Source organism: Brasilonema angustatum (assembly GCF_059505445.1).
The window spans coordinates 1-57,671 of record NZ_JCACKO010000012.1; the positions used below are offsets into that span (position 1 = coordinate 1).

Consider the following 57,671-nt stretch of genomic DNA (forward strand, 5'->3'; position numbering starts at 1 on the left):
ATATCAACAAGCTTTGTCAGTTTACACCCGTGAAGCTTTTCCTGTTGATTGGGCAGGAACTCAAAACAATCTGGGAAATACTTACAGTCAGAGAATACGGGGAGATAAAGCGCAAAATTTAGAATCGGCAATCGATGCATATCAACAAGCTTTGTCAGTTTACACCCGTGAAGCTTTTCCTGTTGATTGGGCAGGAACTCAAAACAATCTGGGAAATACTTACAGTCAGAGAATACGGGGAGATAAAGCGCAAAATTTAGAATCGGCAATCGATGCATATCAACAAGCTTTGTCAGTTTACACTCGTGAAGCTTTTCCTGTTGATTGGGCAAGGACTCAAAACACTCTGGGCATTGCTTACAGTGATAGAATAAAGGGAGATAAAGCGCAAAATTTAGAATCGGCGATCGCAGCTTATAAAAAAGCTTTAGAAATCCTTACCCCTACTACTCTTCCTCTGGATTGTCTCCAAACTGGAAACAACCTAGGTAATCTAGCCTTCAAACAAGGGCGATGGACAACAGCAATTGAGGCATATGAACAAGCCATAGCAGCAGTAGAACTAACCCGAACTTGGGCAACTTCCGACGCCCGCCGCCAAGAAATTTTGACAGAAGCTATTGGCGTTTATCAAAATCTCGTACAAGCCTTGATCAACATTGGGCAATTAGACAAAGCAATTAAATATGTAGAAAGTTCCCGTTCTCGGCAGCTGGTAGACTTAATGGCAAGTAACGATCTCTACGCTCGTGGAGAAATACCACCAGAAGTCAAAGAATATTTGCAGCAGTTTGAAAATCTGCAACAACAAATTAACCAGGAACAAAAACAACTCGACAATCAATCAGACAATAACAAAGAACAAGGGCATACGAAAGAAACATTTCATGAAACTTCTCGACAATACCGCGCCGCCTTTGGGGCGAAAACGGAAAAGATTCAACGCCTGGAAGCAGAGAAGCAGCAAATTTGGGAACAAATGCGCCGCTTAGATCCAGTGCTTGCAGGACAAACCAAAGTTGATGCTCTTGATTTTACTGCCATCCAGCAACTCATCGATAGTCCTAAGACTGCCATTCTCAGTTTCTATACTACTAGCAACGACACCCATATTTTTATTCTCCGCAATAATGAAAGCCCTCAATTGCACACTTGTTTAGGGCAAGGAATAGAAACTTTACAAAACTGGATTGGAAACAACTGGTTACAATCGTATTTTGATGAAGATAAAAATAAAGCTACATGGGTGAGTAAAATGGGCGCTTTTCTCCAAGAACTAGCCCAGAGGCTAAGAATCAACGAATTAATTGCTCAACACCTACAAGGTATCGAAGAACTCATCCTCATCCCCCATATTTTCCTGCACCAAATTCCTTTTGCTGCGTTACCCGTAGACTCTCCTCAATCTCCCCTTAGTAGTGGGAAACAAAGAAAGTTTCTAGGCGACAGATTTCTGATTCGTTATGCGCCCAGTTGCCAAATCTTGGAATTTTGTCACAAGCGAGAAGATCAACAGACGTTGCATGAAACGTCTCTACAATATGGCATTGTTGAAAATGCAACTGATGATTTGTACTTTACCACCTTCGAGTGTGAAAAAATCGCCTTACTCCACCCTAATCACCAACGCTTGCAAGGTAGCCGAGAAGCAACAGTCAGCAACTATCAAAAACTAGCCAAACAAGTTCAGGGTATCCACTCCAGTCATCATGCTCAATCTCGCATTGATAATCCCCTAGAATCACAACTGTTTTTAGGGGATGGCAGTATCACCTTGGGGGAACTCATGTCTCCTGCTTGGCGACTCCCGCAACTGTTGGAGGTGTTTCTCTCCTGTTGCGAAACAAATTTTGGAGTCAGCGAAAGAACGGATGATATTTTGACTATCTCCTCCGGCTTTCTGTGTGCGGGTGCAAGAAGTGTCATCAATACCCTGTGGGCGGTTGATGATTTGGCGACGGCGTTGTTTTCTATCTTTTATTATGAGTTTCGCCAGGAAGGTTACAGTCGTGCAGAAGCGGTGCGTCAGGCGCAGGTGAAGTTGCGTACTCTGTCGGGGGAAGCGTTGAAAAATGAATATGAGGAAGAATTAGATCTGATGCGGAAGATGAAAAACCAACAGATATATAGTGAAAGAAAAGCTCTACAAAAACAACTGAATCAGCTAGTTCAAGGTACTCCCGCGTATCAAGAATTGGAGAATAAGTACAAGCAAGTACAAGATATCCAGATGAAATTAGGGGAAATGACAGACACTCTTGTTTACTTATACGAGCAGGCTTTACCTTTCGCGCATCCCCAGTATTGGGCAGCTTTCACCTGCCAAGGGATGCGATGACGGGTGTTGACTGAAGCTGAAAACCTTCTGCAGTCGTCTCGCTTTTACCTCACCCTCGCTTGAATCGGCGCTAAAATCTTTCCCTCTCCTTCAAGGAGAGGGATGCCCGATAGGGCAGGGTGAGGTTAAATCAACGTGGAATTAAAGCTGTACCCCTACCCTATAGTGTATGCCACACTATAACCTCTGTAGTATTTTATTCTCAAATTTCTGCATAACTCACCCCTCAAATCTCGACAGTTTCATGAAAGCTCAAATCACATGGAACTATCGCAATGGCAAGACAATATCGCACACCACGCCCCAATAATCAAACATCTGTTAATAACAGCACACCCTCAAAAACCCCTCAACAGCAGGAAAAACTCTGGTGGAAATATCTTGCTATTTCGGGAGTTGGCTTAGTTGGAATCAGTTTTCTCACAGTACCAGTTTGGCTTGATAGCAGAATCCAAAGAGTTATTAGTATTGAAGCCAGTGATGTTTCCGAATCTGCCAAAAAATTTCCATTCCTACAACAGCAACATTGCGAAGCACTTGCCCATCAACTAAAACCTGGTGACACAATTGTTGAAATGCAATTTGCTGATAACCCAGAAGTTATTCGTGACATCACAATTAATAATACCCTCTTCCTTCTCGGTCAATGCAAACAAACAAATCCTGACAGCAAACAACCAAAATCTGACGTTGGTGAGCAACGAGGAACTTCAGTCATTTTATTATTAGAGCGTATTATTACAATTCTTGAAGAGAAGCGTACCAAAGGTTTAAAAAATCCGATGGTAGTAACGATTACTCTTCAAGCTGCTGAACCGGGACCAGGACAACCAAAATTAGATTTTCAACGGATAAAAACGTTAGTAGAAAAAATAACTTCTAACCGGGGCATAGTAGCAATTATGGGAACAACCGGGAAGTTACAGAGTGAGTTAACCAATCATCTCAAAGATAACTCACACGCCAATGTTTGTACATTCAAAGATATTAAAGATTGTGTGGAGTCGTCGTTTCAACAAGGACGAGAAATGCGAATTAATTAAGAAACGTTTGGCGAATAGAATTCGCCAGGTATTTTTTCGTTCCCTGGCTCTGGCAGGGAATGCATAACTGTGGGCTGCTGCCTCAATATAATTATTGGGAGGCGGTAGCCCTCTTTTGAGGCATTCCCATGCAGAGGATAGGAACGAAAAAAATTCTTACAAAAAAACTCCAAACTCAGCATAACTCACATACGTTTTCTCGACAGGTAATTACAGCAATCAAAAAGCAATTAAAAGGAGAATGTGAGTTATGACTTTGCAACCAAAAATTAAATTAGAAGGCATCTCTCAACAAGATTTGCAACCAATTATTATAAGTTGGTTAAATCATCAGCCAGAACAAATTGAACGTTTAGCACATTCCGATAAACCCGAAATTAAGCAATTCTTATCCCAACAAGCTGATGCAGAACTCGCGCAAGCCCGCACTGATGACTTGTCTCATAAAGCAAGACAGTGCAATAAGTCCACCAAAAATCTGATTAAAACGATTGTGATATTTGTTGGCGCTCTTACCTTCAGTGCTGCACCTCAGTTGTTAGCTTCTGGGGCGGCGCGTGGTCCGTTAGCCATTTCTGCTGGTATTCTGGGCGGTGGGGCTGCAACGTTTTTTGTAGAGGAACTGGGAGTTAAAGGTGTAACCAAGAAACGTCGGCGTCACAATTCTCTATCTGCTCAAGACAGTTTGGAAAATCAACACAGCGCCTATCCCTCTCAAAATCAATTGGTAGATTTCTATTTCAATGCACAGAAGGTACGGCTATTACAAGTTGAAGGTGAAAATCTCACAACCGACTTCAAAGCTGATCTTGCCATTGCTGGATTACTGAGTGTAGTAGAAGGCGCTACTGCATTCGTGCTCATCCTTCCTGCGGGTTTAGGTATGGCATTTTTGGCTGCTGGGTTCCCAGTGGCGCTCACTTGGGCTGCAATCTTGTTTCAGAGCAGACATTTTGACTTTGCTGAATACTGCGCTGATTTGATTAAAAAGTACGAACCATTCCAACCTTCCCCTGAGGTATCTGAAGAAGAAGCACGACAAGTTCAATCCTTGGATTACTCTTTCAAATATGTCGCGGAAGGAGACAAAACAGGACTACTCAAAAATCTTGACATGGCGCGGGCGTATTTTGATATCTGTTATGCAGATAAAAAACTACAGCAAATTGCAAAGCACTATATTCACGAGTTAAATGAACTGCGATTACAACTTTGTGAACAACTCAAACACCTTGAAGAACAATGGGTTATGCCCGAAATTGACATTGCTGGTTCTGCACCTACAGAAGAGCAAAATCTTGATGAAAAGCTAAAAAATCAAAAAGCTGAGTGGATTGCACAGAAAACTTGTGAACTCGAAGCTTTGTATCAAGAGTATGCAGAAATGATTACCTTCAAGTATGAGCAACAGTTTTTAGTCTGGCAGGAAGAAAAAGCTCGTGCTCAGAAAATGTTTACCCGTTAATCTAGGGTGACTTCGGACACTTGCATAAAGCAACCAAATTTGATTAATGCTATTTGGTTGCGCTCACGAGATGCGCAGTGTGGTAATGTCCGTTGAGTTCAATGAGTGCGCCTTCAAGACGCGATACGCACAAGCTAAAGCCTCCGGCTTATCGCGCCGCTGTCAAATCCTCCTGATATCCTTCTGTCTGCAAGTCAGCAATCTCTAGATAAGTGGGAGCACTAATATAAGCTGGGTCAAACGGAGACAATGCAATAACACAATACAATGTAAAAAAGCCCTTCCAGCACGAAGAGCTTTCCATGTGTAGAACTAAAAACTGGCGACTCCCAAAGTTAGCCAGTTTTTAACTTTAAACCGACTGACGTTTTAACTCTTGTATCAATACTTGACTGCGTTTGCTAGCATCTTTTGCTTGTTGTCTGTACTGTTTGGCTTGTTCTCGGTCTGTCAAACATACTTCAGTTGCTTTTTTACTAAATTTGACAGCTTGACTACTGAGTTCCTTAATCCGAGTTTTTAATTCTTCAATTGTTTTCATTCTGACTCCAATTCTGAGATGACAATCTCTAAATTTTCTACTTCTGGTTAGGTCGAGGAGGGATATTATTCCCTGCCCCTCCCGTTTAAATCCGGACGTGCCGCTTTCACTGCATCCGGCTTCCGACAATCTTAGGCTATTTGCCCTTGCCCATGTGTATATACTGATGGCATGATTGGTGAACTGCGAGAAGATTCTCTTGTTTCCAATCATTATGATTTCCGTTGATGTGGTGAAGATGTACTTTTTCCTCATCATTGAATCTCAATCCACAGTGACTGCATGAATGGTTTTGTTTCTTCAAGGTTTTTGCTGTTACTCCGTCGTAATATTTTGAATTCCTTTCACTCCAATAGATTACATTGCCGTCGAATGGGGAGGCGTCCCCTTTCACACTGACAAATGCATTTTCTTTGTATGGTACTGCCGGAAAAGCCTTTTTACAAAGTTCTTTCGCTTTTTCACGATTTACTTTAGACTCTTTGCGGAAGACTCTATTTGCTCGTTTGTTCATAAACCATAACGAGAATTTAGAGCCATCCATTTTGCAGTACCTATGATAGTTTCTCCATCCTCTTACGACTGGTGCTAACTTTATAGCCTTGATTAGAGCACCATAATTTGAGTTATTGACGATGGTTTTTACTTTCTGGCGGAATTTTTGAAAATTTTCTTTTGATGGAACACTTCTAAATTTTCCGTTGGATTGTACATAAAAATGCCATCCTAAGAAATTAAACCCTTCTGTCGAATCAACGAGTTTTGTCTTTGAAACTTTAATCCTTAGTCCTCTTGCTTTTAAAAATTTTTCGATTTCAAGAAGTACGTGATTTGGGTTTTCACCAGGTTTTATGAAACATACCATGTCGTCTGCATAGCGGACAGATGGATGTATTTTCTCGATTCCATTAAGCGCTATATTTGCTAATAACGGACTAATCACTCCGCCTTGGGGCGTTCCTTGTTCTGGGAATTCTATTTCAGTTCCAGACTTTAGACATCTCCATAGTCCAGCTTTTATTAATCTGGGTGCGATTACTCGACACATAATGGAGCCGTGATGAATTCTGTCAAAGCATTTTTCGATATCTAACTCAAGAATTCTTTTGTTAATACCGTTTTTATTTGAGGCTAAATTATTTTGAATAATTTTTTGACAGTCATGAGTGGAGCGTCCGGGTCTGAAACCGTAGCTTCTTTCATGAAATGTTGCCTCGTGTGCTGGTTCGATGGCATATTTTATTAGACATTGCCAAGCTCTGTCCGAGATTGTTGGTATCTTTAAGATACGTTTTGTGCCATCTTTCTTGGGTATTGGAACCTTTCTTAGTTTTTGATGTTTCCATTTATAAACTTCTGCTTTGAGCAGTTGGTCAAGTTCTAATCTTTCCTTGAAAGATAATGCCACCTTTCCATCAATTCCAGCGGTTTTAGCGCCAATGTTTAGTTGAGTTACCTGACGGATAGCCAGTAATCTTGCACTTCTGGACTTCAGAATAAGCTTTTGGAGATTTTTGACTCGTTTGTTGTCTCTAGCTCGCATCGCTTTCCACAATCTGCATTGTAGTCGAAAAAGAATTTTCCGGAATTTCTTCCAGGGTAATTCCTTCCAAAGTTCACTATTTCTATTGCTAGTCATGTGTCTAACTGTGCTCCGTTGCTTCATGTGTTCTGATTGCCTCGAAGCAATTACGCTTCGTCCTACCCGAAGACAGAAGAATTCGGCATCTCGTCTTGCTTACTGGGGTTTCGACCTCTCCCCAGACTTCTGTATCGTTTTTATTCGTTCCGTTTCTCAGATTGTTTTGATGATTTAGGGTAGTTCAATTTGCCTATCCTCTCCTCAGAGATTACAGCTAACTTATGAAAATTGCTGTGAGCATAAGGGGATGAGGTCTACATTTTGTTTTCAGGTTGTAGCCTTAGACTAAGACACTTTTCTAGGACTTGTTTACCCATGTCATCTCCCCATTAGCGCCAGGGTAGCTACCTGCTTTGCCCCATGATTGCGCCCTGCTACCCGCTTCAGCCTCCGAAATTCCGAGTTCGGTCACTGTGGTCAGATAGGGAGTCACTTGTCTCCTCAAGGGTAGGACTTTCACCTACATCTGTGAAACAGTTGAGGGTTTTCTAGGATACTTGCCCTCTCTAAGTTATGGATTTACTTAGAAACGAATCGCACTCATAAAGTCTATCTGCTCTACTAGCCAACAAGCTAGCATCATCAAAATCATTGTTTTCTATTGCTTTGTCGTGGGCTTCATACAATTCTTCAATGATTTGGTGTAGTTGTGCATAAGCTTTTAGCAATGCATTTCGTGTTTCTGATTTCATGTTTGCTGGTGTCTTGTTGGATTTATTTTATACTCCCAATGCTTTCAGTTTTAAAGCTCTATTCCACCGTCAAATTCTTCAGGATCGTCTGTTTCTATCAACACAGGTTTAACGAGTTGTTCTTGATGACCATTTGAGCTTGCAGGCGCTGTTGTTGATATTTCAGGTACAACAGAGTACTTTCCTTCTAAATACCGCAGATAAAACCCTATTGCATCCTCTACAAACCGACTCTCACTAACTAAGAGCGCTTCACACCATTGCTGTACTTTGAGCTTTTGATACTTCTTAATTCTGATTTTGTCAGCACCCATTACCCGACCTCCGCTATCAGTCCCATGAGGTTATCAAAAGCGCCATTGGCTGAAATCAAGAAACCTTTCTTCTTTAGTGCAGCATTCAGCAGCGGTAGCTTAGAACCACCTCCGATTATCAGGATTTGGTCACCACTAAGTTTGTACTGTTCTAACTGCTTAATGACTTCTCTGAGTCTGCAATTAATAAAGTCCTGTAGCTCGAACTCATAGACCTTGTAGAAGTTCAGTTCTGAGTCACCATAAGCGAGAAACGGGATTTTTTCACCTGACTCCGACTTCTTGAACTTCACTCCTACCTCAATACTGCGGTTGATAACATCCTTACTAGGTGCTTGTTTGATGAGTGCTTTAAGGTCAGAATTACAGCTAATTCGCTCAATTAGGTATTCAGCGCCAAAATCCTTAACTGCAACTTCTCCTACTGGCTCAGAGTTGAAGAATCGACTGATGGACGTGTTACCGCCACCGATATCACAGATGGTCACAGCACCGTCTAGCTTCTGGCTTTTAAGCGCTGCAAAGCCTTCGGGTAAGATTGCTTTAATGGTAATAGTTACACCACATGGGACGCCACACAATTCTACCTTGTGCGTCCCTTCGTTCTTCCTGATAATTCCTGAGTGACGTTTAACATCATTGGTAGTTACTGTAACTTCTAGATTCATCTCTGGGTTAATCTGTGGTAGATGAGCTAAAGTGCCTAAGAAGTACTCAAGCCACAGAGATGATTTCCCCATGTAATCTTCCACCAACCTCATAAGGTCACTGCTACCACTGCGGACAGCTTGATTGCCGATTAGCCAGCAACTGTTGATTAGCTCAGTCCTCACACCATTGACATAGCGGACGTGACCAGGTAACTTACTAGAGGTATTGGATAAACAGCGAGCATACCAGCTTGGTTCTCTTATAAGTTCGTAGCCTTCCACGTGTGCTTTAATCCAATGATTACCCAAGTCAGTCACCGACTTGAACTGCTTCTTATTTTTCGCTGGAATTTTAGGTGTTTTTACTCCCTCTATTTTCTGGGTACTTTTGGGTACATTTGCGGTTGTGTCAGTGGTCTTAGAATTCGTCATAAGTCTTAGTCCATTTAGGTTGTAGGTAATTTTTAGATCGGATAACAGTAGGTGAGCAGAGATTTGTACCCTAATGTACCCAAAATTAAATATAACTGCTTTTTCTCTAGCTTGCAAGCCAAGTCATGTATAAATTTTAGCTATTTTCAATTATTAGAAAATAGTGAATGCCAGGTATTTATACTTAATATTTAAGAGAGAAGGAAGGGTGTACAAATTTGTACGCCTATTCATTCTTCATTTTCTGTTTCTGTCCAGATGAGGGGTCTAACACGTAAAAAAATTAAGCCAGCCTTTTGGGGTTGGCTCGTACTCACCACGATAAATCGAAGTGTTTCTAAGGCTGGCTTAATTTTTTCGGGGACAATGCGATAAACTCAGCATTTGTCTGCATACACATAGCAATCGCTTCTTGCAGAAGTCCAACGATATAGTAGCGACGGACTTTGCGATTAAACTTTAAGCGTGTCACGTAACCATCTTCTTCAGCTGTGCGGCTGATAGTGATATATAGGTCTTTCACAGGTAAAGAAACTTCTAAATCTGGCGCTGTCTCTCCAATCCCGGTATCCTGGAAGATATCATCATTCTTATCGTTCATATGATGTATGTACAGAGATGTGCTTGGACGCCTAACAAAACCCTCTGGAGAACCTTGGGCTAACGAACTTATTCGCTTTAATTATACTGCTGGCTCATATACGCCTACCGACCAGTATCCACCAACCATAGAAAAAACGGTTACTGATGGCGATGGAAACTTCAGGATAAGGCTGTGGTGCAATGAGGAAGGATTGAAACCATCCTCATTTGTTTGTCATCTTCCAGGGTGTGATGTATTTGAGTTTACCTTACCTTATGACAGCGATGCTGATATTACAATATCGGAATTGCGATCTAGGGGAGTGCAACCATTCCCATCACCACCACCACCCAAGGTAGAGCAGAGACAGCAATTTATTCCTACATATGGTCAAACTCGGTTTACTCTGTTTACTACCCCAAAGTACCCTCACCTGACTAAGCTTTTTATTAATGGACTCAAAGCATTATTCGGGACGGAATATGTGATAGATGCGTCTCAGTTGACTTGGACTGGGTATTACGTACTACAACCCGATGATTACGTAGAGATTTTCTATTAAGGAGCGATCGCTAATTGGGTCTAACACGTAAAAAATTAAGCCAGCCTTAATATTACGAGTACCCGACTACGACAACGAATCAACAAACGGAAGGCTGGCTTAATTTTTAGGGGACAATGAAAATGCTTAAAGCAAAACAGATTGACAAGATATTGACTGCCAATATCAGAATTAACGGAGTCAGTGCTAATGGAGCAAGCACGAATGTGACAACTCCTATTACCAGTGCATTGTCTACAGCTGGTAATGGAGGTGTGTCAGTTCCTCTACAAGTATCGGCTAATGTTAATGGAATTGGGGTTATCACAGGTGGCGATCGCTGTGAAATGTACAACAGCACAACCAAACAAAGAATCAGTAGTGCAGCAGGGGATGAAGTTTACGGGAAGCTTACTGAAGCGGCTGGGGTATATACCTTAACTTATTATACTCTGACAGATGCAGGTACAGAGACAGCGTACAGCTTTAGCAGCGCGACCAACATTGATTTTAAGTTCAATTACCGTTTTGATTTTGTCAGATACCCCACAGATGCAATCACCTCGATGTCTGTGCAGGTTATTGACCCAATCACGGGTAACCCTGTTACCGCAAAGTGGTTTACTGAAAAGTTAGCAGTCACAGCTATCAATACCATTAGTAACCTAGCCAAGACACCCACAAGCGGGACAAATATATTCTTGATTGTGAATGAGGCGCACCATAATGCTTTTGGGGGTAGTTCGGCTGACTTCACGATTTCAGGGAAGGCGATCGCCTGGTCATCAACAAACGCAGGATATTCAATTGACACAACTGATGATGTGATTGCATTCTATGAGACTGCGGAATAATGACAATTAAAAGCAAGCAGATAAGTTTTGATACTCAAATCACCTATGGCTCACCTACTGGGCAAGTCGTGAGCTACAGTCCCACAGAACCTACAACCAAGACTTCAGGAATGCTTTGGTTTGAGCCTGGAGGAGTTTTCCCACAGCCTTGGACATGGGACGCCATCAACGGTTTATGGATGAGTAGCCCTTTCATTCAAGACTTTGGATACACGAACTTCAGTATATCTACCTCAGATACATCTGGCGCTAACACAAGTTGGACAAACAGAACCGCGCCTTTTTATGGAGTGACAGGCAATAGGATCAGGATAAACCACCTGTTTGGAACCTTATTTAATACTGGTAGTGTAAACCATGACTCAACTCTGTACTATAAGTTTTTTTTGGATAGATTTCTAGGTAGTGCAATCATGGCGCAAACCATAGAAATTACACCAGACACGCAAGGGATGACAGCAGCCACCTACACAGATGATTCTGGTTATGCTCCAGATAGACCCTCTAGTTCATCCATGAAGCGGATTACTATGATGAATCTGACAGATCCAAACAACGCTAGCTTACCTTTGTGGGTTCCAGGTAACGCTTGGTATCAGCGTTTGAGAGCACAGAGGTATGGAACGTCTACAACTTCCAGCGGTGTGACTGCTGCTATTAGTTTGATTGCTGTTTTAAGTTTTGCAAGGTTCTAGCTATGTCCATCTATAACCTGAAGATTTTTAAGAAATCTAAACTTTCTTTTACCGTGCCAGAAACGGATTCTAATGAACGCGATATCAGAGGAAACCGCAAAGCTAACACTGTCCTCAAAGAGATAACTGTTCAGTTATACCCAGAACGTAACCCCATGCAACGAGATAGTGAAGCACATACTGACGACGAGGTTTACTATACAGGGTATATAGTAGAACCCAAGCGAGTTCCAGAAGCACTTAGAAGTGGTGCAGTAGGGAAAGGCGTCATAAATGGGAAGCAGTACAATAGGGTAGAGTTGCAGGCGATCGCCCAATATGACTTAACTCTAATAGATAAAATTTTCCAAGAACCTATCCGTGTGAAGTGCTCTAACCATACTAAATGGGGCACAAGTGTACCACAGGAGTAAAGCGGGGACAATGCAATGGATGTATCAGTGGTAGTGTACAAGAATGACCCTTTTGCATGGACTGAGGGGTTGAATGTGATGGCATTGATGCACGCTCAAGCGATGGGGGAGATAGGGGAGTATCAGCTTAAAGCGGTGCGCGATCGCTTTAATAGAGGTGTAGATTCACGCGGTATTCGCTGGGTTGACTTGAGTCCAGAGACTTGGAAACGTAAGGGAGGACGGGAACTCTTTGGGTTTAGTCTCTTTGGTAGACGGTTTGGTATTGGTGGTACTGGAAGAATGCTTTATCAAACTGGGGCAATGTTTAATGCGATCGCCCTTGAGTACAAAGCATGGGATGAGGTTATTATTGCCTGTCACGACCCCAAGGCAGAATACCACCAATTTGGGACAAGCACTATCCCAGCACGGGAGTTTATAGGCGTTTCTGAGCAAGATGTAGACCAGCACGTTAAAATTCTAGACAAGTGGGCAGATAAAGCAGCGGTCCTAGAAGCAGCAGGCGCGACGGTTGAAGGGCTGGTAAGTGGTGGCACTAAGAGTGTAGCTGATACTGCTCTAACTATTGCCGGAAACTTTTTTGGGTGGGACAAAAATATTTACGGGTATGGGGTAAGTAATCCTACACGTACGGAGTGGTAAGCATGAGTGCAGGATTAGGTTTAACAGAACTTGAACTTGATATCATGACCAATCCCCTCAGAAATTTTCGTGAGGGCATCTTTCCTATTCTTGTCGGAACGCTTCCCCAAGATGCAGGACAGTACGGCACTTCAGAAAATGAAGGGGACATAGTTCTTTTATTCCCTACCTCGGACGCAGCACGCCCAGAGACAGAGCAAGGACAGCAATTAGTAGGGATTGACATAATTGTTCTGATATCCTTAAGGAAGCGTTATGATGATGCGGCTTTATCACCTGATACCAATGGCTCAAAGGCAGCGATTGAGCAAGCTTTAGATGAGGTGATTCGACTTCTTAAGGGATATAAACCTTCCTGTTGTCCATGTGCCCGTCCCATCTTCTTTGTAGGACATCGCCTTTTCCCCCCTGACAATGGTCTTTGGCGCGTTGAAGTTTCTTTTAGATTAGAGAGGTATATTTAGATGCCTACTGCTAGCTCTAAGCATAATTTTAGTTTATGGCTTTTGCAAGTTCTTAAGGCAGATGGTACACCGACATCAGCTGCACAGATAGCCACTGCGGTTGAGTTTCCACCATTGAAAAGGAACTTTGATACAGATGCAAGATCTGCACTTCCTGGTATCATTCCCTACCCTCTGGGGTTCTCAGATCTTGAGATGACTGTTACTTTTAAGGGTCTTTCCAGAGAAATGTTTGAGGTGCTTTATAGCTCTATAGAGCGAATTCTAACAATCAGTATTACTAGTGAAGGGTGTAATTTTGCTGATACGTCTGATGTTCTTCCTATGAGCCTTACAGCAAAAGGGAACATTTCACAGCTTCCATCTATTAATTTCACTGCTCTACAAAACTCACAATTTCAGTGGAAGATGATGGTCAATGAATTTGATTTACTGTTAGGAAATCCCGCAGATGTAGCAGTTAATAAAACAGAGATTTTATACCGTCCCAGTGAGTTTAAATATCTTGTCAATGGTACTAACTTATGGGCGGCAAAAGCTGCAGCTATTGGCATTACTCCACCTGCTTAAAGCGTGTACAAATTTGTACGACCCATAAATAAGGAAAAGTATGACACAGGATAAATCGAAAAAGGTAGAGACAGTAAAAGCTCAACCTATTCCTACAAATAAGCTCCCGGAAAAAACATACATAGGTGATGTTCTAATAAAGACAACAGTAGGTAAATACAAGTTTCAACAGAAGAATGTGGCGGCAATAGAGTTACTGTTGTTTGAAGACAAGAAGATAGATCCGAGGGATGCGATCGCAGGAGCAAGAGCAATAGGTTTTTTAAGCGCGTGTGAATGGTTTATCAGCACTTGCTACGACATAGAAGGAGAACCTGTCACAACCAGGAAATTGAATGAGATTGTGTTAGAAGTTCCTCACCTACTGCGGTTAGTGCAAGCAGTGGGAAGAGGGTCAGTTTTGATAGATTGTCATGATGGGGAGGAGTTAGTAGAGGATTCTGACGACTTCACTATTAAGTTTCCTCTGCCTTTGGTTGATGGTGAGGAATTGAAATATGAGAAAGTCGTCCATGTGAAACGTTTACCAATTGGATGGAGGCACACTCCTCAATATCTTGCAGCACAATCTACCAAGGATTGGGTAAAGATTAATGTAGACATAATCACTCAGTACTTTGAAATTGATGGACGCAAGTGGACAGAAGAAGAGTTGCGCTCGCCTGGTGTGGTAGATTTAAGAGTTTTTAACGTTGTCATGCGACGACTGGGGAAGTATTTGAGTGCGGGATAAGTATCCGCACAGCCCTTATTTTGTGCAAGTGGATGGGGTGGACTTTTAGGGAGTTAGATGATTTGGGGGACATCATTAACGTGGGGATTGTGGCACTAGAAATCATTGATTTGATGGAGGAGGAGAGGAAAGCGATTAGTTCAGCATCGGGCAATATAGCCGCGCCACAGGGACATTTTTATGAACCAATGGGGATGAATAATGGCTACTAGAAGTGTTGATATAGGGATTAGAGCAGATCCAAGTAATGCGATCGCAGGCTTCGCCCAAGCTGGTGCAGCAGCGGGAGCATTTCAAAACACAGTACAAAGTATTGGAACGAGTGTAACCAATTTAGGTAAGACTGTAGGTGTGTTTACTGCGGTTGCAGCTGCTGGGGTTGTGGCAGCAACCAAGCAAGCCATTGATTTTGAGTCTCAAGTTGGTGATGCAGGACGAGCACTTAACTTTACTTCTAGTGAGCTTGAGGACTTTCGTAAGCTTGCTTTAGAAACAGCACCTCCTCTTGGATTATTACCTAGTACCTTTGCTGAATTTGCTACAGAAGCAGGTAAACTAGGCGTTGCTAAGGAAGATATCAAAGACTTCTCCCTGCTTGTAGCTCAGACTAATGCAGCGACTGATGCGGGTGCGGTGTCCATTGCTCAAAACTTCGCTGCAATCAAAGCAATATTTAATACTAATACTGATGAATTACGTAACTATGCAGCAACCCTCAACGCCCTTGATGACCAGGTAGGGGGCAGTTTTGCTACTATCTCAGACTTTGTATCTAGGGTGGGAGCAACGGGTAAGCTTGTTGGCTTAAATGAAAATCAATTAGCAGCACTGGGCGCGACTTATGCGAAACTGGGAATTGCACCAGAGCGTGCAGCGACCTCTATAAATGCTTTTATTAGCCGATTATCAACAGCAAACAGTTTATCAGATACTGCTAAAAATACCTTGGGTCAGTTGGGCTACACCAGTCAAAATCTGCATGATATCTTGACTCAAGACTTCGGCGCGGGTATGAATGATTTCTTTAACAGAATCAAGAGTCTACCCACTGAACAGCAATTAGTTTACCTCACCAATATATTTGGTAGAGAAAGCGCTGATGAATTAGCGACGCTAGTAGCGGGTTTTGATTCTTACCAGGAAGCTTTGGACATTATCAGCCAAAAGCAAGCCAATTTAAACAAACTAGACGCAGAACAACAGAAACGATTGCAAACGACTAGCGGTCAAATCAATGTCTTTCAAGCCAATGTTCAAAGATTTGGCATTGCGATAGGGTCAGCTATTCTACCACCACTCAATGAAATCCTATCAATGGTAATCCCTGTAGCAGAGAGATTTGCTCAATTTGCAGAGCAAAACCCTAAGCTTATTAGGATAGGAGTAGCTCTTGGTGTGGTGCTTGCGATCGCATCTCCATTACTAATAGTCGCAGGTGGTCTCATAAGCTCACTGTCCGTGCTTGCTTCCGTTGTTGGCTTCTTAGTAAGTCCATTTGCTCTACTCGCAGCCGCACTTGCTGGTGTCTTCTTTTATCTTAATAGGATAGACGCTTTGGATTTGCGGGGTATGTTTTCTGGTATCACGTCTAGGGCTACAGGGTTTATTGATGGCTTAACGCGATCGCCTGCTAGCAGAGGAATTACCGCACCCGTGGGAGCGACGGGAGGAGGAGGAAACACGGTTAATATCAACTTCCAACCCGTGTACAATCTTGGCTCAATCGTTGGACAAGCCGTAGATACAGGACAAAACATTCTTGGATACATTAAACGTAATGACCGTCAAATCACAAATGTAATTCAAGAGGCGGTCAACAGGTTGACACGCAGCATCTTCTAGGTAACACTATGCAGATTGGTAGCTTTGGTACGCTCGTTTTTTATGCCTACGAACTCATGGGACTCTCAAAAGAGTACGACATGGGGTATAAGCAGATACCAAAAATTAGTGGGGCTACTGCAATCCAGAAGTTAGGCGATCGCCCATCTGTTATCCGGCTACAAATTCGCTACAACGATGTCTACAATGCTAATCCTAGAGCAGCTGCAACGAACGTTGTCAACTATGCTAAGACAACCACAACACCTCAAGCACTGATTATTGGGACACAGAACTACGGTAATTTTGTTATTTCAAACATTCGGGTAGCTGAACAGAACTACTTTAGAATACGGGTAGACCTTGACATAGAGTTTCTAGAAGTAGCTTAACTATGGCTCTCAGATTTCCCAGAGTTAAGAACATTACCATTACCAATCCGGGACAAGCGCCTGCGACCGCTACAGTAAGCTTGGGTAGCTATTTAAACAGGATTGTGTACACAGATATTCTAGATGCAGCTGCTAGCACCTTAGAATTGGATTTAGTCGTGGGTTCCTCCATCTCGTCTGATGTCTATACCAAATTGCAATTTCAATTTGGATGGAGTAAAGACGGTAGCACCTTTGACCCAATTGAGCCAATGATTGATACCAATGTCATCACCATTGATAGGGATGTTGACCGCTATGGGGAAGACATGAACTTTATGTCAGGTCTTGCTTACAACTACGGGCTTGATATTGGACAGTACACTGGCGAAGTTGCTGATGATGGGAAGACCAACGCTAACCAAGTCTCATATGGAGGAATTACGGGAGGAGGTGTTAAATCAGTTTCTTATATTATTCAAGATATACGGAATTACTTTAACTTTGGCTTGATAGGGGTAGCAGGCGCTGAGACTGCTGGTACTTCCTCCACAACCTTTGACCCAGCTTATATTAGCGCTTCCACATACTTAGAGATGTTGAAGAAACTGGCAAAGATGTATGGCTATGCTTTCAACATTAAACCTGCGACTAGTGGTAATAATGGGAACTTGTTTTTTAATAAATACTTTGGAACTTTGGATAGTGCTGCTGCGATCGCAACTCTCACACCTGCTTCACTTGTTCAGCAAGGCGAATTCACCAGAAACTACGACGGGGTAAAGCGTACCATCAAGATTAAGTACAAGGTGTTTGTTCCTGGCGGCGGTCCAGTCGGAACTGATAGGACTGACGGCTATCTGATGACAGCTGTTGATCCGCGAATTCCTAGTACTAACCAAGAAGTTGCTGACTTGCAGACAGAAGGGTATCAGGAGGACTTGACGGCGGCGCGATCGCGTCTTGAAGGCGCACTCATTGAACTCAACGGACATTACCACACTGCTCATCTCGTGACTGAGGGTAACTCACAGTTTGTTGCTGGAAATAATATTACTCTCTCTGGCTTTGGCACTCAAAACAGTGGGACTTACCAGATTACTAAAGCAGTCCATACGCTAGATGCAACACAAGGCTGGATTTGTGAGTTGAGTATTAGGAAAATTATCACCGTCAACCCTGCTACTATCTATACTGTTCAAAAACTATAGGGTTGTACAAATTTGAGCGAGTCTTGAGCTACGAGAGAGCGAATGGTCAAAAGTGTATGGTTTGACTATCAATTTTAATGCTAGCGCCTGTTCCCTGAACCAAGTTCGCTACTTTTTCGATAGTATTTATAAAATTCTGGTTGGTTAATGGTTTAGACTTTAAATCGTCTACCACTTCTTTAACCGCTTGAGCAAGCTTTGGATCTGCCTTTACTTCTGCATCTATTTCCTGGATAGCTTGAGCAAGTTCACCGTCATTCTGGATAGCTCGTTTTATCTCAACCTCAACCGTATCTACATTTAACGGAGGATTGGGGGCTTGTTCTATAGCCTTTGCTGTATTTGGAAGTTTGATATGAAGCAGTGATAACAATTTACTAGCTTTTTCACGCACGAGTGGTGATAGTAACTCCCTAATTTTCTCAACAAATTGCTCCCCAACTTTTGTTGCTGCCCCCTCGCCAATTTTCTTTATAAACAAGACACCAATTGCCGTAGCCGTCATTGTCATTGGTTCCATAGAACCTATCCTTATATCAACTTATATCAAAAATCTAACATTTATTTAGCTATTTTACCTTTTACCAATTACACCTTAGTGAAAATTGTTGCTATACTAATGAATTAGTGATACCTTTTTTTGCAAGTATGTAAAAAACTTGTGTTATTTATCACAAATATCAATATTCTAGATTCATTTTTCTCTCTGAGGAGTGCTAAGTTAAATTTTTTATTAAAATTCCAAACTATTTCAATGACTACAGAAAAATTAATTCTTTGCAAGTCATAACCTATTTGCTAACCTAGCTTTTTGTGCGTTATTTTAAAAATTAGTCTTCGATAGAAATTTTGAGGCTTCTTCAATGAAGACAGAAAGGAGATGGCTATGAGTGGAGAGAAGCGTCGCTATGTGAGTGTTGAAGAGCAAGAACTGCGTAAATTACGCGAACAAGACACTAGATTACGTTCTCTACAGCGAGATCTACCTGAGCGTCTTAATGCTATCCGAGAACAAGCAAATCGAGAGTTACAGCAACGTCTTGCACCTCTGGAGCAACGATCACAACAACAGGAGCAGGAAGCCCGGAAACTTAAAAGTAATTTGGCAACTTTAGAATTGCAAACTCATCAACGCTTGCAGCAGCAACGCAAAGAATTCCAAAAAGCAATTCGTGATTCTGAAAGTAAGCAGAAACAAGCACTCGAATTTGAGGTAACACGCTTGGAAGACGCGATGCGCGAGGGTTTCGCTGAGCAGCGCAGCTTATTTCTCCAAATTACAGCAGAACAAAGGCAGGAGTATCTGGCGCTAAATCAACATCTTGACCAGAAGTTTACAGAACTGATAGACGAAGAGCGTCAAGCACGTGAACAATTGCAGCAACAGCTGGAGCAAGAAAAGCAGGATAAGGCGACGCTAGCTCAGAATTATCTGGATGATGTGCAGACGATTTGGGAGCAGATAGACCGGAACTACCAACATCAACGCTTAGCTCCTGGTAAGCTAAATGAGTTCAAACGCGAGATAAATCAGGCTCATGGTAATATTCAGAATGGTGTGCCAGAGGCAGCGATCGCCACTAGCCAACAAACCTACTTTAAACTTGCTGACTTGCGTTTGGAGCTAGAGCTAAAGCAGCAAGAATGGGAGATCCTCTACAATGCCGCTTTGGAAGATTTAAGAAGCCTAATTGCAGAGGTACAAGCTAATCGCGAATATGAAATTGAAATTGGGCAAGCCGATGAATCGCAAAAGTTTCGCCTAGAGGTAGATTATTGGACAAATGGCAGCCTCAAACAATATGAGCAAGAACTTCAGGAAATTGAAACCCGTCTGCAAAAAGGTGAGTCATCTTTAACAATAAAGGAAATCAAGGAAATTGCTGACCAGATAGAAAAAAAGCTACAGCCTCGTTTAGCTGAGATTGTAGAACAGGCGCAGCAAGAGATTTTGAGTTCACAGTTAAGAGCAGAAATTGCCGACAAGGTGGCGGGTGTTTTGAGTCGCATGGGATATGTTTTAATTAATCCTCATGCAGATTCTGTCTACGAAGAGAATGATGAGCGTAAGGCTTATATCTTAAAGTTGAGAGATAACAACCAGGGTGAAGTAGTCACTATCATCAGCCCTGACAAGGAGTTTGGTAAGAATTTGGTTTCTATTAATTCGTTTGGTCAAATCTTACGGGATGAAGCTGCCCAACAAGAGAATGCTGAAGCAATTTTTGACGCTCTCAAATCTCAGGGTATAGAAACCCAAGGAACCACAGAATGCAGAGAGCAACCAAGAAGCGATATCGAAACTTTATTTCAAGATGCCTTGCAACAACAAGTCAGTAGAACTGAACAAGTAAATCAGACTGCACAAGAATTATAAGAGTAGTATAGATTATGACTGTCGAGAGAGTTACGGCAGGATTGAACTTAGCAGCAGGCGATCGCTTCATCATTTTTTATGGCGCAAACACCAGCGACCAATTTTGTACACCAGATTTGCTGCTGCGTGATATTGAATGGGTGTTACATCGATATCTCAAGTCTCAGGGATATCAGCGTATCCTCTTCTTTAATCAGCATCGCAAACTTTATTTTCTAGATGGCGAATCTCGTGATCGCTCTCTACCTCGTCGCGCTTCTACCAAGGTATTACCAGCGACAAGCAATGAAATGATCGTCACACCAGGACCGTTGGGACCGAGAAAAAGACTATTGTCAAATAGATCTGAACCTGTGACTTCTCCTACCCCTACTGTTTCTGCTTCCGCCCCGTCGCTGATGAAGGATATTACGGTAATTCCCCATTTTCATACAGCAATGGAAGACAGGGGGCAACTCTCGGCGATCGTGTTTACTGATGCTGAAGGTCTAGCCTACTTTACTAATCAACAGGAATTATTCGGACGCATTATTGAATGGTCACGTCTGCCACCTAACAATCGTAATCGTTGTATTTTTGTATTTCAGTACGATAATCGCAACGTTCTGGCAGAATTTTGTCGCAATTATCGTTTTACTTACCTTCATAACTTCCTACTGCATCGAGAACAAGTAGGGCAATCATTAAATATTTGCCGTTTAGGTGCGCCCAGAGCCGATGAGATTGAGCATTTAATCCATTATTTTCGTCTCGATCAAAAGAAGTCTAAGCCTGTTGACTGGGGAACGATTCAACGTCTGTCGCAATGGATGTCCGCAGAAAATTACACCTTGAATAACTGGTACGCTCGCTTTGATGAAGCTCAGGAAATTTCTTTAGTAGAAGCGAGAAAACAGAAATGGCTTTCAGGCAATGTCTCTACCGAACCTGCTTTAGAGCGTCTCCAGAGAATGATTGGGTTGCAGTCGGTAAAAGCAGTGGTCAGACAAAAAGCAGACGTGTTGAAAATTGAGAAAATATGTCAGCAGCAAGATCTGGAGACAGAGCCACCTCGTTTGCATCTAGTGTTTAAGGGTAATCCTGGAACAGGTAAAACTACAATTGCTAGACTTATTGGCGAAATTTATCGAGATTTAGGGCTACTACAACAGGGACACGTTGTGGAAGTGGCGCGTCAAGATTTGGTGGCTGGGTACGTAGGGCAAACGGCGATGAAGACAGATAGTGTGATCGACAGTGCTCTAGATGGGGTTCTCTTCATCGACGAAGCTTATAACCTTAACCAAGGAGAAAACGATGATTTTGGTTTAGAAGCCATCAACACGTTACTCAAGCGAATGGAGGATGACAAGAAGCGTTTAGCTGTAATTATTGCAGGTTATCCTGACAATATAAACGAGTTTATCAACTCTAACCCAGGACTAAAGCGACGTTTTCCCATGGAAGTCCTGTTTGAAGACTATCAACCAGAAGAACTGATGGCAATTTTTCGCCAGAAAGTCTCCAAGGTACAAAAAGTCATCGCGCATCAGCTAGAAACAGCACTTATAAATTTATTTACCCGACTCTATGAGGAACGGGATGCCCAGTTTGGCAACGCTGGACTTGTGGAGAACCTGTTTAAAGCAATGTATCCCAGGCGAGCGCAAAGGATTTTACAACAAAATTTAGATGTATTCCGCGAACCCTTTCAATTAGAGGATTTACCACCCGAAGAGCGAGAAATCAGCAAACAAGGAGTCAAAGATAAAGATTATCTTGAACAACTCTTACAAAAGCTGAATAACATGATTGGCTTACAAAATGTGAAGCAAAGAATCTCTGAGCTAGTTTACACCGAAAAAGCCAAGCAACTTCGCAAAGCAGAAGGCATAAGTGCAAGTAATACTGTCGAAACTAGGCACATGCTGTTTCTCGGTAATCCGGGGACAGGTAAAACAACTGTGGCGCTGATAGTTGGCGAAATATTTAAAGCTTTAGGGTTACTAAGAAGAGGACACTTTGTGGAAGCAAAATACGCCGATCTGGTTGCAGAATATGTGGGACAAACCGCACCCAAAACCAGAAAAATGGTTGAATCTGCTTTAGATGGCGTTCTGTTTATCGATGAGGCATATTCCTTAGCTGGATCGGATTTTGGACTGGAAGCGATTGATACTCTAGTACCGATAATGGAAAATCAACGCCATCGTTTAGTGGTGATTCTTGCAGGCTATACTCTAGAAATGGAGAACTTTCTCAACACTAATTATGGGATTGCTTCACGAATTGCGGACAGAATAGAATTTCCTGACTACAACCGTGAAGAACTTTTGCGGATTTTCTTGAGAATTTGCGCTGAAGATCAGAGAAATTGTCCAGAGAACGTAGTGAATAGGTTGAGGGAGACTTTTCATAGAATGTCTAATGCTCGCTCCAGACGCTTTGGCAATGCGCGAGAAGTGCGAAATTTTTACGACAAAATGTCTCGGAAACTAGATATAAGAACAGTACGTGAGAATTTAAGGGGAGAAGCAATGTCCACCTTTGTAATTGATGACATTCCTAGTTTGACCTAAATGTATGAAAAATTGTCCTGTTTGCAATTCTGAATATACAGAAGGTGAGGTAACTTGCCAAATTTGTTGCTGGGATTTAACGCCCTATCCGTTGACATTTGTGGGGCAGCTACCTGATGCCTACATATCTAAAGAAAAGGTAAAGTTAAACTGGGCAAGAGAAATTTGGGTGAAGCACCAACAGTTACCAGCTCTATCAGCCGCAGAAATTACACAATTGCAACAAGAAAAAACAAGGTTAGAGAAAGTTATACACCAGATCCAATCACAATTTGCACAAGAGCGATCACATCTACAATTACAAATAGAATCCCTAAATCACGAGAAAAACGATTTAAGTACAAAGTTTCAACTACTTGAACAGGAGCGATCGCAACTCCAATCGCAAACAGAGACTATCACTAAGGAGAAAACAAAAATTGAGCAAGAGCGATCGCATCTGCAAAATCAGGTTGCACAAGTTACTCAAGAAAACGAGCGTCTACTACAGAAAATTGAAACATACGAGCGAAAGCGATCGCAGCTTCAAGCTACTATAGAATCATCAAAACAACAACAAAAGCATCTTCAAGATTATATCAAAAAATTAGAAACAGAAAAATCAGAATTACAAAATCAGGTGAATAGCGCCCAAATTCAACTTTCTGAAATTAAGCTAAGATTGCTCAACGTTGAACAAGAACGTAATCACCTACAAGAACAGCTACAAAAGGTACAAGCAGAACTAAAGAAAGTTAATGACGAGCTAAAACGCCTCCGTGAAAGAATATCAAGCTCCAGTTCAAATGACAATAATCTGTGGAATTTATAACCCGCAAAATCAAAGAAACTGGTAAAATTATTAGCTTACAATTCCCAGGGATCTTTTGCTTGCAATGAATTTTTAGTATTAGTTTCGTTATCAATCTGTTTGTTTTCCGTAATTTCTTTTTCCTTAAAGCCGAAATTTGGGTTTCTATGTTCGGTTTGCCTTAGCCGAGTTGATTGGTCAGTTCTTCGAGAAAAGTAAGGCTCAATGTTAGCAAGCTCCTGTTTTAAGTCTGCTATATTATTTTGTAAATGTTTGATGCTTCTTGTTATTTCATGCGCTTCAGTTTCTTTACCTTCTGTCATGAGGTCTTTTCTTTTTTTTCTTAGTTTTTTTATTGTATCTTGAATTCTATGTATTATTTCCCTTAATTTTATTTCATATTCATTTCTATCTAAATCTACTATTTGCTCGTAGATTTTCTCAACAGTTTCTTTTCCATACATTAATTCAACTGCCAGTCCCCATGTGTTACGCATGAATAAATCCACTGTGTTTGTTGCCCTTTCTCCAATTTTCTCCTTAAGAAATTTTCGAGTTGGTTTAGAAGCATTAACCATTATATCAAGTTCCCAATTCGGCCATTGATCGGTATCATCTCTCACCTGTTGAGAGTTAATGTCCGATTGGCCAAACTCACCAGATGGATGAACCTGTGTGTTTCCATATTGAGGGGAAGATTGTGTATATGGTGAACGATCAATTTGAGGGTTAAGTTGTTGCGGTGATACACTTTGTACTCTTGTCTCTTCTGTTCGACCTTCTACTTCATTGATTACAGCATTCAGAAAACGAGAATCAATTAAGTCTCGCTTGCTCAAATTTCCCAAAGCAATTGATAAAAACTGATGATTGTTTGCAGCAGTAAACCATATATTGCTAGCATTAGCTATATTCCACAAAATAATTGGCGATACCTCTTGTCCTTGTCTGTTGGGTAATAACTGTTCAATTGAAATTTGCTCTTCTTTTAAGCCTTTATTTGCAAATTTCTCTGGACTAAATTCTATGTCATACTCTGATTTCAGTTCTTGCGGAGCTGTTTGATTCCTACCTAGGTCAGCATAAACTTCTTGCCATTTTTGGGGGACAAACTGCTTATAAGGCTCGACAAATAGTTCCAAATTCATAGCTGGGACAGTAGTAATCATAGGGTCTTGTGAAACATAACCCACAAAAGCATACAATGGTCGCCCAACTTTATCTCTTGTTAAATCCTCTAGAGTATTGTCCGCTTGGGAACCTATTAAATCCCTGACCATACAAGTTACACCAACCACGCAACGTTTTTTACTCCTTATAAATATCCAGCGTGGGTTTTCTGGCAGATTTTCCGCTGCACGAGTTGTCACTTTAATATATTCCCATAACCAATTTTTGAGTTGGTCATCAAAGTTATGAGGAATAACAAGAAAACGGAAATCTACTGCATAGGTTCGCCCATAGATAATGGGTGCCCATTTTGATACAAGCGTTGGTGTATCGAAAATAATATCGGAGGTTTCTTCAGACATCGAGTTGTTGCTCCTTCCCGCCAAGGAATATTTGCGCATTTATTAATTCTTGAGCCAATAAAGCCATTCTTCTCTGAATATCTTGCAGTTGATTTTGATAATTTTCTAGAGACGACTCAGTAGCACGTTCATCATCGCCAGCAAATAATCTTTGAAACCAGCTTCCACTTCTTAGTGTATCTAATCTGATTTTTGTTTCATTAACCCTAGCTTGTTCAGTTATTGCATATTCACGAAGCTTTGCATACAGTGCAAAGACTAAAGGTAAGTGTAAATTTTTAGGATCTATTTTTCCTGTTAAACTATCTGTTCCTAACTCTTTACCTAAACTAACTGGACAGAGCATGACCAGCCAATCTTTACTGGGCAGAAATAATGTGTTAAACATTTTTTTTATGTTGTCAAATAACTTGTCTCTTGATACTCTATCTTTTGCACGTTCGTAGCATTTGTCGTACTTAGTAATGACAATTACAATAGGAAAAGGTCTTTGGCTATCCTTCAGATTTTTTGTCAAATCTGCCAGGAAAAGGTTCATTCTGTTAATTCCTGCCTTTCTGGCTATTGACATCAGTTGCATGTCACTACTTGTTTCTTCTTGTAAATATTCCCCAGAAACACATAAAAATAAACAACTCGATTCTCGGAGACGGTTGATGAGTATTTCAACGTCTTCTTGTGTAGAAGTACTTTGCATAGCTCCACCTCGGTAATCTAACCAATCGAAGCTAATCAGTTGTCTCATGCCATAACTGAAGTCAAAATCGTATTGATATGGCTCGTTGCTTGTTGGTGGAGGCCACCGATCTTCTCCTTCATCATCTACCATTCTCTCCCATAAGCTAGTCAATCTCAAGTCCTCATCCATATCAGTGGTTGTTAAGGTGAACCCCTGTAAACCCAACTGCATGGTTGCGTATAGTCCCAGCATGTAGCAGGTTTTTCCCGCTCCAGAGACACCTAGCATTGTGATCTTAGCTTCGGCTGCCATAAATATCTCCTCTATCGTTATGTTGAATTATTAACTTAAGTTCCTAGTTCTCAAAGAGCACCTTAATTTCAATACAAAATTTATTTGTTTGGTATTTAACAGTACTTTCAAATGGACTTTTTGTATCCCAATCATACCGTTTAAGGACATTAACTAGCAACTTACATTATTAGTGCGGTTATTAATTGAAAATCGAAAAAGGATCTAGATTGCTCACAGAATTATCGATAACCCCACCTTTAATTTCTGAAAGCAGTCTAACATAGTCATTTAAGGCAAGATCAGGTTTAATCAGGGGTAACTTCTGGACATAGTTATATAACGACATTGCTGGTTCGATAATTTCCTCAAATTCCTGCTGCTTCTCCACTGCTTGTTTCTTCTCCTTTGCTGCCATTTCTCGATAAGTTTCTTGGTTACTGATTTTGGAAATAACCCAATCTGCCATTCCTCCAAACCCTCGACTTTGTGTTTCGTAAGATTTGGCACGTTCTTCATGGGATTCAGCCGCTGCATAAGTCGTTGTTGCTTGAAATACAACAGCGGCGTGAAGAATAAATAGCAAAGGCATTGGCACATTATGTAATTGTGTGCCGCAGGCTATGGGAAGCAATGCACCCAATACAAACTCACTGGCATCGATAGCTGTAATCAAACCATTCAGACTTTGCAGCAAGTCCACCTGAAAATCTATCACTAAGTCAGTCTTGGTAAGGACAATGGCCAAAGACATTGGACGATCTAACTCTCGCAATGCTTGACTAGCAAGTGTTGTCATCCTACCGATTTGATTGCTGCGCGTGTCACCTTGGGCGAGAGCATTGCAATCGCAAAACAGCATGATGCCATCTGCTGTTTTCAAGTCTTGAAGCAAAGCTTTTGCTTGCTCACTTTCTTGAGTTTCCCGAATTGCTCCACCCCGGTAGTCAGCCCAAGCAAACTTCAAGATATTCTTTCCTTGGTAGCGCAAATAAAAATTATATTCTTGTCTTTGGTCTGTCAATGCCGGATATTTACCCTGCTGAATTTGCTCAGCCATTTCCATCCATCGTTTGTGGTCTTCTGGCTCAGCTGCCTTTAGTTTAAATCCTTCTATGCTTTGTTGCATACTCCCGTAGAGCGATGCCATATAAGTAGTTTTGCCGACTCCTGTGTGACCGAGCATGATGATTCGCATACTTATCTCCATTCCATAAAATCATCTTCTTCTGCGCTATCCTGCTCGGTTTTATCTCTGAAACCAAGCATTCTATTCTGGTTGGAGGATGAAACGCTTGAGTCACGATCATTTTGATGAAATCTAGGTCTGACAGAGGAATTATTTTTAACCAGAAGATTCACTGCAAAAGCAAGAAGCAGTAGAATCCAAGCAATGACCCCTCCGACAAAAGTATAGACCGCAACTTTAGCAGTTCCCAATTTTAGTATTTTAGCTACTAAAAATCCGCCAATCGCTCCAATTATTCCAGCACTCACTTGTAGCAATATGAAAACTATTTTATGCTTTCCACTACCAGAATTTTGTAGGTTCGGTGTGGGTTCACTTAATTTAGAAGCAGAGTCTGGCAAAGGAACAGGAGTTCTTTCCTGTATCCTAATTATCTTTTCCTTTGCTGTGACATCAGCAGCTGTGGCGTTGAGGAAAACTCCATTAATAGCATTGTTCCGCAATGCCAGACCCAAACACAAGGAAACATTGTTACCTGCGCGAATCTGATCAGCTGCAGCAGTCCATAGATAATGCCTTTCTTCTTCCCGATCACACCATAGGTAAACTGCATCATCTTCTGCTACATTCAAGCTAAATTCTGTTCTATTTAAGTCAGCAGGAATTTCAACAATTGGGAGACAATCTTGGTAGTTTGTAGAAATAGCGACACTACTTCTGCTATCATATGACTTGACTCGCCAATTTGCGAATACGTATTGATGGTAGGGACGGCTAAATAAGCTTAAATTTTGACTAAAATAGTCAGGTATTTTAACTACGTCTTGACCTTCGAGTCTCGTGCAATACCCCACAAAGGTGTAAAGTGGACGCCCTCTTTGGTCTCGTGTTATATCTTCTTCATCGTTGGTATTGACTTGACTACCAAGGTCACGCGCCATGCAGGCTACCCCAACTACACAAAGCTTGTCATTGTTGAAAACTGCCCATCGCGGTTTGCCTGGTAAGTCTTCTGGAAGACGAGTCATCGTTTGGATATGAGCCATCATCCAATCCTGTTCTGCCCTACTAAAGTCATGAGGAAGAGCTAAGAGGCGAAAATCAACTTCATAAGTTCGACCATAGACAATCGCTGCCCAACGAGACATTTGTTTATCTCCTTATTTTATTTTCCATCTAGTCCTGTTACTCGTTAAATGAAAGATACGTCTGCAATGCTTCCACAGGTTCAATCAGAGGTTCTAATTCATTGTACTTTGCGATCGCTTTTTCTAGACTCTCCTGAGACATTTCCCTGTAAGTTGTATTGCCTTGGAAAATATCCCATAATTCCTGTACAAAACCACCAAAACCATAAGTTTGTTTTTCATAATATTCTGCCATCTGCTGATGTTCATTAATTTCTTTTGCAAGATAATTTGCTTGAAGATAGACTCCAATATAGAGTACAAATAGTAGAGGTATTTGAACATTCATCGGTTCTGGACCGCAGGTGATCGGAATCATCATACTTGTGATATGCTCACTGACCTTTATAGCTTTCGCTAATCCCTCAAAGGGTTTGAGATCATCCTCACTTAGTTCATCGACTAAATCTGCTTTAGTTAGAACAATCGCCAGTCCAATCGGACGCTCTATATTTCTCAACGCATTTGTAATCAGTGCAGCCATCCTACCAATTTGATTTCGGCGTGCATCTTTTTGTACAAGAGCCTGACAATCACAAAAAATCAAAACACCATCTGCCTGCTGTAAATCTTTTTGTAACAATCTAGCCTGTTCGCTATCTTGAGTTTCTCGGATAGCTCCCCCCCGATAGTCAGCCCATGTAAAGGGGAAAATATCTTTACCTTGATACTGTAAGTAAAATTGATACTCATGCCTTTGGTCTGTAGGGGCAGGATACTTATTCTGTTTAATCTTTTTAAAAAGTTTTATTAGCCTATTGTGATCATTGAGATGAGTTGCCCGCAAACTGAATCCTTCAATGCCTTTTTGTAAAGTGCCGTACATAGATGCCATGAACGTTGTTTTGCCAACCCCTTCATGACCAATCTCCACAATTCTCATATTTTTAGGCTGTAAGTTTGCTTTTAAGTAAGTAGGCATGATTAAACAAAACTATATTAATTTATGTAAAGCGCCATCAATGCTTTAAAAATAGGCTTTTAAACAATTTACATTTCTTAATATAGTTGTGTTTTTTAGCGCCCATCTACTTAGTAAGTAGGTGTAAGTGAAATCAACTTATGCACTTAATAAGATGGAACGTCGATTGTAGATAGCTGAAACATTTCGCAGCCGCAGTGCTTTTGAGCCGCAGATACAGACAATGCTTCCTTTACGTACGCGCACGTTATGCCTAATCCGGTCTTTTTGTACAGTGTGTAAGTCCTAAAATTGAGTTAAGATAAGAATAAAAAATCTCCTGATTTCTTACTCACTATTATCATGGCAATATTCAAATACGATGGCTAGACCTTATTTATAAAGTAAATCTTAAATTTTTAAGGCGGGTTATGCCATCGCTAGTGCGTTAGCGACAGAGGAGCACACACAGAAAGCAGCTTAATGTTTACTTTTATAAATTAACTTTTATGTCCTCACATAAAGTTGGATTTGACTTTGGTACAGCTAACTCAGTAGTTTCGTACCTTGAGAACGGTAAGTTACATACCTTTGAGTACGAGTCTCAAAATAGACAAAAACACATCCCATCCTTGATTGTATATGATGGTGATGGCATAGTAATTGGTGATGCAGCTCGTAGTAAAATAATACAAAACTCGAATATAAAGGGCTATGGGCGCTTTCAGAAGCAACTACTTTTTCATGCCTTAGAGTATTTGAATCGTGATAGAGATCAGCGCCATCGTGCCAGTGTCACAGCAGATTTTTTACGTGAGTTATTGTTTTCCAAAGTAGTTAAGAGTTCTAGTTTTACTCAGCAAAAAGGTAATATTGAAAGCTTAGTTATATCTATACCAGAAAGTTATTACAGAGATATTGCCAGTCAAGAAAGAGTATGCTTAGACCATCTGATTGTGAATGAGCTGGGCATAGAAGAAAAGAATTTTCAATTCATTAGCGAGTCTATTGCTGCTACTGCATACTGGATTTGGGAAAAGCAACGCCAAAACCTAGAAACGCATGGCAACCTATTGATTTGCAACATGGGGAGTAATAGTTTTAATCTGAGTTTGTGTTCCATCAGTACAACAAACAAAGTTAAGGTTCTCTATTCAGACTCACAGGAAGATGCGGGTTTTGCCTTTGATCGTCGATGTGTGCAATTTGCATATACTCAAAAACATGGATATCCTTTAGCTAAGGAAAACCCTGAATTCATTCGTTTGCTGAAAGATTTTGGACTAAAAAAAATTGGCTTTCATCAAGAAAGTACTAGCAAACTGATTACATATTTGAAAATGCCAGAGGCAATGGCAGAATACAACCTCTATTGCTTTGGTGGTGGTTATGCAGTCAAATGCCGACACATCAGTGAAGCATTTGCACCTATCAGAAAAGGAATTCAGGAGATTATCCAACGTTTGCACATCTGGATGCAATCCCATCAACAATCGTTTGATTTTCTGTTTATAATAGGCGGTTTCTACCAATTTATCCTGACTCAAAATGCTATCCTGCAAGCTCTTGACATTCAAAAAAACGATCCACGTTTTGATCCTAGCTTCAACAATGCTTACAGTTCTTTTGCAATCTCTCACGGTGCGTGCATAATAGCTAACAGCTTAATTGACCCAGTTGAAAGATGTGCATATACACTTGGTATTGTCGGGGAAAGTTTGAATGCTAATGCTGAAAGAGAACAACAGTTGATTCCGATTATACGAAGTGGCACAAATTTAGATGACTTACTAAACCCCAAATTTATTGAGAAGCCTTTACTAACAGCATTTACAGGACATTTATCAACTATAACTGTATGGGTAGATGTCCACTTACAAAAATGTATTTTCAAGGAAATGAAGCTAAATGGTATCCAATTACCAAACTATTCTTGCGAAAATCACTGGCGAGTAGGAATGCGAGTCAGCCATTCAAATATATTGTATTTAGTGATTGAAGAGTGTAAAGATAAGCAAAGCTTAGAATACGAGTTGGGAATTCTTGCAGATATTATTGTACCACAATAAAAGTAAAGCTTTGTTTATTGTCAAATGAAGATACAAGCAATTAAGGAAGCTAAATTATGTCCAGCAATGAAAATTTTACTAGCTCTGCACAAAAAGCAGGCTTCGTGAGTCAGGGGGGTACGACAAATATTGGTAGTCAGACCTATTTTTTTGGGCAATCTGCTACAACTTCACAGCCTACGGATTTTCCCATTAACGTTCCCCTCAGTAACGCTACAAAGTTTATCGGTCGTGAGGATGAACTTAAATTTATTCATGAGCAACTCATGCAGTTTGATGTTCCAATTGCCCTCTATGGTAATGGTGGTGTTGGCAAAACAGAGCTAGTTATTCAATATGCATTAACATACAAAAGAAGCTATGAAGGTGGTATTTGCTGGCTCTTTGCTAGAGACACAGATATAGCAAAAAGTATTTTGTCCTTTGCTCATTCGTTTCTTGGTATAATCCCTCCACAAGACTTAAATATCCAAAATCAGTTGGAATTTTGTTGGTCACGTTGGCGTGAAGGAGAAGTTTTAATTGTTTGCGATGACGTAAACAATTTTGACAAAATCTGGGAATACTTACCTTCAAAATCCCGTTTTAAGGTATTGATTACAACACGCTTAACCTATGCTCCGCCTGGTACTGGTATTAAATGTTCAGAGATTCCTGTTTTGAATGAGCCTTTTGCTTTGGATCTGCTGAGATCAAGTCTTAGAGACGGCGATAACCGCATTAATGAAGAAATTGATTATGCACGGGAACTTTGTCAATGGCTCGATTATTTACCCCTAGGTTTGGAGTTGGTAGGTCGTTATTTAGCTCGGAAACAGGATTTATCTTTGTCAGCAATGCTTGAACGATTGAAAGAAGAAAAGCTTGCTCAAAAAGCTATTAGTCCTATTAGTACTGCTTTTGATCTGAGTTGGAACGACTTGAGCGATGATGCAAAGCATCTCAGTTATTTCCTGAGTTTATTTGCTCTTGCCCCTATTCCTTGGTTGATAGTTGAACATTTACAGTTCGATCAAAAACCTGACAATATAGAAGAACTGAGAGATGACTGGCTGCTCAAATTTAGTCTCCTGCAACGTCAAGAAACTGGCTTATATAAATTTCACCATCTTGTCCGTGAATTCATACAACACAAGCTTGATGAACTTGATAGTGCAAATGCTATAAAAGAAAGCTTCTACCATGAGATGGTGAATTTAGTAGCTCTACTGCTTAATGAAGAAGTTCCTGATGCAATAGAAACTACTCCAATTATCCTAATTGTGGCACACATTGAAGAAATAGCAAAAACCTTCTCTCATCTAATGGACTATGGGGAACTGTTCGTATCTTATAGGTGGCTGCTGGGTATTTATATTTATTTAGGAATTTATATTCAAGCCGTAGGATGGGGTGAAAAATATAAATTAGAAATAGAATCTCGTTTTAGCAAAGAAGACGAGCGCTATTTTGTTATTCAATATCTACTAACTCAGGTATATTCACGACAGGGAAACTTCAACAAAGCGGAAAAATACCTGATAGAACTACTGCAACACATAAAAAATGCCTTTAACGAAGAAGATACCAAAGCTGTTTTTAAAGCTCTAGTATTGAGTGATTTAGGAAGGCTATTAGCTACTCAAGGTCATTTTGAAAGCGCAGAGAATAATTGCAGAGAAGCCTTGATAATTATGGAGGGAATAGTTGCTAAACAAGACCGTAACCTCACTCCCAATTTGAAACTCGATCTGATTCCAAGTTTAAGTGCTTTAGCTGATGTCTGTCGAATTCGAGGACAATATAAGGAGGCTGAGAAACTTTATCAAAGACTATTTGAATTAGGAGATGTTGAATCTGATGAATCTGAAGAAATTGAAGAATACTTACAGAAAAATCCTGTGATTATTGTTGATGTTTTTATCAAGTTTTCTACTCTTTATCTGGAAGAAGGTTTAACTGATGCTGCTGAAACTTTTTGTGAAAATGCTAAAAACATTGTAGAGAATGTTTTTGGAAATGACCATCCCATATATGCCATATGTTTGAGTAATTTAGCAGAAGTATATCTTATTCAAGGGCGACATCAAAAAGCCGAAGAATTTTGCCTAAAAGCTATTGATATTAACAAATCTAAAGATAATACTGGACATCCTACTCATGCTATCAACCTCATGAATCTTGGTTCAATTTACACTGCACAAGATCGTCATGAAGATGCAGAAATATTTTATAGAGAAGCATTAGAAATCCAAGAACGGATTTATGGACAAGAACATACAGATGTTGCAGAATCTTTATTGCGTTTGGCGGTAAATTATCTGGAACAAGGATTTACTGATAAAGCCAAGTCAAACCTGACGAAAGCACAAAAAATGTACAAATCTGTACTTGGTATAAATCACCCGAGGTATGGTGAATTGCTGTGTGTCCTTGCCAATGTTAGTTATTTTCAAAAAAATTACAAAAACACTGAGAATCTATACAGAGAAGCTATTAATGTGTTTACACAAACCCTAGGAGATAACCATCCCAAATTAGGTGAAAAATTGTCTGTTTTCGCTGGTTTTTTAGTTAGCCAAAATCGTCAAGCAGATGCAGAACCTTTATATCAAAGGTCATTAGCAGTGGCAAAGCAGGTATTTGGGGAAGATAACCCAAATGTTTGTGAATATATGCTGCAGATTGCAGAGTTAAACCGTTCTCTTGGTCGCGAAGATGAGGCGGAAAACATGTATGCTCAGGCAATTGGTATATATGATCAAGACAAGTCAATTAATCCTGATTTTTCAGAGGGATTGATGAGACTGATAGAGGTTTATGAGTTTCAACGTCGTGATGATGAGGTAGTTGCTTTATACAAAAGGTTATTGGAAGTAAGCCGACGACTACTTGGTAAAGAACATCCAAATATCGTTAATATTCTGAATAAATTAGCAAAATATCTAACAGAACAAAAGTTTTATCAAGAAGCTGCTGGGTTCTATGAAGAAGCATTAAATATTAGAAAGATTATTTTTAACGAAAAACACCCCAGCATTGCTAATAATATGGTTAATCTTGCTTATGTTTATCAATCACTAGCAAGGTTTAACGAAGCAGAAGAATTATATCGTCAGGCTCTAGAAATTAATACTAGTGCATATGGTGAATCACATCAAAAAGTTGTTGTGATTCAGAAAGCTTTAGTTCAATTAGATAATCATACAAAACTTAGTAAATCTAATAAAAAAGAACTTAATTCTCAAAATTATGAATCTAGTATGTACAGTGCTAGTAAATCAGAAGTATTACCAAGAGAACAGCCAGCTAATAATGAAACAGCAGTTCAGAGTCAAGAAATTAAAGAACAATCCACCGATGTAGAAAGCAAACTCTCAGAGAGGGAAAATTTACAACAGCAAAAAGCTAAACTGGAAAATGATCTGAAAAATTTGACACAGCAAAATAATCAACTTGAAGATAATCTGAAAAAATTGCAAGAGCAACAAAAGCTGTTTGAGGCGCAGATTGAGAATTATCAGCAAAAAAATTTGGTAGATCAATCAACTATAAAGACTGTTGCACAAGAATTAATTAGATTAACTCGGGAAGAAGATGCAAAACTATCTGAACCTTTAGCAGTTGTTCTTAATGATTTAGCACAGCAAAGACAAAATTATCAGCAAAAATGGGATAAACTACAAACAGTAATTCAACAATTCAACAAATACGCAGAAGAAACAGATGAAATTAGTTTTCATCTCAATGTTCACTATCAAGCTGATTGTGTTCTGACTCAAAATCTTCTACCCCTTAACAGGAATAAAGTAGATAGAATTATACAAACAGTTCGTCAATTATTAGCTGAACTGGACAAAGAACTCTCTGATGCTCGGATTCAACACGAGACAGCGCAGAAAAAATCTATTGTTACCTTTTAAATATGTCTCTCCTAAATATTGCAGAAATTTGTCCTGCTACACACACTCTCGGTCCTGGACAACGTTTTGCGATCTGGGTTCAAGGTTGCTGTTTTCGTTGCCAAAACTGCATTTCTCCAGATTGGATACCCATGATGAAAGCAACTTTAATCGAGCCGAAACTTTTAGCAGATATGGTGCTTTCTACCCCCGATACAGAGGGTATAACAGTTTCAGGAGGTGAACCAATGCTTCAAGCAAAGGCTCTCTTTGAGCTATTCACTCTCCTAAAACAAGAACGAGATATATCCATCATTTGTTTTACGGGTTTTACCTTAGAGCAACTTCGGTCAAAATGCGATTCCAATATCAATAAAGTTCTAAATATCATCGATGTCCTTATTGATGGGCAATATATACAAAAGCTTAACGACAACAAGGGTTGGCGTGGCTCCTCCAACCAAGTAATTCATTTTCTGTCTTCTAGATATTTGCCGCAAGCCAATTTATTTCTTGAGCGTGAACGTAATGTAGAGATTCATTTACGCAATGACGCGGCTTTAATGGTTGGTATACCCCCGCATAATTTTCAAAGAGCCTTCGAGCAAACAATTGAAAATCTAAGTGGTCATCATGAACTGCGTACACCAGAGTGAATGAAAGCGTGATGTTCTTCACACCACAGTACTCGAATATCATGCCAGCCAGCAATTCAAGGTGGTCGATGTCGTATACTTATATAGTCGTCTTTTTCTCTTCTAAATCATAGATAATAGTGTGGCACTTATTGAGGTGTCTCATGGGTAGTGTAAATTTGCGCTAGCGAGAAATCTTTGAGATGCACTACACTCAGTTTCCATTCTTGGGAACAATGCTTACTTTACATGACTTTAAGGCTTAACTGAACTGTATTGTTCTATACCCCCGTTTGGGGAATCATTGCTATCAATGGTGATATCAATTTATGTCGGTTTGCAGCCCTTATGAAAATTAACGTCTCCACAATAAATGCTTTTATCTGGGTGCTTAATCGGTTTGGACTACCTGACCGACTGTCGCTTCTGGAACCTTCTGGCTCCTCATTTGATGGGGTGGAAGAGTCCATCAGAAGCAAACCGCCACCCTACTGAACCTGGGTCGCGGGATCTACACCAGCTTTCAAAATCTTTTGGGCTATTAGAATTTCGCTCTTGCTCCAAAGTAGTCACATTAACTCCCAATCTTTTCGCCAGATTTTCCTGCGTATAGGCTTGAAGTTCTAGCTGTGGCGGGTGATATTGGTAAGATTGTTTTCTATAGTTTGTATATGATCGCTGTCCAAGTAAGGAGATTGCCCTTTCTATTTGTGCTAACCTTTGGGCGATTGCTTCGTATTGTTGCTCCAATAGTAAAAGTCGCTGTTTTAAGCCATCTTCTACACCCTCTTCTACACTATCTTCTACACTATCTTCTATACGAGCGACTCTTGTAAATTGGGTTTCAAGTTGGTGTAGACGAGTTTCTACGCTGTTTACTGTACCAGGAACTTGCCCCAGGACGTGATGCAAGCCGAGTATTACTAAATCGGTGGCGGTGGTGTTGCGTTCTCGTGCGGCGGCGCGGAGTGCTTTAGTCAGGGTTTTAGGCAGTTTGAAATTAATTGATTCGCGTTCTGGGTTGGTCATATCTACACCGCGTATATACCAAGCGTATAGATAGTTTACCGTATGGTGCTACCGTCGTGTTGTCGGTTCACGCGGTGTCGGTTCGCGGACAAAGTGAAAATTGTCGCAGACTAGATGATGGGGAAAGAGCTTTAACCACTACTTGACAGAGTGTCAACTAAACCGACAGATAAAGAGCCGTACTGCTATCAGGACGTACGCTCAAGTACCTACTTGTAGTGGAGACATTATCATGTCCCAATGTTTGTTGCAGTAATTTGATATCAGCACCCGCCTCTAAGCTATGAGAAGCATGAGCGTGTCTTAACCAGTGTGGACTGACCTTTTTCTTGATTCCAGCCCTTTGTGTTGCAGCTTCAACTATCCGATAAACCTGAGTTCTATCTAGATGACCACCTGCCTTGACCTTTCCCTTTCCTCCACCGCGACTTGCAAAAACTGGGGAATTTTCATCAGCATCACCGACAAATTCCATTAATTCTACCCATACATCCTTTGGTAGCAATATCGACCGAGTTTTATCACCTTTCCCTAGTACAGTTACCTGTCCGGTGTCTCCTCGTGCTGTTAAATTCTTACTCGCCAGTCCAGTCAATTCCGATACCCGCAAACCAGCAATATACAACAGTTTTAAAATCAGTAAATCCCGTTGCTTCTCTTTTTTATATCGGTATTTGCTTTCCTCGGTAGCCCAGAGGATTTTTTGAACTTCTTTTGGAGTTAAAATCCGCTCATTTAGCCTATCAGCCGTCTTTTTCAGCTTCATAGCACTGCCCACATTGAATGGTATAAATCCCACTGTATGAGCGAAACTGATGAGTGACTTAATCGCATAAAAACAAGTTTTCTGGGTATTTGGTGCTAGTCCCAGGTTTGCCAAGTGGGCAGAGTAATCATACATATCCTCCAACGTTACCTCTCGCAATGGCTTAGCTAAAAAAGCTAGAAAGTTGGTGCAATACCATTGATAAGCCGCGACTGTCTTTGGAGATTTCCCATGTAGCCACATTTCAACCAGTTTCATCTGAGCATCAGCAGGGGCAAGTTTAGCAAGCTGGCGACGTTCTTTGGTGTGGACTAAGGCGAGAGGAGTCATGGGTATTTATTCTCTTTGATAGAATTGAGTACAACAAAAGTAGTGTTTAGTTGTACTCAATTTAGCATAACGTTGAACCCATGAACTGCAAAATGCTAGTTATTTAGAATATGGCAGTTGCTAATATGTCTAACCCAGAACCTCTCTTACCGTAGCCTCAGAGACTTGAGTGACAGCGCGTTCATTAATTAGCTGTTTCTGACCACATGCATTAAGCACCGTGTAGAGGTGGTGTGTTTTGTTGTGGTTCAGTACTAAATAGACATTGTTCATTCCATCAGCTACATACTTTTTAGCGGGGATTGATGGAGGAACAAACTGCATCATGTTGATGCTGGTTGCGTGTTGCAGGACTGTCATCCAGCCTGCTTTGGAGTTAAGGCGCAGGTTTCCTAATCCTTGAGCAACTGCCCAGGCTTTAACACTCTTGGCTGTTTTGGTGGCGAGCGCCGATCCTAACACCGCATAAACCTGATTTTTGAGTTCTGTAATCGTTCTTCCTGTGGTAGTCATCTGTTTGTCTCCTTTGTTTTTCTCTATAGCTCTATAGTACAATTAATCTTCTAAATATGGGTTTAAATTGTGGCAGTTGTTGAGGTGTCTATTGGGTAGTACAAATTTGTACTACCCATGACGGGGAGCGCTCCCCGTCTTCCTCTAAGCTTTTCTTGCTTTCAATGCTTGGATGCGTTAGCCTTTGGCGGCTCCCTTTGGAGCATCGCTCATTCTCAATGAGCGTTGATGTCTTGCGTGTCTTACTTCTCCGTAGAATTCTAGGTCAGTGACGATTCTTTGGGTTTTAATTTCTGGCTTGCAAACACCTGTGCAAATATCTCTGAGTATTTGTACTAATTCTTCTTGGGTGTAATCGTCTTCACAGAATTTGTAGGGGTTGTAGGTGTAAATGTAAGTTGCGGTTGCGGTGCTCATCTCTTTGTCTCCTTTGTTTTTCTCTATATCTCTATAGTAGAGTTTTAGTTTTTAAACATGGGGATAAAAGATGACAGTTATTGAGGTGTCTATAGGGTAGTGCAAATTTGCACTACCCTTGATAACTAAGCCGCCTCTTTCTTGATGTTCCGATGTTGGAGGACGTAGGCTCCAAGCCTAGCCTTCATCTCTTTCACGATCCCATCAGTCGATAGCCCATACGCTTGCAGGTACTTGATCAGGTCAGGTTTCTTAAGATTGGGAATCGCTGAGACAGTAGGTAACTCTAAGACGACAGATCTTTCAACCTTCCTTTGCTCAGAGACGGGTACGGCTTCTTGCTCAACAACAGCTGTGACGGTTAACACGGGTTCAGGATCTTGCTCTTCTTTAGACTCAGTGTCTAGACCATCAGGAGAAGTAGGAGGTGTGGGATCATCTTCGGGATCAGTTGGGTCTTCATCTTCAGCGATGCTCCCTTGGGAGCCGCCAGAGGCTAACGCAGCTGTCAGTAGAAGCGGATCTGAAGCGTTTTCATCAACAATTGCAACCAAGGCGTTCTTGAATTCCTCAACACCCTCAACGCCATAGGCAGCAAGGACAGCGCGAAAAGCCTTTGAAGCTGTTTCTAACGCAGACTCAGCAGCACCCTTGGCGGTCAATTCTAACTGCTGCTGTTGCTGAAGCGCTGTTAACTGCTGCCGTGCCTCTTCTAACTGGCGTTGTAACTCTTGAATCAGGAACTCAGTTGCTTGGATGTTTGCAGATGTATTGTTGGTGAATGAAGCGAAAAGCATTGTTGATTCTCCGTTGTTTATTTTTAGTGGTGGAAGTTTGGGCGGTGGTCGTTTCTCTCTCGCCCCCATATTTAAAAGGCATACCCATGTTTATCATCGTTGGGGTTATAGTGTGGCAGTTTGTCTATTGTCCACTCTATATCAGTATATTTGTACTATTTAGGAAACCAAAGCCACTCAAGGCGATGGAGTGCAGGCTCCTGGAGCATCGCTCTTGGAACTAATAACGCACACTCCGTGCATAACTAGGGAAATTAGCAGCTAACAATTGAGTGTAGAACTTTGGAGCTACACAAAGACCGAGTGCCGCGCCTGCGATCGCGCTTTGGTCTTCCGGTAAGTAATACCAATCCTCAAAACCTGCAATCAGCTTTGCTTGGCTCATAGGCAAATAGAATGCTTGCCCGTCTTTCCAGACGTTTAAACACATCTTTCTACCTCCTGGCATCTGTCCTTTTGTCTTTCCATCGTTCCACATGGATTTGGTCAGAGTCCAGAAAGGCTCAGACTCTTGCCTAATATGAAAAGTGCGCTTACTACCTGCCTGCTTCCGATTACTGCCTATGGTGTAACGCTCAATGGCGATCGCCTTGACACTGTTGTACTGCAAATAGTCATCCAATGCAGCCTGCTGATTCTCCGTTAGCTCGCAAGGAATCAACTGATCCCAGTCGATGACATCACCCCAACCTTTGCGCGATCGCTTAGGAGGAAACAGCATTGCTCTATCAAGACTTCCTAGTAAGAATAAGCGTTTACGGTTTTGGGCGACTCCATAATCCACCATATCAACATTCTTGTAATGAAACTTATACCCGCAGTCTGTAAGACTATTCAGAATCATTTTAAAGGCGGCTGATTTGTCATAAGCACAGACGTTTTCTAAGGTGAAATACCTCGGTTTAAGCAGGCGTAACGCTTCGCAAACAGCCCAGGCGCTAGAGATGTCGCTATACTCTTCCTCTCTTTCTGTTTTGGCGGTGCTGAAGTTACTGCACACTGGGGAGGCATGAAGTAGAAAGAGATTGCGCGGGAATCTAGGGAATTCAGCAACAGCGCACTCTTGGACGGTTCTAAGCATCATCTCTGAACCATAAGTACAAAAGTTGATTTTGTGTAGCTTAAAAAACTCTTGGCTTAACCCTGGCTCCTTGGGGTTCATTTCAACCCCAAGAACAGGTCTAAAACCTGCACTGGCAGCGCCAGAATCAGCACCGCCTGCACCTGTAAACAAACTAACAAAAATAGGAGCATGAGGGGGCAAGATAGGACGCTGGGAAGGGTAGTGCATATTTGGACAACCTATAAAATAACAATTAACTAGCTAGCTAGAAGTTCTGATCAAAGAAGGTGACATCCCTCCGGTTTTCCTTAAACAGGCACTTTTACCCCACAGACTTCCTCATACCAGGAAATAGCGCCCTCAAAGCGAGCGCGCCCAGAAGCCTCATAAAAGTTAAGCCTACCCAAAAAGCTATTAACAACTTCTTGGACACCACACTGAGCAAAGTTGTCTGGGTAACGGTTTCTGTAAGCATCCACTGCAATATCTTTTATCAACTCATCAAAGTTGTCTGGTGACAGCATTCCCGGTTCTTGTACACCCCATTTACCACACTGGGCAATGATCCATGAAGCTTGATGTTTTGTAATTGCTCGTATTCTTTTACACAGTGTATTGTGTTTGGGATAGAGGGATTGAGACGTAGCTTGGGACTTTGTTTCTTGGATGACTATAGGCTTTTGCTCGTAGTCATTGTACTGAGTATTGTACTTCTGCGCGTTCTCAGGGATGAGCAAAGCTACTATCTTGGCATAGTCGCTGTGCTCATCATCGTTTGGGACATAAGTAATATCTTTTCTTGAGGTGTAGCCATACTTAGCAATTAGATTCTTGATCCCCGTTTCTGTAAAGCCTGCCTTATGAGCAATTGTGTTGAGTCTTGTGACTTGCTTGTCCGTTATTTTTGTCCCAGAGGGTTTCCCATTCGACTCTAGATCTCCACTCAAGGCTTCCAATAAGTTGGTTTTTTCAACGAGTCTAGAGTTCTTTAAGTCAATCTCTATCCTTGGTTCAGTATCTTCCTTCCATTGATTGTCATGGTAGAACTTATAGGCGCGGTTATCCCCTTTTTTGGACATGTACTGGACAAACTTTTTGCGAGCGCTCGTCTGTTCGTCCAGATAAGCACCTATCCCAAATTGCTCAGCCGCATCCTTAAAAGCAGCGCGAAAAGCATTGACAACCGGAGAACCTATAATTTTTCTTTTCCCCTCATCATTCAACTCTGGAAATGTCAAATTATCCGCTACCCCAGTCTTGGTGACTCCACAGATAGTCAGTTCCAAGTACACCACAGTGTAGTCCCCACTGATAACCGTATCCCTGACTCTACTCTCCCAATATCCCGCACAAACATCATTGAGCCGTTGTGTAATCAATTGATGAGGGATATAAAACCATTTCGTGGTAGTTCCTGGCAACTTTCTCTCTTTGTGTGCTTCTGCTGGGAACCATCCGGTTAACTCATCTAATATTTCTTCTAGTTTCATGAGCTTTTGCCTGTCTCCTTTGTTTTTCTCTATACTTTTATAGTAAATTTTTTCTTTAAAATATGGGGATATCTTGTGACAGATATTTTATAGGCATAATGGGGTGTGCAAATTTGTGCAACCCATAGTTTTATTTTTATGCTAAGACAATAAAGACACCGCGCTTATGTCCAGAGGGCACGCTCTTGCAACGTGGTTTTTTATGTACCTTCTCAAAGTTCCCTTGCTGGAGTACTAGTGGCGACAGAGGGATGAGCTTCTCACAACAGGCGTTGCCTTAGTTCCAAAGCTTTAATTAATTGTCTGTGATTGCAATTTTTAAATAGCTACTTAGCATAAGCAAATTGTTTTTGCAAGTGCCGGAGCATTCTTTTCCTCCAAGGCTTGCACAAGTTTTTTCGTACTTTCTGGTAATGGATTTGTAGGGTTGCTATTCATCGTTTTAAGATTTGCTCAAACCTTTTTCAAATCTTATCATGGTGGTATATTCCCTTATTATTAACTCATTTCCATATGGTCAAACAAGTAGCCGTACGCATTGTTAGCTTAGAGGAGTTTTTGACAATGCCTGCACAACAACTATCAAAAATGACTGGAGTTCCAGGTGCTCGGTGGTCCGAGTGGCAACGTGGGCGTGGTTTGAGCGAGCGCAACCTTGTAAGTGTTTCTTCTACTCTTGGGATAAGTCCAGGCACTCTACTAGATTGGATTATTCTCAGAAGGCAGTCTTACCCGCAAAACTGGGAAGACACCAGAGCTAAGTACTAGGGCAAAAACAAGATGAGCACTTTAAACGGCTGTGCAAATTTGAACAACCCTTATAACAAGTTTCAATACTTTGTCAAAGAGGTTCTGCACTTACCATCTCTTTGTAACCAAGCAAGGGCGATCGCCCTTGCTGAAAAGTTTAAGGGTAGAGGTGCTGTCTTGTGTGATTTAACATCTTCTCTAGCTAGTTGGGAAAACGGTACTATAGAAGACTTGCAGCCAGTACCAGTCAGCTATGTGCTTTTGGAAAGTTCTCATGAGTGGTTGTCAGAAAGGACAGAGGAAATATTGACTTTGTTGGAAACGTATGACTTTGAGTTAACCTATGTATTGATAATGACAGCGAGAATGGGTGACGGTTTAAGGAGCATCGCCTTCCAAGTTTTTCTCTTAGACCCTCCTACTTTTTAATATGGGGAAGTTATAATAAAGAAAATATCAATAATGAAGATTACTAACAGACTAACACCATATTTAGCCAATATTATGAGAAAAAATGGTTAGGACATATCAAGGAAGAGAACACGCAGAACCTATCTGCGATCGCCCGTGGGTAGTATCAAAGGGAAAATCAGAAAGTGGGGTACAGCGATGGGTCTGTAGGAATTGTAAGTTATCTTGGACGGGTAATCCTGTTGGGCGTCCTGAAAGAAGAGATATCACTTGTCCCAACTGCTTGCAAGGTAGTGTTAAGAAAAATGGGATAACCACAAAAGGTGGTAAGCCTCATCAAAAGTGGATATGTAAAGAGTGTGGGCAGAACTTTTCTTTTCCGATTCGGGAGGTTGCACAATAAAAGTTTTTATAAAATTATCGATTTCTTCTGACTCTAGCAAAACTTCCAGAAGCTTTAGAGCTTGCGGATACCGAGATAGTTTCAAGCCAGCAGATTGGCGGAGACATTTATAATACAGACAACCAAGAACGCCCAGGTTAACCCATGCCAAAACATCGGGACACAAGGAAGCAGATATTCTGAGGAAGGCGCTTAAAACAACCTAGAACATGAAAGAGCAGAACAAGTTTGCTGCTTATGTTATGGGTTTTTGACACATTAGTTAGATAGCAGAAAACAACTTACCTTCAGTATAAAAACAAGCTTTTATAGTACTGGTGTACTATAAAAAAATGATTAAGAAGGGTTGCGCAAGATTGTGTAACCCCTTACTTACTTGCTACACTCAAGGGTTACGTTTTGGAAGTTCAATACAGTGGTCAATTATACATCTTAGTGCTTGATAGGTGGGTGAATTATGCCACAAAATGTATTGCACTGTCACACTCCATTCCTTAAAATAGTGACAGGAGGTGATAAAATATGCCAAACAAAAACCCAGAAACAGATCACTTACCAAAAAATTACAGCATTTGGCGAGATGCCGAAGGTAAGAAGGTTGACACGAAGACAATGCGTTTTCCTGCTTATCTTGAAGAGAAACTACGAGCGATCGCCCTTAAGTTACACGCTCAGGAAATCGCTAAGCAAAAGGCGGAACAAGCCAAGTAGCTCTTTAAAATTTAAACCCCTCAGCAGGTCCGAACTGCCAAAGGGTGTTCCCCTTCGTGCGAGTAAAAGCTCAATCGTTGTTCTTTAACAAAAAAGAGACTTTCGTTCAACGTTCAACAAAAAGGAGACTTTCATGTCTAATTATAACTCTGTTCCTGGGGGACAGGGAATAGTCATTTGTACTAGTGAAGAAAGACAAAAGCAAGTAAAAGCGTACGGTGTAAACCCTAATTTCTTCCCAAAAACTTTAATTGCCAGATTGGCTGTTGTATGCTGCGAGAACAGCGATGCTGAATTGGTGAGTATAGCACAAACAGACGATGCTGATTTAGGCTCAGTTGCTTTCTTTGTTTCAGAATTCAACAAAGGAAGCGTTAGCGTAGCTCCTCCAAAGGAGGCTCGCAATGACTAACGACAAAATCGAAGATCGCAGTCATCACCCCTTTGTCATTATTGACCTACGAATCTTAGAAATACCTTTGACAACGGAAGCCTTTAGAATTTACGCAGAATTAAAGAAATACGCTAATTCCGAGGGGAAATGTTTCCCATCCTACACAAAGCTGGCTAAAGCGTTCAAAGGCTCATTTCCAGAAGGACACGAATCAACTTTAAAGAAAAAGGCGATCGCATCAGTTCAAGAATTAATTGAGTATGGCTTACTTACAAAAGAAGAAAGACCATACGCGGATACAGCAGCAAAAGTCTCTAATTTGTACGTTTTAACACCTCCATCTAGCTGGAGGGAAAAAACAGAGGAAATATCTGGTTTATCTCACAAAAAACGCCCAAACCAAAAGAAAAACGAGAAAAAAACTCGTGAGTCAGCACTAGGTAGTTCCGAGTCAGCACCACCTCAAGGTAGTTCCGAGTCGGAACCACGTGGTGTCGAGTCAGCACTAGGTAGTTCCGAGTCAGCACCACCTCAAGGTAGTTCCGAGTCGGAACCACGTGGTGTCGAGTCAAGGACACTAACTAGATCCATAAAACTAGATCCAAAAGAAAGAGAAGGCGCGGCGCTTTGCGCCGCGCCTTCTCTCTCTTCTCAAGAAAATGCAAAGCAGCAAGAGAGCCAATTCACAGTTACCCCCTCTGACCAAAATCTCAACAACGTCAACTCAAACGAAACAACGTCAACTCAAGAGGACAAACTTCCCGTGCCACGCCGCAAAGCCGTAACGACTTCGCATAATGCATCTGCTATAAATAATGCATTGTTGCAACCTCAAGAGTTGCCACCGTACAGATTGAGTAAGGAAGAGTTCCAACCTGAGTTTGTGAAATATTGGCAGGAAGAACTAGCCAAGAGTCCAGAGTGGAGAGAGAAACGCAAGGAGAAGCCCATGCAAGGCGATGCAAGGCGCTCTCTTTCCCGAATGCATAGAAACACCCCAGAGGAACTTTTGGGGGCTTGGGAGGCGTTTCTGGAGCGCAAAGAGAAAACGGAAGTTGCGATCGCCACTCGTGAACGATTAGTTGCAGAGGAACTTCCCCAGATTGAAGCGTTAACACCTATCGATTCTACAGCGCTGAAAGAGCGATTGATGCAAAGAGCCAAAAACGCGAAGTACAGACATTTGAGAAATAAGAATTAAAGCAATGACAAATGATGAAAGAATGGAAGCTCAAGGCTTTGAGTACTGGTTTGCCTTGGCTATCCAAACTGAAAGAGAACTATTAGGTCAAATTCTACTAGCCCCATCGGTATTTGAGATGGTAGTAGACAAAGTTAAGCCAGAATACTTTGTTTCTGAGCAACACCGTCAAGTTTATTGCGCAATGTTCAGTGTGTATCAAGAGGATAACAAATTACCTGATCTGATATCTATGCGTCATAAGTTAGTGTCAATTGATGCTTTGCCTGAGTTGGGTGGGCATATGTCCCTTATGCGCTTTTTAGTAGGCTTGATGGATTCAGTAGTGAGTGCTGTTACTGTGGACATCAATGCTGAGTATGTCCAAAAATATTACCAAGACAGAAAAATACGAGAAATACCTGGTACTTTAGCGCAAATAGCGGAAGATCACACAATTAGCCCAGAGGATAAATTGAGACAATTCGATGAGGTGATCGCAAGTGTCAGAGTAGAAGCCCAAGAAGAAGACAATAGGACGCAATCCTTACAAGAAATTGGTATTAACTATTTCAGTTACTTAGAAAGCTTGAATGAAGGTGAAGAAAATGTCGCTAGTATCCCAACAGGTTTTTATGACCTAGATATCATGCTAGCAGGTGGTTTTGGCAGAGGTGACTTAATCGTTATTGCTGGGCGTCCATCAATGGGAAAGTCAGCATTATTACAGTATACGTTGTATAAAATTGCTAAAGCAAGAGGGGAGAATGTTTTCTTATTCAGCTTAGAAATGAATAAACGTCAAGTTGCATCCAGGATACTTTCTGCAATAACAGAAATTTCCTCAGATAGATTAAAGTTTGGGGGATATTCAGAATATGAGTGGACAAAAATATTACAGGCTATGGATGATTTCACTACCGCTCCGATGTGTATCTGTGACAAGTTTACCAGCGGATGGAGTGCGATCGCTTCCGAGTTTAAACGCCGCAGGATGCAATACGGTGATTTCTGTATCTTGGCTGTGGACTACTTGCAGCTGATGGCTGATGGTAGTGACCCACGCTTGGTCTATATCATCGGTGAAATTACGCGCCGTGCCAAGTTGCTAGCCCAAGAATATGAGATTCCCGTTATCTTGCTGTCTCAACTGTCGCGTGGGGTAGAACAGCGTCAAAACAAGCGACCAGTCCTAAGTGACCTTAGAGACTCAGGACGCATTGAGGAAGACGCAGATGTTGTATTGGCTCTCTACCGAGATGAGTATTACAATGGAGACTCACCTGACCGTGGAATTGCAGAAATCCTTGTGCTCAAAAATCGTAATGGTGCAACTGGGACAGTCAAACTGTTGTTTGAACCTCAATTTTCCAGGTTCAAAAACTTAATTAAAAGATGAAAACTACATTAAATTTCTCTTAACACAAAACAGAAAAAACGTTTAAGTATCCTGTACTTAAACGTTTCTAAGATATAGAGAAAGGTCTAACTTTTAAAGTTTCAAAGGAGACCTATTCCTAAATCATAACTCAACCGTACTACAACCTTGCTTAAGCGTAGGACTTTAGAACTTTCTGGGATGAAAACCACCTCAAAGCCTTAGTGGATAAAGCAAATACGTTAACTTTGGTAAAAGTGCTTCAAACCCAGTGACAATAGGGTATGCGCTAAATTGATGTAAAATCCTTGCCAGTTCTAGGATTTCGACTCTTTTAAGCCTAGTTTTTTACAAAGTCCCACTAAACCATTATCTTTGGATCTTGGTATTTAAAAAAAGGTTGTGAAAATTTGCACACCCCTTTTTTCATATAAGGCTATACTATTTGTGATACTAAGATATGGAGAAAGTTAAGTCATGGCGCTCGCGTCAAAGACATCAAAGGAGACAGTTAAAACAGCATGGCGAAAAATGGTAGGAACTCGTTACTTGATAGAAGTAAGAGAGTTATTAGATGAAAAAACAGAAGAGAAGCTTTATCATCCTGTGGTTTTTAAAGATGGTCGCCTAGCGTTTTCATCAGGACTATTGAAAGACAAAGAAGCTGCTATTACCTGGGCAGTTGTTAATTATCATGAGGACTCTGGTGATTTAAAAGAATTGCTTAGAGAAGGCGGAACAACAGAAATTGACATAGACATTGAACTGGTAAGAGAACATCCCAAGAACAAAGAGGTTTATGGGGAAGAAAACTACAGTGACCTCATCAAGTTTATGGATGTTAATGAGCCAGAGGTATCTAGAATTGAAATTAACGTCCAAGGTTTGGTAGTTAAGGGTAACAGACGTACTCATGTTGCACGTTTATTAAATCAGAAATACGATCGCCTGAAATTCCCTAGACTCCCTGTCAGAGTTCGTCATTATGTCAATGAAGATGATGAAATGAAAGCATTGTTATTAGACAATGCTGGACAAAGACAGAAGACAGTTGAGCAAAAGTTGAAAGAGTGGGATCTCTACAAAATTATTGAGGAACGTAGAGCAAGACAAAGAATGTCTGCTGGCGCTTCCTCCCGCTGGGCATCAGAGGACGACCCTACTGTTATTGAGTTCAACAAGGATGAGGATAAAGGGGTTAGAAGTGCTGACAAATCAGCAAGACAAGCCGGGTTTGGTAGTTCCGGTAGTGCGAGGACAGCTAAGAAGGTAAATACTTTTGCTGACTCAGTGCAAGCAACTCACCCGCAGTTAGCAACGGGTTTAAAGCAAATTACAAACAAATCAATCAATGCTGGGCATGAAATTGTTAGACTTGCTGAGCAAGAGGGCAATGATGTTGCACAGCAAGTTATTGCAAGAATTCAAGCAGTCCCCACGGCAGGCGCTAAAAAGGTCAATGTGAAGGCGGCGATCGCCGATGTTAAGCGTGAAAATGCAATACAACAGATCGGAGAAAAGACCTTAGAAACTCAAGAGGAACGTATCAAGATATATGAAGGTTACAGTGATCAGCCTTCAGACAATTACATGACACCTGAAGACATCCTCAAGATGGTTCAAGATGTCTTTGGTGAGGAGGGTATAACTACAGATATGTTTGCTGACCTCACTAAGCGAGTACCAGCTAAAAATCATATCACCATTAGAGAAAATGCCTTAGACCCTAAAACAAAAGTTGAAGGCAATGTATGGGCAAATATTCTTTACTCAAAGCAAGGCGCGTGCTTTGAGGCTATTGACCGCGAAATCAGGAAGAATCACATTAACCGTGTTCTCGTGCTTGCTGAATCGGGAGTACTCAACAACCAGCGGACTCAACCCATTATTGCTGACCACAAGTTTATTGCAATGACTTACCTTGGTAGAATCGATTTTATACCAGGTGAATATCTTGAGTACCGCAAGAAAAAGGAGAAAGAAGCTAGGCTACGAGAGGTTAAAGAACTGACCGGAAATGAAGACGCGGTTCTTACTGAAGAACCGGAGGTAGAAACCCGTGAGGCGAAGAATAGCCGCATTAACTCCGTTTTCTTGTTCTATGACTCAGTAGGCGACCGCATTGACCAGTTTATCAAGATTTTTGGTGCGCGTGGTCAGATTTGGTATCCACAACCGATTTCTTCCACCATCTCCTCTCAAATATTTAATCTCCCTTGGGAAAATAATGAACAGATATTCATGGGGCATAAGCTCTCTGTCCATGAATTAAGTAACGAGTTGTGGGAATCTCGCATAGATGACCAATTCATTGATGATTGTTCACCTGATAGCCGTTTCGCTAAAGCTACAGCGATCGCCCGATGCATTCTTGAAACTTCCTCCTCGAAATCTCTTTATTTGTAATGTGGGCAGGGTGTACAAATTTGCACACCCTTACCAAAAATCATTTGTCATTTAATTAAAGTCAAATAATTAAAGTCAAGCAGATGAGAGTATGAACCACAAAAGTGATCCAGAAACATTATTTAGAGGTGCGGGAGTTGAAGTTTCCCCAGGTATGTCCATAGATGAAATACTAGACAAATCTGGCTTAAATTGGGAGGTTGTTGTAGAACGTCCATTCTATGGTTATAAGGTAGGTAAGGAGGTGCAGTCTAGGGGGCGGTCAATTGTCTACAGAACCGACACTATGCAGGACTTAACCTACTCATCGAATGACTGGAAACCATATCAAAACAGGAGATTCTTAAGCGATTTTAGTAACTTTTGCGATCGCAACGGGTTACAAATTGAGAGAATTGGTTATCTACCAAGCGGGGAAGATCAGTTTAGTTTGGGGAATATGGTTTTTATAACTGCACTTGTCCCAGAGGATTTAAACGGGGTATTCATGTTAGACAAGGATGACGTAACTGTTATGCGTGTCCTTGCTTACAACTATCACACGTATGGTAGAGGTAGTGGATTCCTGACGATGGCAGAGCGACTTATTTGTACAAATGGGATGACTGTTCTTACCCGTGGGATGGTAGAAACTATGAAACACATTCAGTCACATATAGGCGATCGCCAGTATGTCTCTACTCTTCTTGAGTCGCTAAAAGTACAGATTAACTCTTACCGCGAAAACTTAAAGTTGTTAGCTAGTACACCCGTTAAGCCAGGGGAAGCTTTTCAACTTTTCAAGCATTTACTAGGTAGTTCCAAAAAACCGGATGATAAGCAAGAACCAATCGTTAAAGCTTGCTTCTCCATTTTCCAGGGTGAGATGGATGAGGTGTTAGCTTTACAAGGCGTAGATTTGGGGATGAATACCTTGAGTGCATATCAGACTTATTACGGCATATTGCAGGCGTTAACCGCCTATAAAACTCATTTCAGCGGTGATGTGTCATCTAGCTCTTATTTACAAAGCCGAATTCAAGGAAAGAGCGCCAAGCTTGTCAATGCTTTTTACCTAAGCTTGGTAGAGAAAGCAAAAAAGCAGCAACAAAAACAACAAATGATAAGTATAGGAATTTATTACTAAAAAGGAAAAATCAATGCCTAGATCTACATCTACAACTAAAACTACAGCTAAAAAGACCAGAGCCACAAAAGCAAAAGCACCTGCTAAACCCAAGACTCAAGCAGCTGGTGTGTCGTTCGCTCAATTACAAAGAGATGCCTTACAACTTGGTTACAAAGTTACTAAGTCAGTAAAAGGTATTACTGCGTCCAAAGATGGTCTGAAACCTGAAAAAGTTCTGTTTGCTGGAATTAAGGATTTTGAAACCTGGCTTGATGGTAAAATAGCTAATGGAGCGCAGGAAAGCGAGTTACTAAAGCAAGAAGAGGGCGAAGAATCTGAAGCCACAAAAGCAAAAGTACCTGCTAAACCCAAGACTCAATCAACTGGCGTGTCATTCGCTCAATTACAAAGAGATGCCTTGCAACTTGGTTACAAAATTACTAGGTCAGCAAAGGGTATTACCGCGTCTAAAGATGGTCTTGAATCTGAAAAAATTCTCTTTGCTGGGGTTAAGGATTTTGAAACCTGGCTTGATAGCAAAATAGCTAATGAAGCGCAGGAAAGTAAGTTACTAAGGCAAGAAGAGGACGAAGAAACTGAGGATTTGCAACAGGATGAATCAGGAGAGGATACTGAGGAGGATATACCTTCTAGTAAAAACGTCAATCTCATTGACAGGAAGACTGAATCATTCTTCTACAGCTGCATCCCTCTTAACTCGGAAGCAAAGCAAAGGATACAGGACTTACATGACCTATGTGATTATGATTCCTTGGACGCCTGGACTAAGGTACAAGTCTGCAAAGCATTCCAATTACCTTCTAATATCAATGACTTAGACATGGCTGAAATTATCGCCAGACTAGGACTATCTTTGAAGGTGTATGAGCATCCGGATTTGGTACTTGCTTATGATGTTTATGATCCACAAGCAGCAAAACCCTGACTTTTTAAAAGTATCAAGAATACAGTTAGATGAGAATTGCGAGGGTGGTACAAATTTGTACTACCCTTTTATATCTTTGTTGAGCTATTATGTTGGAGGTGCTCAAGGGCAAAGTAGTGATGGAAGGCTTTACACCGAAACAAGAAAGAGCAATTGTCCTATTTGCTCAAGGAAGACGTATTGCAGAGGTTGCTCAAGAGTTAGATGTATCGCATCGCACAGTAGAAAAATGGAGGACTGATAAAAATTTCAAGAATGCAATACGGCTCACTGTTCGTGAAACTTCTATCCAAGTACTTGATGAGGTTGTGGAAGCTGGGAGAGCAGCTATAGGTTATTTACGCACGGTGGTAGGGGATACAAAGGCGACGGAGCAGGGGAGGATAAGGGCGGCGATCGCAATCCTGGACAATCTCAAAAGCTGGCGAGAAATTGACCTAGAAGAGCGTCTAGAAGCCATAGAGGAGAAATTTAATGGGAATCCTGCACAAGGCTCGTATTCAGTCGCGGAAAAAAATTAAGCGATGGGAAGAAGCAGAAAATATAAGTGAGTTTCCTGAGTTAACAGAGTCAGAGAAGAGTCAGATAGATAGTTTTTATAAGTTTTTTTTGGGTGCTTGGAAAGTTTTGCATCCCACGGAAAGATTGTACGAGAATTGGCACTTATTGTTGTTAGCTGAATACTTAGAAGAGGTTTACTTTAACAGGATAGGAAATCTATTGATTAATGTGCAGCCGCGATCGCTCAAATCAGAGTTAATCTCGGTTGCTTTCCCGTGTTGGGTGTGGATTGGGAAACCAGAGAAAGATATTTTAGGGCTTTCTTATAGTTCGGTTCTGGCTAACGATCATAATCAAATGAGGCGCGATATTTTAAAGTCTGAATGGTACAAAAGGCTTAACCCAGGAATAGAGTTAAAGATAGATAAAAACCGTATTTCCGAGTTTAGCAACAATTATAAAGGAACGATGTATGCAAGAGGATTTGACGGTTCTGTGACAGGAATCGGTGGAAATCTGATTTTAGTGGATGATCCCAATAATCCAGTTACTAGCGAGTCTAAGCAAGTTCGCACGGAGACGCTACGCAAGTTTAAGGACTACTCTGTGGGACGCAGAAACGATCCTAAGAACACCCCAATCATCGTTGTTCAACAGAGGACAAATGTTGAGGATGTTAGTGGGTACATACTGAGGGAGCTTGCAGAGGATTATACATATCTTAAGCTGCCAGTGCGATCGCCTATAGCTATTGATATGAAATCTCCAAAGGACGGACGAGTTATTAAGCATCGTGAACCGGACGAGCTATTACACCCAGAAAGGTTTGGTGAAAAAGAAGATGAGGAAGCAAGACGGACACTAGGAGCTTATATGTATGCTTCCCGTTACCGACAAGAACCATACGCCAAGGGAGGCGGTATCTTTAGAAGCAACTGGCAATACTTTACAACTCTTCCTAAGCGTTTTGCACCTGCAATTAGCGTAGATGCAAGCTTTGGTTCTGTGACTGATACTGCGAGTTATGTGGTGATTCAATGTTGGCTGATTTGTCGTCCTAATTTTTACTTGTGGAGTCAGCAAAGAGAAAGGATGACATTTCCTAAAACACAAGAAGCGATAAAAAAGAACCTCAAGCAGTGGGGTGCAGAATTGGGGAAACCTATAACCGCGAAACTAGTAGAAGCTAAAGCAAATGGGGCAGCGATTATTCAAACTTTGAGGGCTGATTTTCCTGGTATTATTGGGATTAATCCTAAATCATCCAAGAAAGCAAGAGCAGAGGCGATCGCACCAACATTTGAAAGTAAAAATGTTTGGCTAAGGGAGGGTGCGGCTTGGCTCTCTGAGTATGAACCAGAGTTAGAAGCTTTTCCCGATTACGATTCAGATGATCAAGTGGATGCAACTTCTCAGTTAATATATTACTACTTGGACAAGTGGCGTAGAGAAGACGCCAATCAAGAATACCCGACCATTGGCTACAGTTATGGGACTAGGTAGTTTTAAGCAAAAGTACTCAGAAACTTTTGGGGTACAAAAGTACCCCAAAAAATGACCTAGCATTTTGAAACTATTGTCAAATAAAGGTTTTAGTTTTTAAAAGAAGAAAAGAGAGATTTGCACCCAGATGAATAAATGCCAATTATTTTAACATCTTCATCTGGTTCGCCTTCACGTGCTATGTAAGGATTTTCATCAGTGGTGCTGTACTACAAGTTCATGAGCCACTAAATTCTAATTATGAACATTTCAATGATTTTGATTTTGCCTAATTCATAAACAGAGTAATATTTGAATATTTCTCACTTTTATGTTTTAAATAATTGGTATGATAGGGATTGTTGTTTGATATTCATATGGGAGAGAATTATCCCTAACCAAAAAACTACTAATACTATTCTTTACTGCTTTTATTGATTCGTACCCAGTTCCTGATTTCTTCCTAGTGTCTTCCCAACTACTACGTTTTGCTCCTGTATAGCCATTCCAATTTAAATTATTAAGGCTATCTATTGAAATTTTTTCTTTTTGAAAGCGTTCATCATTAGATAAAAAGATTTCTTTATGTGGATTAATAATAAAGTCATTCACAAGAATTGTCGTAAATCCTAACGCAAATAATATCGGTTTAATTGGAATTCCGCTTAGTAGAAGTCGATCAGATGCTTTAACAACTGTACCTGGTATAAATTCCTCGCCAGCACGCGAAACTGTATCATCTTGCTCAATGTAGTGAAATACTTTATTTGAATCTCCTTTAAATCTACTAACTGAACGAGTATCAATTCCGGGAGAATTGAACGTAACTGTCCTTCCTGTCAAATCTGGAAACTCCACTGCTGTACGCTGTGCTAGTGCCCCTCCTAAACTATGACCAACTATGTCAGCCTTTCCAAAATTAATAGCCACTTTTTTGAGCCAATTTTCTATTTTGTCATTTAAACTTTCTCTGTTAGGATCATAACTATCAAAAAATTGACTGTACCCAACTCCATTAAGTTCAAGATCAGTGCTGATATCACCCCAATCTGTAACTGTTGTACCACGAAATAATAGTACTGGTGGTTTTCCGTCTTCTTTTGAAATCAATCCTAATGCATATAAGCCCGTAAAAGAATCTTTAAATGTGCTATCTATTGAATAACCGCTATCTGTAATATCTTTGTCTTCATCTTTATAAGAAGCAACTTTAGCCAAAAATTCATAGTTTTTATGAAGATCCAACTTCCACGGTTCTTGTGTTTCTTCTGGATCTTGTATGTTGATTGTTGAACTATAAATAGAGCGATTATTACTATTATTAATATTCAAGAGATACTCTCCTGGAGAGAAGTTATCAGGAAAGTTCAAATTAACTACAAAATTATCATCTTTTAATTCAAAGTTATCTATTTTTAGTTTAGTATTTTCTATTGTAAAATTCAAACTTCGCTCTTTTGTTTTCCCTTTTATAGTTATTTTATCTCCTATTTTGACTTGGTTAGGTATATTGCTAATAGAAACATTCTCCTTTACTGAATCTATAAAAGGTCCACCAACTGGAAGTATTATTCCCCGATCTAACAACAGGGGAGGATTAAGATTCCCATAGAGAAGTTCCTCGCCTACTTCTGAATTGCGCCAATTATGAGACGGGTTAATTAAGTTATCAAAAGGTTCTGTTTCTCCTATTAATCCTTGTGTATAAAAAACATTATCATTGAAATCTCTATCACTATTTCCATCTTCAAGTAAATCTTCAACAGCAAAAACAGAACCACTGCTTAGGGTTCTTCTAAAGAGCGTAAAATGGGAAGCTTTATCAGGATTTAATTCTTTCACGGAATAGAAAGGTTTTTCTTCTTCGCTATTAGGATTAGTCAATACGTCCTTTGCCCTGGAATTGGGAAATAGCATGAAAATAACCAGATCTCCAGGCGTCATGTCAAAGGTTTGAGTTCCCAGGTATTTTCCAGCCTTACGCCTATTAGAATCTCCAGTGAGTCTTGTGCGTTCTGTTGAGTCAGAAATTATGATGTGACCGAATACTGAATTGCTCAACGCTCGTCTAGTAGCTTCTTGTGTAAAAGCATTCGATCCTATTTCATAGTTTTCTAAACCACTAAATTTTATGATTGCTACCTCTGACTCATACGCTGCGTTATGAAGTTCGTTTCTGAAACTCACTTTACCAGTGCTTCCAACTTGAAAAACTCCAGATCTTAATCCGTTTGAGTAGCTACCAGAGATTGTTTCTGACTGTAAATCTGTATTAAAAGCATTGCCAGCACTGCCGTTCAAATCCAGAGCGTTCTCTGTGGTCTCACTTAGCATAATAGTAACTCTATTTACATGTGGATATCTATTAAGCATTGTTACATAAGAAGAAAAATGTGCTTTTCTTTACTGCTTATCTCTAAATCTTTTATAAGTAGTATTAAAGTTGTATTTATTACATTAAAAGTAATATCTATATTAGCGGAGTCACTTAAAATGGTTTTTTTGATAAGGCACTTACAAAGAAAAAAATATCCAACCTTGTTTCCCGCCCGAAGGGCGGGAAACAGCCTAAACCCGTTAACTAGTCGTAGTCCCGTTGTTGAAGGTTGGATATTTTTTTATTGAATCTCCCTAAAAGAAAATGTTTACTCCAACAGGTGATAGCTTTGTGCGTAAAAACGTTTTTATAGTTAATGTATTAAAAAGTACTTATAAAAAAAGATGATACCTTTATATAATCTTCAAAAAAACCAATGTTTTCATGAATATTGCGTGAAAATATTGGTTTTTTACTAGTATACAGACATTATGAGCGCCTAGTGGCGGCTTCTGCATCGCAACGGCATGGCTGGTGTACTTTAGAAGGTAATACAAATTTGTACACCCCATGAGATCTGACTATGATCAAGCCTAACTTTGCTCGTGAGCATGAACGGGATTATTTACACAGAAATTTAGTAGAAGATAACAGAAACTACTACGAATCTAATTTGTTTCAATACTGGATAGGAATTCGTGGGAAGGGAGAGACAGAAGAAGGGCGAGTTGTGAATCAAGCGATCGCCGATATGTTTCAAGATGTGAACCTGATTGAAGAATGTGTTAACCATTATGCAGATGCCCTTTTTGGCAAGTCACCAGCGTTTTCAGTAGCTGGGGCAACTAATTCTAGCATTGAAATTACAGAGACAGTCAATCAAGAAGTTACAGATTTTTGTAACAGTTTATGGCAAGTCTCGAAAAAGCTTATAACTGATGATGGGCATGACACCTTTTATCAGGCTCAACTAGATGTGATGATTGACGGGTATGCTTACTTGCGGATATGCAAGGAGGGCGATCGCATCATCATACACAGTCCCTTGCCAGGTAGCGTCACAGTGATTTTACGGAATTACTTTGGCAAACCGCAAGAGATACATTATACTTTCACAGAAACAATACTGAACGAGAAAGGGAAAGAGACAGAAATTGAATATGTAGAGGTAC

General features: G+C 40.8%; 54 protein-coding genes (1 of these 54 running past the window's edge). 34 read left to right on the forward strand and 20 right to left on the reverse strand.

Going from position 1 to position 57,671, the window contains the following annotated elements:
• The 3 genes from AC5JM2_RS02815 to AC5JM2_RS02825 all read left to right on the forward strand — a co-directional run.
• Nucleotides 1-2,338: CHAT domain-containing protein (locus tag AC5JM2_RS02815; protein ID WP_495833396.1), on the forward strand; the 2,338-nt coding region annotated here is incomplete at its 5' end.
• 275 nt (nucleotides 2,339-2,613) lie between these two features.
• Entirely contained in the window at nucleotides 2,614-3,381 is a 768-nt protein-coding gene (locus AC5JM2_RS02820; RefSeq protein WP_495833397.1) for a hypothetical protein, read from the forward strand.
• Between the two features lie 250 nt (nucleotides 3,382-3,631).
• Nucleotides 3,632-4,846 (forward strand): hypothetical protein, encoded by a 1,215-nt coding sequence (locus AC5JM2_RS02825; RefSeq protein WP_495833398.1) that lies wholly within the window; start codon nucleotides 3,632-3,634, stop codon nucleotides 4,844-4,846.
• 352 nt (nucleotides 4,847-5,198) lie between these two features.
• Here the strand turns inward: AC5JM2_RS02825 and AC5JM2_RS02830 are convergent, their stop codons facing one another.
• The 6 genes from AC5JM2_RS02830 to AC5JM2_RS02855 form a co-directional block, all read right to left on the reverse strand.
• Nucleotides 5,199-5,387 (reverse strand): hypothetical protein, encoded by a 189-nt coding sequence (locus AC5JM2_RS02830; protein WP_210612012.1) that lies wholly within the window; start codon nucleotides 5,385-5,387, stop codon nucleotides 5,199-5,201.
• A 136-nt stretch (nucleotides 5,388-5,523) separates the two neighbouring features.
• The gene (locus tag AC5JM2_RS02835; RefSeq protein WP_495833399.1) at nucleotides 5,524-7,053 is read right to left on the reverse strand and encodes a group II intron reverse transcriptase/maturase; all 1,530 of its coding nucleotides are present in this window, start codon (nucleotides 7,051-7,053) and stop codon (nucleotides 5,524-5,526) included.
• Between the two features lie 482 nt (nucleotides 7,054-7,535).
• Entirely contained in the window at nucleotides 7,536-7,721 is a 186-nt protein-coding gene (locus AC5JM2_RS02840; RefSeq protein WP_495833400.1) for a hypothetical protein, read from the reverse strand.
• Nucleotides 7,722-7,771: 50 nt separating this feature from the next.
• Nucleotides 7,772-8,035 carry a hypothetical protein gene (locus AC5JM2_RS02845; RefSeq protein ID WP_495833401.1) on the reverse strand — a complete coding sequence of 88 codons (264 nt, stop codon included), beginning with the start codon at nucleotides 8,033-8,035 and terminating at the stop codon, nucleotides 7,772-7,774.
• Nucleotides 8,035-9,117, reverse strand: a complete 1,083-nt coding sequence (locus AC5JM2_RS02850; protein ID WP_495833402.1) for a ParM/StbA family protein — start codon at nucleotides 9,115-9,117, stop codon at nucleotides 8,035-8,037. The genes AC5JM2_RS02845 and AC5JM2_RS02850 overlap by 1 nt, the downstream gene beginning before the upstream one ends.
• A gap of 337 nt (nucleotides 9,118-9,454) precedes the next feature.
• The gene (locus AC5JM2_RS02855; RefSeq protein ID WP_495833403.1) at nucleotides 9,455-9,718 is read right to left on the reverse strand and encodes a hypothetical protein; all 264 of its coding nucleotides are present in this window, start codon (nucleotides 9,716-9,718) and stop codon (nucleotides 9,455-9,457) included.
• Nucleotides 9,719-9,725: 7 nt separating this feature from the next.
• Between AC5JM2_RS02855 and AC5JM2_RS02860 the strand changes: the two genes are divergently transcribed.
• The 12 genes from AC5JM2_RS02860 (at nucleotide 9,726) to AC5JM2_RS02915 (ending at nucleotide 18,018) form a co-directional block, all read left to right on the forward strand.
• Nucleotides 9,726-10,262 carry a hypothetical protein gene (locus AC5JM2_RS02860; protein WP_495833404.1) on the forward strand — a complete coding sequence of 179 codons (537 nt, stop codon included), beginning with the start codon at nucleotides 9,726-9,728 and terminating at the stop codon, nucleotides 10,260-10,262.
• A gap of 122 nt (nucleotides 10,263-10,384) precedes the next feature.
• Complete coding sequence (locus AC5JM2_RS02865; RefSeq protein WP_495833405.1) at nucleotides 10,385-11,095, forward strand: hypothetical protein; 711 nt, start codon at nucleotides 10,385-10,387, stop codon at nucleotides 11,093-11,095.
• A complete protein-coding gene (locus AC5JM2_RS02870; RefSeq protein WP_495833406.1) occupies nucleotides 11,095-11,790 on the forward strand; it encodes a hypothetical protein in 696 nt (231 codons plus the stop codon). Before AC5JM2_RS02865 ends, AC5JM2_RS02870 begins: the two co-directional genes overlap by 1 nt.
• A gap of 2 nt (nucleotides 11,791-11,792) precedes the next feature.
• Nucleotides 11,793-12,203 (forward strand): hypothetical protein, encoded by a 411-nt coding sequence (locus AC5JM2_RS02875; RefSeq protein ID WP_495833407.1) that lies wholly within the window; start codon nucleotides 11,793-11,795, stop codon nucleotides 12,201-12,203.
• 15 nt (nucleotides 12,204-12,218) lie between these two features.
• Nucleotides 12,219-12,848, forward strand: a complete 630-nt coding sequence (locus tag AC5JM2_RS02880; protein ID WP_495833408.1) for a phage virion morphogenesis protein — start codon at nucleotides 12,219-12,221, stop codon at nucleotides 12,846-12,848.
• Nucleotides 12,849-12,850: 2 nt separating this feature from the next.
• Nucleotides 12,851-13,312, forward strand: coding sequence for a hypothetical protein (locus AC5JM2_RS02885; RefSeq protein WP_495833409.1), 462 nt, complete (start codon nucleotides 12,851-12,853; stop codon nucleotides 13,310-13,312).
• The gene (locus tag AC5JM2_RS02890) at nucleotides 13,313-13,882 is read left to right on the forward strand and encodes a hypothetical protein (protein ID WP_495833410.1); all 570 of its coding nucleotides are present in this window, start codon (nucleotides 13,313-13,315) and stop codon (nucleotides 13,880-13,882) included.
• Between the two features lie 40 nt (nucleotides 13,883-13,922).
• Nucleotides 13,923-14,615 (forward strand): hypothetical protein, encoded by a 693-nt coding sequence (locus tag AC5JM2_RS02895; protein ID WP_495833411.1) that lies wholly within the window; start codon nucleotides 13,923-13,925, stop codon nucleotides 14,613-14,615.
• Nucleotides 14,616-14,647: 32 nt separating this feature from the next.
• Nucleotides 14,648-14,827 carry a hypothetical protein gene (locus tag AC5JM2_RS02900; RefSeq protein WP_495833412.1) on the forward strand — a complete coding sequence of 60 codons (180 nt, stop codon included), beginning with the start codon at nucleotides 14,648-14,650 and terminating at the stop codon, nucleotides 14,825-14,827.
• The gene (locus AC5JM2_RS02905) at nucleotides 14,817-16,457 is read left to right on the forward strand and encodes a phage tail tape measure protein (RefSeq protein WP_495833413.1); all 1,641 of its coding nucleotides are present in this window, start codon (nucleotides 14,817-14,819) and stop codon (nucleotides 16,455-16,457) included. The genes AC5JM2_RS02900 and AC5JM2_RS02905 overlap by 11 nt, the downstream gene beginning before the upstream one ends.
• A gap of 8 nt (nucleotides 16,458-16,465) precedes the next feature.
• On the forward strand, nucleotides 16,466-16,828 hold the full coding sequence (locus tag AC5JM2_RS02910) for a phage tail protein (RefSeq protein WP_495833414.1): 363 nt from the start codon (nucleotides 16,466-16,468) through the stop codon (nucleotides 16,826-16,828).
• A gap of 2 nt (nucleotides 16,829-16,830) precedes the next feature.
• On the forward strand, nucleotides 16,831-18,018 hold the full coding sequence (locus tag AC5JM2_RS02915) for a hypothetical protein (protein ID WP_495833415.1): 1,188 nt from the start codon (nucleotides 16,831-16,833) through the stop codon (nucleotides 18,016-18,018).
• A 46-nt stretch (nucleotides 18,019-18,064) separates the two neighbouring features.
• On the opposite strand, the gene AC5JM2_RS02920 is transcribed toward AC5JM2_RS02915, so the two are convergent.
• Nucleotides 18,065-18,538 carry a hypothetical protein gene (locus AC5JM2_RS02920; protein WP_495833416.1) on the reverse strand — a complete coding sequence of 158 codons (474 nt, stop codon included), beginning with the start codon at nucleotides 18,536-18,538 and terminating at the stop codon, nucleotides 18,065-18,067.
• 366 nt (nucleotides 18,539-18,904) lie between these two features.
• Between AC5JM2_RS02920 and AC5JM2_RS02925 the strand changes: the two genes are divergently transcribed.
• Genes AC5JM2_RS02925 through AC5JM2_RS02935 form a run of 3 tightly spaced genes read left to right on the forward strand, consistent with a single transcriptional unit; the run spans nucleotide 18,905 to nucleotide 23,764 of the window.
• Nucleotides 18,905-20,395, forward strand: a complete 1,491-nt coding sequence (locus AC5JM2_RS02925; protein ID WP_495833417.1) for a coiled-coil domain-containing protein — start codon at nucleotides 18,905-18,907, stop codon at nucleotides 20,393-20,395.
• 14 nt (nucleotides 20,396-20,409) lie between these two features.
• Nucleotides 20,410-22,953, forward strand: coding sequence for an AAA family ATPase (locus AC5JM2_RS02930; RefSeq protein WP_495833418.1), 2,544 nt, complete (start codon nucleotides 20,410-20,412; stop codon nucleotides 22,951-22,953).
• 4 nt (nucleotides 22,954-22,957) lie between these two features.
• Nucleotides 22,958-23,764 (forward strand): hypothetical protein, encoded by an 807-nt coding sequence (locus AC5JM2_RS02935; RefSeq protein WP_495833419.1) that lies wholly within the window; start codon nucleotides 22,958-22,960, stop codon nucleotides 23,762-23,764.
• A gap of 35 nt (nucleotides 23,765-23,799) precedes the next feature.
• Here the strand turns inward: AC5JM2_RS02935 and AC5JM2_RS02940 are convergent, their stop codons facing one another.
• The 5 genes from AC5JM2_RS02940 to AC5JM2_RS02960 form a co-directional block, all read right to left on the reverse strand.
• Nucleotides 23,800-25,275, reverse strand: a complete 1,476-nt coding sequence (locus AC5JM2_RS02940; RefSeq protein ID WP_495833420.1) for a hypothetical protein — start codon at nucleotides 25,273-25,275, stop codon at nucleotides 23,800-23,802.
• Nucleotides 25,268-26,266, reverse strand: a complete 999-nt coding sequence (locus tag AC5JM2_RS02945) for a TRAFAC clade GTPase domain-containing protein (protein WP_495833421.1) — start codon at nucleotides 26,264-26,266, stop codon at nucleotides 25,268-25,270. The genes AC5JM2_RS02940 and AC5JM2_RS02945 overlap by 8 nt, the downstream gene beginning before the upstream one ends.
• 181 nt (nucleotides 26,267-26,447) lie before the next feature.
• Nucleotides 26,448-27,443 carry a TRAFAC clade GTPase domain-containing protein gene (locus AC5JM2_RS02950; RefSeq protein WP_495833422.1) on the reverse strand — a complete coding sequence of 332 codons (996 nt, stop codon included), beginning with the start codon at nucleotides 27,441-27,443 and terminating at the stop codon, nucleotides 26,448-26,450.
• Between the two features lie 2 nt (nucleotides 27,444-27,445).
• A complete protein-coding gene (locus AC5JM2_RS02955; protein ID WP_495833423.1) occupies nucleotides 27,446-28,582 on the reverse strand; it encodes a hypothetical protein in 1,137 nt (378 codons plus the stop codon).
• A gap of 37 nt (nucleotides 28,583-28,619) precedes the next feature.
• Nucleotides 28,620-29,543, reverse strand: coding sequence for a TRAFAC clade GTPase domain-containing protein (locus AC5JM2_RS02960; protein WP_495833424.1), 924 nt, complete (start codon nucleotides 29,541-29,543; stop codon nucleotides 28,620-28,622).
• Nucleotides 29,544-30,031: 488 nt separating this feature from the next.
• On the opposite strand from AC5JM2_RS02960, the gene AC5JM2_RS02965 reads away from it, so the two are divergent.
• The 3 genes from AC5JM2_RS02965 to AC5JM2_RS02975 are packed head-to-tail and all read left to right on the forward strand — an operon-like array spanning nucleotide 30,032 to nucleotide 36,128.
• Nucleotides 30,032-31,591, forward strand: a complete 1,560-nt coding sequence (locus tag AC5JM2_RS02965) for an Hsp70 family protein (RefSeq protein ID WP_495833425.1) — start codon at nucleotides 30,032-30,034, stop codon at nucleotides 31,589-31,591.
• 56 nt (nucleotides 31,592-31,647) lie between these two features.
• Entirely contained in the window at nucleotides 31,648-35,493 is a 3,846-nt protein-coding gene (locus tag AC5JM2_RS02970) for a tetratricopeptide repeat protein (RefSeq protein WP_495833426.1), read from the forward strand.
• Nucleotides 35,494-35,495: 2 nt separating this feature from the next.
• Entirely contained in the window at nucleotides 35,496-36,128 is a 633-nt protein-coding gene (locus tag AC5JM2_RS02975; protein WP_495833427.1) for a 4Fe-4S single cluster domain-containing protein, read from the forward strand.
• Between the two features lie 423 nt (nucleotides 36,129-36,551).
• On the opposite strand, the gene AC5JM2_RS02980 is transcribed toward AC5JM2_RS02975, so the two are convergent.
• The 7 genes from AC5JM2_RS02980 to AC5JM2_RS03010 all read right to left on the reverse strand — a co-directional run bounded on the left by AC5JM2_RS02980 (nucleotide 36,552) and on the right by AC5JM2_RS03010 (nucleotide 42,512).
• Nucleotides 36,552-37,136: a hypothetical protein gene (locus AC5JM2_RS02980; RefSeq protein ID WP_495833428.1), complete on the reverse strand. Its 585-nt coding sequence runs from the start codon at nucleotides 37,134-37,136 to the stop codon at nucleotides 36,552-36,554.
• Between the two features lie 157 nt (nucleotides 37,137-37,293).
• Entirely contained in the window at nucleotides 37,294-38,232 is a 939-nt protein-coding gene (locus AC5JM2_RS02985) for a tyrosine-type recombinase/integrase (RefSeq protein WP_495833429.1), read from the reverse strand.
• 129 nt (nucleotides 38,233-38,361) lie between these two features.
• The gene (locus AC5JM2_RS02990; protein WP_495833430.1) at nucleotides 38,362-38,745 is read right to left on the reverse strand and encodes a hypothetical protein; all 384 of its coding nucleotides are present in this window, start codon (nucleotides 38,743-38,745) and stop codon (nucleotides 38,362-38,364) included.
• Between the two features lie 177 nt (nucleotides 38,746-38,922).
• The gene (locus AC5JM2_RS02995; protein WP_495833431.1) at nucleotides 38,923-39,162 is read right to left on the reverse strand and encodes a hypothetical protein; all 240 of its coding nucleotides are present in this window, start codon (nucleotides 39,160-39,162) and stop codon (nucleotides 38,923-38,925) included.
• A 125-nt stretch (nucleotides 39,163-39,287) separates the two neighbouring features.
• Nucleotides 39,288-39,959, reverse strand: a complete 672-nt coding sequence (locus tag AC5JM2_RS03000; RefSeq protein ID WP_495833432.1) for a hypothetical protein — start codon at nucleotides 39,957-39,959, stop codon at nucleotides 39,288-39,290.
• A 220-nt stretch (nucleotides 39,960-40,179) separates the two neighbouring features.
• Entirely contained in the window at nucleotides 40,180-41,250 is a 1,071-nt protein-coding gene (locus AC5JM2_RS03005; protein ID WP_495833433.1) for a DNA cytosine methyltransferase, read from the reverse strand.
• A gap of 80 nt (nucleotides 41,251-41,330) precedes the next feature.
• Nucleotides 41,331-42,512, reverse strand: coding sequence for a hypothetical protein (locus tag AC5JM2_RS03010; RefSeq protein WP_495833434.1), 1,182 nt, complete (start codon nucleotides 42,510-42,512; stop codon nucleotides 41,331-41,333).
• 513 nt (nucleotides 42,513-43,025) lie between these two features.
• Here AC5JM2_RS03010 and AC5JM2_RS03015 point away from each other — a divergent pair.
• The 12 genes from AC5JM2_RS03015 (at nucleotide 43,026) to terL (ending at nucleotide 54,203) form a co-directional block, all read left to right on the forward strand.
• Complete coding sequence (locus AC5JM2_RS03015) at nucleotides 43,026-43,280, forward strand: hypothetical protein (protein ID WP_495833435.1); 255 nt, start codon at nucleotides 43,026-43,028, stop codon at nucleotides 43,278-43,280.
• 12 nt (nucleotides 43,281-43,292) lie between these two features.
• Nucleotides 43,293-43,691, forward strand: coding sequence for a hypothetical protein (locus tag AC5JM2_RS03020; protein ID WP_495833436.1), 399 nt, complete (start codon nucleotides 43,293-43,295; stop codon nucleotides 43,689-43,691).
• Between the two features lie 85 nt (nucleotides 43,692-43,776).
• A complete protein-coding gene (locus tag AC5JM2_RS03025) occupies nucleotides 43,777-44,076 on the forward strand; it encodes an IS1/IS1595 family N-terminal zinc-binding domain-containing protein (protein ID WP_495833437.1) in 300 nt (99 codons plus the stop codon).
• A 522-nt stretch (nucleotides 44,077-44,598) separates the two neighbouring features.
• A complete protein-coding gene (locus AC5JM2_RS03030; protein ID WP_495833438.1) occupies nucleotides 44,599-44,787 on the forward strand; it encodes a hypothetical protein in 189 nt (62 codons plus the stop codon).
• 133 nt (nucleotides 44,788-44,920) lie between these two features.
• A complete protein-coding gene (locus tag AC5JM2_RS03035) occupies nucleotides 44,921-45,199 on the forward strand; it encodes a hypothetical protein (protein ID WP_495833439.1) in 279 nt (92 codons plus the stop codon).
• Nucleotides 45,192-46,382, forward strand: a complete 1,191-nt coding sequence (locus tag AC5JM2_RS03040) for a helix-turn-helix domain-containing protein (protein ID WP_495833440.1) — start codon at nucleotides 45,192-45,194, stop codon at nucleotides 46,380-46,382. The genes AC5JM2_RS03035 and AC5JM2_RS03040 overlap by 8 nt, the downstream gene beginning before the upstream one ends.
• Before the next feature lie 4 nt (nucleotides 46,383-46,386).
• Entirely contained in the window at nucleotides 46,387-47,760 is a 1,374-nt protein-coding gene (gene dnaB / locus AC5JM2_RS03045; RefSeq protein ID WP_495833441.1) for a replicative DNA helicase, read from the forward strand.
• A 456-nt stretch (nucleotides 47,761-48,216) separates the two neighbouring features.
• The gene (locus AC5JM2_RS03050; RefSeq protein WP_495833442.1) at nucleotides 48,217-50,145 is read left to right on the forward strand and encodes a hypothetical protein; all 1,929 of its coding nucleotides are present in this window, start codon (nucleotides 48,217-48,219) and stop codon (nucleotides 50,143-50,145) included.
• 91 nt (nucleotides 50,146-50,236) lie between these two features.
• On the forward strand, nucleotides 50,237-51,271 hold the full coding sequence (locus AC5JM2_RS03055) for a DUF932 domain-containing protein (protein ID WP_495833443.1): 1,035 nt from the start codon (nucleotides 50,237-50,239) through the stop codon (nucleotides 51,269-51,271).
• A 13-nt stretch (nucleotides 51,272-51,284) separates the two neighbouring features.
• The gene (locus AC5JM2_RS03060; RefSeq protein ID WP_495833444.1) at nucleotides 51,285-52,199 is read left to right on the forward strand and encodes a hypothetical protein; all 915 of its coding nucleotides are present in this window, start codon (nucleotides 51,285-51,287) and stop codon (nucleotides 52,197-52,199) included.
• A gap of 89 nt (nucleotides 52,200-52,288) precedes the next feature.
• A complete protein-coding gene (locus tag AC5JM2_RS03065) occupies nucleotides 52,289-52,720 on the forward strand; it encodes a helix-turn-helix domain-containing protein (RefSeq protein ID WP_495833445.1) in 432 nt (143 codons plus the stop codon).
• A complete protein-coding gene (gene terL / locus AC5JM2_RS03070; RefSeq protein ID WP_495833446.1) occupies nucleotides 52,674-54,203 on the forward strand; it encodes a phage terminase large subunit in 1,530 nt (509 codons plus the stop codon). Before AC5JM2_RS03065 ends, terL begins: the two co-directional genes overlap by 47 nt.
• A 315-nt stretch (nucleotides 54,204-54,518) precedes the next feature.
• Here the strand turns inward: terL and AC5JM2_RS03075 are convergent, their stop codons facing one another.
• The gene (locus tag AC5JM2_RS03075; protein WP_495833447.1) at nucleotides 54,519-56,516 is read right to left on the reverse strand and encodes a DUF4114 domain-containing protein; all 1,998 of its coding nucleotides are present in this window, start codon (nucleotides 56,514-56,516) and stop codon (nucleotides 54,519-54,521) included.
• 566 nt (nucleotides 56,517-57,082) lie between these two features.
• Between AC5JM2_RS03075 and AC5JM2_RS03080 the strand changes: the two genes are divergently transcribed.
• On the forward strand, nucleotides 57,083-57,671 hold the start of the coding sequence (locus AC5JM2_RS03080; protein WP_495833448.1) for a hypothetical protein. Its footprint extends 872 nt past the window's final position; the window shows 589 of its 1,461 coding nt (coding positions 1-589); the start codon lies at nucleotides 57,083-57,085; the stop codon falls past the right edge of the window.

Excerpts from the sequence above, each read along its gene's own strand:
- AC5JM2_RS02845 (WP_495833401.1), bottom strand. The coding sequence starts at position 8,035 with ATGGGTGCTGACAAAATCAGAATTAAGAAGTATCAAAAGCTCAAAGTA.
- AC5JM2_RS02990 (WP_495833430.1), bottom strand. The coding sequence starts at position 38,745 with ATGACTACCACAGGAAGAACGATTACAGAACTCAAAAATCAGGTTTAT.
- AC5JM2_RS03010 (WP_495833434.1), bottom strand. The coding sequence starts at position 42,512 with ATGAAACTAGAAGAAATATTAGATGAGTTAACCGGATGGTTCCCAGCA.
- AC5JM2_RS03055 (WP_495833443.1), top strand. The coding sequence starts at position 50,237 with ATGAACCACAAAAGTGATCCAGAAACATTATTTAGAGGTGCGGGAGTT.
- AC5JM2_RS02905 (WP_495833413.1), top strand. The coding sequence starts at position 14,817 with ATGGCTACTAGAAGTGTTGATATAGGGATTAGAGCAGATCCAAGTAAT.
- AC5JM2_RS03035 (WP_495833439.1), top strand. The coding sequence starts at position 44,921 with ATGTCTAATTATAACTCTGTTCCTGGGGGACAGGGAATAGTCATTTGT.
- AC5JM2_RS02960 (WP_495833424.1), bottom strand. The coding sequence starts at position 29,543 with ATGCCTACTTACTTAAAAGCAAACTTACAGCCTAAAAATATGAGAATT.
- AC5JM2_RS03005 (WP_495833433.1), bottom strand. The coding sequence starts at position 41,250 with ATGCACTACCCTTCCCAGCGTCCTATCTTGCCCCCTCATGCTCCTATT.
- AC5JM2_RS02910 (WP_495833414.1), top strand. The coding sequence starts at position 16,466 with ATGCAGATTGGTAGCTTTGGTACGCTCGTTTTTTATGCCTACGAACTC.
- AC5JM2_RS02860 (WP_495833404.1), top strand. The coding sequence starts at position 9,726 with ATGTACAGAGATGTGCTTGGACGCCTAACAAAACCCTCTGGAGAACCT.
- AC5JM2_RS03065 (WP_495833445.1), top strand. The coding sequence starts at position 52,289 with ATGTTGGAGGTGCTCAAGGGCAAAGTAGTGATGGAAGGCTTTACACCG.
- AC5JM2_RS02895 (WP_495833411.1), top strand. The coding sequence starts at position 13,923 with ATGACACAGGATAAATCGAAAAAGGTAGAGACAGTAAAAGCTCAACCT.
- AC5JM2_RS02945 (WP_495833421.1), bottom strand. The coding sequence starts at position 26,266 with ATGGCAGCCGAAGCTAAGATCACAATGCTAGGTGTCTCTGGAGCGGGA.
- AC5JM2_RS03060 (WP_495833444.1), top strand. The coding sequence starts at position 51,285 with ATGCCTAGATCTACATCTACAACTAAAACTACAGCTAAAAAGACCAGA.
- AC5JM2_RS03000 (WP_495833432.1), bottom strand. The coding sequence starts at position 39,959 with ATGCTTTTCGCTTCATTCACCAACAATACATCTGCAAACATCCAAGCA.
- AC5JM2_RS02870 (WP_495833406.1), top strand. The coding sequence starts at position 11,095 with ATGACAATTAAAAGCAAGCAGATAAGTTTTGATACTCAAATCACCTAT.
- AC5JM2_RS02965 (WP_495833425.1), top strand. The coding sequence starts at position 30,032 with ATGTCCTCACATAAAGTTGGATTTGACTTTGGTACAGCTAACTCAGTA.
- AC5JM2_RS03025 (WP_495833437.1), top strand. The coding sequence starts at position 43,777 with ATGGTTAGGACATATCAAGGAAGAGAACACGCAGAACCTATCTGCGAT.
- AC5JM2_RS02915 (WP_495833415.1), top strand. The coding sequence starts at position 16,831 with ATGGCTCTCAGATTTCCCAGAGTTAAGAACATTACCATTACCAATCCG.
- AC5JM2_RS02835 (WP_495833399.1), bottom strand. The coding sequence starts at position 7,053 with ATGAAGCAACGGAGCACAGTTAGACACATGACTAGCAATAGAAATAGT.
- AC5JM2_RS02855 (WP_495833403.1), bottom strand. The coding sequence starts at position 9,718 with ATGAACGATAAGAATGATGATATCTTCCAGGATACCGGGATTGGAGAG.
- AC5JM2_RS02985 (WP_495833429.1), bottom strand. The coding sequence starts at position 38,232 with ATGACTCCTCTCGCCTTAGTCCACACCAAAGAACGTCGCCAGCTTGCT.
- terL (WP_495833446.1), top strand. The coding sequence starts at position 52,674 with ATGGGAATCCTGCACAAGGCTCGTATTCAGTCGCGGAAAAAAATTAAG.
- AC5JM2_RS02980 (WP_495833428.1), bottom strand. The coding sequence starts at position 37,136 with ATGACCAACCCAGAACGCGAATCAATTAATTTCAAACTGCCTAAAACC.
- dnaB (WP_495833441.1), top strand. The coding sequence starts at position 46,387 with ATGACAAATGATGAAAGAATGGAAGCTCAAGGCTTTGAGTACTGGTTT.
- AC5JM2_RS02970 (WP_495833426.1), top strand. The coding sequence starts at position 31,648 with ATGTCCAGCAATGAAAATTTTACTAGCTCTGCACAAAAAGCAGGCTTC.
- AC5JM2_RS02940 (WP_495833420.1), bottom strand. The coding sequence starts at position 25,275 with ATGTCTGAAGAAACCTCCGATATTATTTTCGATACACCAACGCTTGTA.
- AC5JM2_RS02930 (WP_495833418.1), top strand. The coding sequence starts at position 20,410 with ATGACTGTCGAGAGAGTTACGGCAGGATTGAACTTAGCAGCAGGCGAT.
- AC5JM2_RS02825 (WP_495833398.1), top strand. The coding sequence starts at position 3,632 with ATGACTTTGCAACCAAAAATTAAATTAGAAGGCATCTCTCAACAAGAT.
- AC5JM2_RS02890 (WP_495833410.1), top strand. The coding sequence starts at position 13,313 with ATGCCTACTGCTAGCTCTAAGCATAATTTTAGTTTATGGCTTTTGCAA.
- AC5JM2_RS02885 (WP_495833409.1), top strand. The coding sequence starts at position 12,851 with ATGAGTGCAGGATTAGGTTTAACAGAACTTGAACTTGATATCATGACC.
- AC5JM2_RS03040 (WP_495833440.1), top strand. The coding sequence starts at position 45,192 with ATGACTAACGACAAAATCGAAGATCGCAGTCATCACCCCTTTGTCATT.
- AC5JM2_RS02935 (WP_495833419.1), top strand. The coding sequence starts at position 22,958 with ATGAAAAATTGTCCTGTTTGCAATTCTGAATATACAGAAGGTGAGGTA.
- AC5JM2_RS02950 (WP_495833422.1), bottom strand. The coding sequence starts at position 27,443 with ATGCGAATCATCATGCTCGGTCACACAGGAGTCGGCAAAACTACTTAT.
- AC5JM2_RS02955 (WP_495833423.1), bottom strand. The coding sequence starts at position 28,582 with ATGTCTCGTTGGGCAGCGATTGTCTATGGTCGAACTTATGAAGTTGAT.
- AC5JM2_RS02900 (WP_495833412.1), top strand. The coding sequence starts at position 14,648 with ATGGGGTGGACTTTTAGGGAGTTAGATGATTTGGGGGACATCATTAAC.
- AC5JM2_RS03015 (WP_495833435.1), top strand. The coding sequence starts at position 43,026 with ATGGTCAAACAAGTAGCCGTACGCATTGTTAGCTTAGAGGAGTTTTTG.
- AC5JM2_RS02880 (WP_495833408.1), top strand. The coding sequence starts at position 12,219 with ATGGATGTATCAGTGGTAGTGTACAAGAATGACCCTTTTGCATGGACT.
- AC5JM2_RS02830 (WP_210612012.1), bottom strand. The coding sequence starts at position 5,387 with ATGAAAACAATTGAAGAATTAAAAACTCGGATTAAGGAACTCAGTAGT.
- AC5JM2_RS02925 (WP_495833417.1), top strand. The coding sequence starts at position 18,905 with ATGAGTGGAGAGAAGCGTCGCTATGTGAGTGTTGAAGAGCAAGAACTG.
- AC5JM2_RS02850 (WP_495833402.1), bottom strand. The coding sequence starts at position 9,117 with ATGACGAATTCTAAGACCACTGACACAACCGCAAATGTACCCAAAAGT.
- AC5JM2_RS03020 (WP_495833436.1), top strand. The coding sequence starts at position 43,293 with ATGAGCACTTTAAACGGCTGTGCAAATTTGAACAACCCTTATAACAAG.
- AC5JM2_RS03030 (WP_495833438.1), top strand. The coding sequence starts at position 44,599 with ATGCCAAACAAAAACCCAGAAACAGATCACTTACCAAAAAATTACAGC.
- AC5JM2_RS02995 (WP_495833431.1), bottom strand. The coding sequence starts at position 39,162 with ATGAGCACCGCAACCGCAACTTACATTTACACCTACAACCCCTACAAA.
- AC5JM2_RS02840 (WP_495833400.1), bottom strand. The coding sequence starts at position 7,721 with ATGAAATCAGAAACACGAAATGCATTGCTAAAAGCTTATGCACAACTA.
- AC5JM2_RS02865 (WP_495833405.1), top strand. The coding sequence starts at position 10,385 with ATGCTTAAAGCAAAACAGATTGACAAGATATTGACTGCCAATATCAGA.
- AC5JM2_RS02975 (WP_495833427.1), top strand. The coding sequence starts at position 35,496 with ATGTCTCTCCTAAATATTGCAGAAATTTGTCCTGCTACACACACTCTC.
- AC5JM2_RS03050 (WP_495833442.1), top strand. The coding sequence starts at position 48,217 with ATGGCGCTCGCGTCAAAGACATCAAAGGAGACAGTTAAAACAGCATGG.
- AC5JM2_RS03075 (WP_495833447.1), bottom strand. The coding sequence starts at position 56,516 with ATGCTAAGTGAGACCACAGAGAACGCTCTGGATTTGAACGGCAGTGCT.
- AC5JM2_RS02820 (WP_495833397.1), top strand. The coding sequence starts at position 2,614 with ATGGCAAGACAATATCGCACACCACGCCCCAATAATCAAACATCTGTT.
- AC5JM2_RS02875 (WP_495833407.1), top strand. The coding sequence starts at position 11,793 with ATGTCCATCTATAACCTGAAGATTTTTAAGAAATCTAAACTTTCTTTT.
- AC5JM2_RS02920 (WP_495833416.1), bottom strand. The coding sequence starts at position 18,538 with ATGGAACCAATGACAATGACGGCTACGGCAATTGGTGTCTTGTTTATA.